This window comes from Thalassotalea sp. Sam97 (genome assembly GCF_041379765.1).
In the GTDB taxonomy this organism is placed as follows: domain Bacteria; phylum Pseudomonadota; class Gammaproteobacteria; order Enterobacterales; family Alteromonadaceae; genus Thalassotalea_A; species Thalassotalea_A maritima.
Map to the genome: position 1 here is coordinate 3,055,835 of NZ_CP166919.1, position 57,671 is coordinate 3,113,505.

Genomic DNA, 57,671 nt, shown 5'->3' on the forward strand with positions numbered 1-57,671 from the left:
CTGCACGACGTGCTAAGGTGTTACGAACGACTTTCATCCATACACCGTTTTCACGTGCTTGCTTACGCAATGCAGTAATCGCTTCAACTGTTACACCGCGCGAGTCGGCAACAACAGCTGAAAGAGCGCCAGAGGCAGCTTCTTGAACTTCAGCAACAATTGCTTTTTTATCATCAAGATTAATAGCCATTGGCTTTAACTCCTGGTTAACCGGTAAACCGGTATTTAACTCTCCCAAGGCATCATCCGCCTTAGGCCTTACGGCGAGAGCCAGAAATTTAGGAAAATATCTGGGTAATCACCATCTACATAGGACATTAAGCAAACCGCACCACACTCATAAAGTGCTTAAGGGTTGGTTTACACCTATGGTCTTTGACGGGAACTGAATTGATAATCAAACCAATCGGTAACATCAATTCAGCACCTACCAAAATTTGAGGGAGCGAATTATAGTTTAAAATTCGCTCACTGTAAACGCTTTATTAGATATCAGACAAAGAGTTTTGAGCGATAGTTACACCAGCACCCATAGTCGTTGAAAGAGATACCTTCTTGAAGTAAGCGCCTTTTGCTTGAGCTGGCTTAGCTTTCTTAAGAGCAGCCAATAAAGCAACTAGGTTTTCTTCAATTTGATTCGCGTCGAAGTCTACCTTACCGATAGTCGAATGGATGATACCATTCTTGTCGTTGCGGTAACGGATCTGACCAGCTTTTGCGTTCTTAACAGCAGTAGCTACGTCTGGAGTTACAGTACCAACTTTCGGGTTTGGCATTAGACCACGTGGACCTAATACTTGACCTAGTTGACCTACAACACGCATCGCGTCTGGAGTTGCGATAACAACGTCGAAGTTCATTTCGCCAGCTTTTACTTGCTCAGCTAGATCTTCCATACCAACGATGTCTGCACCAGCTTCTTTAGCTAGTTCTACGTTAGCGCCCTGTGTGAACACAGCAACACGAACGTCACGGCCAGTACCGTGAGGTAGTACAGTAGCACCACGAACGTTTTGGTCAGATTTACGAGCGTCGATGCCTAGTTTAACTGCAACATCTACAGACTCTTTGAAGTTAGCAGTAGCTAACTCTTTCAATAAAGCGATTGCTTCATTGATTTCGTATTCTTTTAATACGTCTACTTTTTCACGGATTAGACGAGCGCGTTTTGATAATTTAGCCATTGATTAGTCCTCTACTACCAAACCCATTGCACGGGCAGAGCCAGCAATTGTACGCACTGCAGCTTCCATTGAACCAGCAGTTAGATCAGGTTCTTTCATCTTAACGATCTCTTCAAGTTGAGCTGTAGTAACAGTACCAACTTTCTCAGTGTTAGGACGACCTGAACCACTCTTGATACCAGCAGCTTTCTTAAGTAAGTAAGAAGCAGGTGGAGTTTTAGTTTCAAAAGTGAAAGAGCGATCGCTGTAAACAGTAATTACTACTGGAACTGGAGCGCCTTTATCTAAAGAATCTGTACGTGCGTTAAACGCTTTACAGAATTCCATGATGTTTACACCGTGTTGACCTAGAGCAGGACCAACTGGTGGTGACGGGTTAGCTGCACCAGCAGCAACCTGTAGCTTGATTAAAGCTTGGACTTTCTTAGCCATTGTTTAATACCTTATGTTTGGGTGATATCGCTGAAACAAAACAGCTCCCCGGTTAAATAAAATACAGATTCATCTGGAATCCAAACAAATCGGCAGCGGATTATATATTAATCGACAGTTGATTTGCAAGCCTGTCTGTACATTTTTTAGCTTGCTAATATAGAACGCAGCTAAGTTGTTTGTAGAAAGGGTTTTGTGTTCAACCGAACAGGCAGGCTAAAAACGATAAAACGGGCTAAGGTAACCAGCAAAGATATGCCAAATACACATAAAATTTACCGGCTATGTGAAACAGTGGTGTTTGATATCGTCACTCATCAAAGTAACCTGTTCTATTGAAATATCGTGCATCAAGTTGGCGCTGACACATCGATATTTCACAAAGGTTAATGTCCTTTCCGTGGTAAAGCGCAGATAACATTAATGAATGTGACCTAACGTTTCAATAATTGCTCGATATCTTTATTGAGCTGATAACTTGGCTCGGTGACGATCTTTTCTAAGGTTTCAATTCGCTCTCGTATGTTGTTGCAATCCTCATCATTGTGCTTTGCCTTGTTATTGATATTGTCTGGTTGGCCATTAAGTCCTAATTGATATTTTTTATCGAGATAAGCAAGAACGACAATAGCCAAGGTGATAAGAGTCATAAGTATAAATTTCTCTAACATAACGGTCTCCTAATATGATGTGTTACCGTATAGTCTGAAAAAAATATATTTTATTACACTGTAATAAAAATAAAGTTTTAAGGACTTAATAAGTAAACCAGCGACAATTTACATGATCGAGTAATTACGACTTTGCAAATTAGGTTATGGTCGTGATATTTCGTCATCAAGATATTAAGCAAAATGAGCGCTTTAAACAGTTAGGGAAAAAGCTTGAAACCAGACTTCAATCAACTTTGGCATCAGCATCGTACGGGGATTGCGCGACTTGTGATGAGTTATGAGGCTAATCACGACGTTCAAGATGAACTCATTCAAGAAATAGGATTAGCGATATGGCGCTCACTTGAAAAATGCCGCGATGAAGAAAAGATCAAAGCGTTCATTTATCGTATTGCCCACAACCAAGCAATCAATCACGTAAGTCGGCAAGTAAAACAAGTCGACACAACACCACTACCTTGTGAACAACTAGATGCCAATGAAGGTGATCATAAATCTGGTATATATACAGAAAAGCAACACGCATTATTAACAGCGATGCGATCACTACCGATGAATCAAAGGCAGGTTATTAGCTTATTGTTCGAAGGGTTCAGTTATAAACAAATAGCCGATATCACCGGTTTTACTATGTCACATGTTGGGGTGTTAATGAACCGAGGTAAATACAATCTAAAGGAACGATTAGATGAATCATAATGAGCAAAAGGAAGTCGAATTAAATGAAGTTTGGCAATCGATTAGTCACGAAGCTCCCCCTTCTTCGACTCAGCTTGCAAATATTGCAGGTAAAGAAAAAATTAAAAACGCTATTTATTTGGCTGGCGACGTTTTAGGCAACCTAGTATTAGCTGCTTTACTATACGCCGCTTGGCAGCATGACAGGTCGCTTGTCACACTTAGTTGGCTAGGACTCGCCTTAGTTTATGGCGCATTTTTAAGTTGGCAATTCTACAAAATACGAGGTCTAAGCCATCAGGCGTTGCTCGAGAGCACCTCTAGCTACCATGATTACTTAATTAAGCGTGCTCATGGCGACATCAAAGCCGGAAAGCTTTTTAATGTTTCAACGCTGGTGATTACAACAACAATGGTAGTTGTATTTGTGATTGAGCAGTGGTGGTTGGGCCCGCCATTAATTAGTAGTGCAAAGCAATGGCTCTTCTTACTATGCTGGACATTATTCTGGGTGTCGTTAATGGCTTACTACGGCGTCTGGAAAATTCGCCGAGGGCGCCAAGCCCTAGCAAATTTACAAAAAGGCAGTGACGATGGTTAACTATGTTTTGATTATAAAACGCCTAGTATACCTACCAGTAAAATCCAGCAACCTAAAAATAACTTCAAGCGCTGTGCACCTAGCCATATTGCAATGTAGCGAGCTAAGAATGCACCGACTAGGGCACCAGGTGCAGCAAACATTAATACATCGGTATTAATTAACTGTTGGCTAATAAAGTAATAAATACCACTAAGTACAGATAATGCCGATACAATAACCCCGGCAGCGACGGAAAACATCACCGAAAAGCCACGCAGGAGTAAAATAACAGCCAATATCTCACCGACACCAACAGATATCCATGCCGTGATGATACCGCCGATCAAGCTGACAATAGCAATAAGTAGTACTTCACTTATAGTGAGCGCTGTTGCATAGCGATGCGTTGAACGCTTACCAAGATAGGCACAGTGATACAAAACGATCAGACCAAAGATCAATGAAAACCAGCTAAATAAAGTATTGGTTTCAGCAATTGCTGGAATGGGGAAGTATTGTACTAGCCAGATGCCAATTATCGAAAACGGTAAGCTTGCAAAAATTGCTTGGTAAAGTAGCTTGGTGCGCTCAACTTTCTGCTCGTTGTTATCATGAAAAAACAACAACCACGACAGACTGCCCATGCTCATACCAAAACATTGGATAGCGAAGCTCGTGGCAATTACTTCATCGATTTGCATGCCAAGAGCATCAAACGATGGTACGAAAACGACCCCACCACCAGCTCCTGTTGCATTAGCGGCGATGGCCCCACCAATACCAAGAAAGAAAAACCCAAAATAATCACTGATGATATCGATAGGGTTCGCCGATTGCATGAGTAACACAGCCCATAGCGACGCTAGCAATAAACCAGCAAAAAATAATTTGTAACGGAGGTTCTCTGTTAATAGCGCGTACATCAATATCAGCTATGTTAATAAGTGTAGAATATAGAGCGATAGTACCCAATGGTAAGATTGGGCGCAATAACTGGACAGGTAAAAGCAGATACAAAAAAGCCGCGATATACGCGGCTTTTTCCATAACAGATAGTGAGAGTTAGGTTTTCTCTACTTGTGAGAATTCTAATTCTACCGGTGTTGAACGGCCAAAGATAGAAACAGAAACCTTAAGACGGTTCTTTTCATAATCCATTTCTTCAACAACACCATTGAAGTCAGCGAACGGACCATCGATAACACGAACCACTTCACCTGCTTCAAACATTGTCTTAGGACGCGGAGCATCAGTAGACTCATCTAAACGCTGAAGAATACGATCTGCTTCTTGCTTGGTAATTGGCATTGGACGATCAGAGGTACCACCAATAAAACCAAGTACGCGTGGAACACTTTTCACTAAGTGCCATGCTTCTTCGTCCATTGCCATCTCAACTAAAACATAGCCAGGGAAGAATTTGCGAGCGCTCTTGCGCTTTTGACCAGCACGCATTTCAACAACTTCTTCAGTAGGTACTAAAACCTGACCGAACTTGTCTTCCATGCTGTGGATTTTAATGTGTTCTAATAACGTTTTTTGAACGCGAGCTTCGTAGCCAGAAAACGCTTGAACTACATACCATCTTAATTTGATTTCTTCAGACATTCTTTACACCTGTAGAGAAGTTATAAAGCTAACAATTGCGTATAACAGGCTATCTAGGCCCCATAACAACAATGACATAATCAAGGTTGCTACGATTACAATACCCGTAGTCTGTATTGATTCTTGTTTGGTCGGCCATACAACCTTACGTACTTCAGTGCGAGATTCTTTGGCGAAAGTCAAAAATGTGCGACCTTTTTCTGTTTGCATAGCAATTAAACCTGCTACAACTACAGCGGCAACAACACCTAGCGCTCTAAATAACACTGACTCTTCACCGAAATAATAGTTACCAAATACGGCACCAATTAAAAGAGCGAAAACCAAAATCCACTTTACTGTGTCTAGAGAACCACCTTGTGGGGTTTCTGTACTTGCATTCATAACTTCTGACCTGTTCCTGTCAATATCAAGACAAAACCACCCCGCATTTGCGAGGTTTAAAAAATTTGGCAGGGGTGGAGAGACTCGAACTCCCAACCGTCGGTTTTGGAGACCGCCGTTCTACCAATTGGAACTACACCCCTAAACTAAAAGTATCACCAAGATACCGATACACTTGTCATGTGGTTTCTTTGCTTCGAAGGGAAAATTAAGAAATACATGAGAAGTGAAGGGCTATTATACTTAGCTTCTACAATTACTCAAGCGCTATTTAGCATTCTGTTAATAGAAAGTGTTAATAAGTGTTTTCCCGATATGACGTACATGGATGTACTAATGCCGACAGGTCTAGGGAAGAACGTTTTATGTCGGTAACGTACATGGATGTACGAATGCCGACAGGTTCAGGGAAGAACGTTTTATGTCGGTAACGTACATGGATGCACAAATGCCGACAGGTTAGGGACGAACGTTTTATGGCGGTAACGTACATGGAGGTACTAATGCCGACAGGTTCAGGGACGAACGTTTTATGGCGGTAACGTACATGGAGGTACTAATGCCGACAGGTTCAGGGACGAACGTTTTATGTCGGTAACGTACATGGAGGTGCTAATGCCGACAGGTTCAGGGACGTACGCTTTATGGCGGTAACGTACATAGAAGTACTAATGCTGACAGGTTTACGGATGAACGCTTTATGCCTTGGAACTACTCGTGCAATAGTCCTTTTACTTAGACCGTAAAAATAAAAAGAGCAGCCAATGGCTGCTGTTTTTGGCCTGTACGACTCTAACGTCGCGCCAGAGGCTCTCGTCCTTGCTTACTAAAAACAGTCCATTAGGACTGTTTTCTTAACGTGCTCGGTCATCACGGAGCACCGTGAAGCCGGCCGTAAAAACAAAAAGAGCAGCCTATGGCTGCTCTTTCTATAGATGGGTGTTAAAACCTATCGATTACTCGATGATTTTAGATACAACACCAGCACCTACTGTACGACCACCTTCACGGATAGCGAAGCGTAAACCTTCGTCCATCGCGATTGGGTTGATTAGCTCTACAACAAACTTTAAGTTGTCGCCTGGCATTACCATTTCTACACCTTCTGGAAGCTCTACTGCACCAGTGATGTCAGTTGTACGGAAGTAGAACTGTGGACGGTAGCCTTTGAAGAATGGTGTGTGACGACCACCTTCATCTTTAGTTAGTACGTATACTTCTGACTCAAACTTAGTGTGAGGAGTGATTGAACCTGGCTTAGCAAGTACTTGACCACGTTGTACTTCATCACGCTTAGTACCACGAAGAAGAACACCACAGTTCTCACCAGCACGACCTTCGTCAAGAAGCTTACGGAACATTTCAACACCTGTACAAGTTGTTGAAGTAGTGTCTTTGATACCAACGATTTCTACGTCGTCACCTACACGGATGATACCACGCTCAACACGACCTGTTACAACAGTACCACGACCTTGGATTGAGAATACGTCTTCGATTGGTAGGATGAAATCACCATCGATTGCACGCTCTGGCTCTGGAATGTAAGTATCTAAGTGGTTAGCAAGTTCTAGAACTTTCTCTTCCCACTGAGCTTCGCCGTTCAATGCACCTAGTGCTGAACCTTGAACTACTGGTAAGTCATCACCTGGGAAGTCGTATTCAGAAAGAAGTTCACGTACTTCCATTTCTACTAGCTCTAGAAGCTCTTCGTCATCAACCATGTCACATTTGTTCATGAATACGATGATGTAAGGTACACCAACCTGACGAGAAAGTAGGATGTGCTCACGTGTTTGTGGCATTGGACCATCAGTTGCTGCAACTACTAAGATCGCGCCGTCCATTTGAGCAGCACCAGTGATCATGTTTTTAACGTAGTCGGCGTGACCTGGACAGTCTACGTGCGCGTAGTGACGGTCAGCTGTGTCATACTCGATGTGAGAAGTGTTGATTGTGATACCACGCTCACGCTCTTCTGGAGCGTTATCGATTTGTGCGAAATCACGAACTTCACCACCGTGAGTTTTAGTTAGAACTGCAGAAATCGCAGCAGTTAGAGTTGTTTTACCGTGGTCAACGTGGCCGATTGTACCAACGTTAACGTGCGGTTTCGAACGTTCAAATTTTTCTTTAGCCATTTTTCAATTACCTTTAAAAAAGTACAAAAATACTATTTTTGCAGGGCGTGTTACATGCGCATCACCATTTATGATCAGACATTCACGCCAATTTCAAGTTCCAGTTTGCCCTGATCGCAACATTCCTGCCATAACAGCAAGAGATGAATCAACACACCCTAAAAATTTTTACGTTAACAATAAATGATAGACGGTGAAGGAAGGTTCTTCAAAGAGGTTATCAGGAGTGGTGCTAATGGGGAGATTCGAACTCCCGACCTCACCCTTACCAAGGGTGCGCTCTACCAACTGAGCTACATCAGCATCCTGACTTTCTATATGGAGCGGGTGACGGGAATCGAACCCGTTTCTCTAGCTTGGAAGGCTAGGGTAATAGCCAGTATACGACACCCGCGCGTCTATCAGCTATCTTAGCGAATAATGGTGGAGGGAGGTGGATTCGAACCACCGAAGGCAGAGCCGTCAGATTTACAGTCTGATCCCTTTGGCCACTCGGGAACCCCTCCTAATGCTATGCTTCTCACTCAACACGATGAGTGGAATTAATGGTGCCGACTGCCGGAATCGAACTGGCGACCTACTGATTACAAGTCAGTTGCTCTACCAACTGAGCTAAGTCGGCACTGCATTAAGTGATGCGAATTCTAGAGTAATGTTTTACAGCTTGCAATAGCTAATTTTAAAAAAAATTAAGTTTTTTCTCGTTTGCTGATTATTTACTCGACTATGTAATAAAAAGGCTACAATGCGCTGATAATATAAACAATAGTTAACAACTGATATAACGTTTAATACCGCAAAAAACCAAGTCGCTAATAACTTTACCATGAAATTTTCCGGCGTTATTTAAACGCTCGCCGTAACCACCGGTAAATATAAGCATACTATCCGATAACTTTTTCGTCGCACATAAGTCAATGGCTTGGTTAACAACACCAATAGTGGCAGCCCATACCCCGAAGTTGACGTTATCAGAGGTATTGTCACCAAATAATAAGGTTTCAATATCTGCTACTTGACCAAAGACTTTGCTGGTATGTTGAAACAAACTGTTGGCCATCAGCTCAATCCCTGGCACGATCCAACCACCGATGTGCTGTTTATCTGCCGACAAAATATCAATCGTTGTCGCGGTACCCGAGTCGATAATAATCAAGTTACGATTTGGGTACTGCTCCTCTGCACCAACTATAGCAAGCCAGCGATCCACACCCATGGTTTGGTAGTTGCCATAACTATTGTTAATAGCAAATGCTGTTTGTTCAGTTGTCAGCTGACGATAAGCTGTATTGTTTTGCTGACACCAGTTATTCACACTTGTTGCGAACGCATCATTTGCAACGCTAGCCAATAACACTTGCTTGAGTGTTGGTAAACTTGGTAACAGAGCTAAAAAGGCATCTGTGCTATGGCGTTCAATAGTCGATAACACGTCACCATTACTTAGCATGTATTTGACTTGGGTATTTCCTGCATCAATAAATAAATACATAATTAGCCCGCTCTTAAACTAATTTCGCCACCATACACTGGCTGTAGTTTGCCATTCACCTCTAACAATAAAGCACCACTGCTATTTATGCCACGACATATACCAGCCGTTACCTTGTCACCACTGTAAATCGTTATCGCTTGGTTATAGAAATAGTCTTGTCGTTGCCACTCTTCGAGCATTGGCGCTAAACCAGATTGTTGATGTTGCTGCAAGCGAAGACTAATTTGCTTAACAAGACGTGCCGACAATACGTTTCGATCCACACGTGCAGATAGTTGGCGTTGTAAATCAGTCCAGGCTTGGTCAATATCAGCACCAACACTTTCGGGCATTTGCACGTTAAGCCCCAAACCGATAACACAGTGGCCAGGACCAATGCTCTGCCCTTCAAGCTCTACCAGAATACCGGCAATTTTAGCGCCATTAATATAAATATCATTAGGCCACTTTAGCTGGACATCGAGGTTATAATCCATTCTCAGTACATCAGCTACGGCAATACCAACCACGATCGAAATACCCATTGCTGCTGCCATACCTTGCTCTAAATGCCAATACATTGACATGTAAAGGTGTGAGCCAAACGGTGATAGCCATTGTTTGCCACGGCGGCCTCGTCCTGATGACTGATACTCCGAGATACATACCTGCTCGTGCTGAACATTATTAGGCAGGCGGCGCATTAAATATGAATTGGTAGAATCAATTATGGTATGCACTTCAATGCTATTATTAGCCTGTAAGTGTTGCAGATGTTGAGTAATAAGCTTTTGCTCAAGTAACTGGATAGGCTGCGCTAACTTGTATCCTTTACCTTGCACTGAAAATATATCAAGTCCCATCTCACCTAGGGCTTTAATATGCTTAGATATCGCTGTGCGTGATACATGTAATTGCTCTGCAAGATGTTGCCCAGAAACAAACTCTCCTGCGGCAAGTTGCCTAATTAATTCTTCTCGCACGACCTTCGCCATGACAAAACACCTTAATCTTTATCCCGTTATGGAAATTCATGCAATTGCATTTCACCCATTGTGCCAATAAAGCGCACCTCAGGTTGCAATTGAACGGTAAACTTGGCAAACACCTGCTCCTGAACAAACCGTGCCAATTTAATCACATCCTGCCCTGATGCATTGCTTTTATTAATAAGAACCAGCGCTTGCTTAACGTGAACAGCAGCGCCGCCAATTTGTTTGCCTTTTAAATTACATTGGTCGATCAGCCAACCTGCGGCCAGCTTGATGCGCCCATCGGCCTGCTGGTAAGCAGGTATATCAGGGTACTGTTGCTTTATGCAGACATAAGTTGCGTGTTCGACGACAGGGTTTTTAAAAAAGCTCCCAGTATTGGGTAATTGCTTGGGATCAGGCAGTTTACTTTGTCGAATACGAACTACCTCATCAAACACGTGTTGTGGAGTAACGGGCATAGGTAATTGCTTTAAGCCCTGATAAGACAACACCGGTTGCCATTGCTTGGGCAATTTAATGCCAACAGCAACAATGATGCCTTTGTCTTTTAAATCACCTTTAAACACACTATCACGGTAACCAAACTGACAGTGTTGCTTGTTAAGGCGAATTACCTTTCCGGTGGCGATCTCTAGCCAATCAACATACTCACAGACATCGGCAAATTCTACGCCGTATGCACCTATATTTTGAATCGGTGCTGCACCGCAATTACCCGGTATCAAAGCTAAGTTTTCCAAACCAGGCATATCATTGACTAAACAATACTGTACTAGCTCATGCCAATTTTCGCCACTTTGCACGTGTAACAGATAATGTGTCTGCGATTCTTCAATATTAATGCCCTTTAACTGTGGGCAAATTAGCGTACCATGAAAGTCTTCAATGAAGATGGTATTACTGCCGCCACCTAGGATATAAAACGTATCAGGCAACTGTTTTAGCGCTGTCGATAACTCGGCAAGGTTATCGAAAATCTGTAGAGACTGTACCGTATTTTCTATGGCAAAGGTGCTGTAAGGTTTTAACGATTGATTAGCGTATTGCATCGGGATTTTCTTTCGGTAAATGTACTGGCTATTTAACAAGAATTCGTAAAAACAATAAAGGGGCATATGCCCCTTTACTCTGTATAACTACTTGTGAAATGGTTTACTTAAACGATGTACCGCATCGATAAAGTAACCAGCATGTTCAGGATTCACATCAGGGTGAATACCGTGACCAAGGTTAAATACGTGACCAGTACCTTTATCGCCAAAGCCCGATAAAATAGTTTGCACTTCTTGTTCAATGCGCTCTTTTGGCGCATATAACATTGACGGATCCATATTACCTTGCAGCGCCACTTTATCACCTACGCGCTTAACGGCGTCTTCGATATTGATAGTCCAGTCTAAGCCAACTGCATCACACCCCGTTGCTGCAATCGACTCCAACCACATACCACCATTTTTAGTGAATAGAGTAACAGGTACTTTACGACCTTCGTTTTCACGCGTTAAGCCATCGACGATTTTTGCCATGTACTGTAGCGAGAACTCTTTGTACATTGCTGGGCTTAATACACCACCCCAAGTATCAAATACCATTACCGATTGCGCACCGGCAGCGATTTGTGCATTTAAATAAGAAATCACAGAATCCGCTAGCTTGTCTAATAGCAAGTGCAACGTTTGCGGCTCTGCAAACATCATCTTTTTGATTTTGGTAAATGCCTTCGAGCTGCCGCCCTCAACCATATAAGTTGCTAACGTCCATGGGCTACCAGAGAAGCCAATTAATGGTACTTTTCCATCAAGTTCTTTGCGAATTGAGCGAACAGCATTCATTACATATTGCAATTCACCTTCAGGATCAGGGTGACCTATTTTCTTAACATCTGCCGCACAAGTAATTGGGCGTTCAAATTTAGGACCTTCGCCAGTTTCAAAATACAAACCTAAGCCCATGGCATCAGGAATGGTTAAAATATCACTAAACAGAATAGCGGCATCGAGGTCAAAACGACGTAACGGCTGAATCGTTACTTCCGTTGCTAACTCGGTATTACGACACAACGACATAAAGTCGCCTGCATCTTTACGAGTTTCTTTGTACTCTGGCAAATAACGGCCAGCTTGGCGCATCATCCATACAGGGGTATAGTCAACTGGCTGACCTAACAACGCACGTAAATAGGTATCGTTCTTCAATTCTGTCATTTTTTTAAAGCCTTGCAAAAAATTGCCGTCATTCTAACCAAAAGCGGCTAGAGATACTATGACTTGTGACAAACAAACATAAATTTGTCTCATGCTAAGTACGCAACGGAATATAATATTTTAAAAAATCACGATTTTTTCACAACATTTTGTTGCACTTTGTTAAATGCTTTGTTATAAAAATTAACAAGCTTACGAATTAACAATAAGAAGCTAGTTGAACTAGACCATACAGCGAGCATTTCAGGCCTTACTTGTAAGGCCTTTTTATTTTTACTCTCTAGTTAATGTTCTCGAACCTGAAAACTGCTCACTCCTTTACTTAACCTTATTGGTAGTTGCAACTGTTGGTTAATCACTGACAACATACAGATAGCCATGATGACAAGATATTGCGCCCATGTTCCGGCTTTTTCTTTTTCTATTGAGTTTCGTGTTTGCTAGCCAAGCGTTAGCTTTGGGAAAGGAAGCACACCAGCTTGTTTGCCAACTTGCCTTCGAAACACTGCCACCGACTGCACAGCAACAGATAAACAAAATCGTCAGTAATGTACCAAGCAAGGAACGTTACCGGATCAATCGCTATTTACAGCGGGAAGATAACGCGCCTATCCGTTTTACCCATCTATGTAATTGGGCCGACGCCATCAAAGGCGACAATAGCTTTCAGCGTTACAACTCATGGCACTACGCCAATATGCCAAGGCGCGCCATAACTATTAATGATATGTACTGTCAGCAAAAAAAATTCTGCCTTATTTCAGCAATAGAGTTTCATTTAGGGCAATTGGCTAGCACCTCAATGCCACACAAGCGCTGGCAGCCTTTGGCGTTCTTGGGACATTGGCTTGGCGATCTTCATCAGCCATTGCATCTTGGATTTTACGATGACAGAGGCGGTAATCGTATCCCGATCAACAGCAAACTGGATAACTGTCGTAACCTTCATGCCTTATGGGATTACTGTTTGTTGGCACTGTTAACCAAGGTCGACTTTGCCGTGATATACCTTAGCTTAGCCCTAGATGTGACATCAGCCGAGAAGATAGATATTAGCGCCTGGGCCTTTGAAACAGCTCAACTCACCAGAGCAACGAATATCGGCTACTGTACGATGAAGCAAAACGTATGCCATCCGCCACTAACAGCGGTCTTGTTTAACTCACAATACCTTAACGACAATAAAACGCTTTATATTCAGCAGCTCATTAGGGCAGCCAAGCGTTTGAATGGTGTATTGCAAAGACATTTGTAGTCATGCCATAGACGCTTTAATTAACCCTGCGATCATTACCCAATACCCCTTATTAACTTTGCCCAATACAGTACATTCTGAGTAGGGATTTATTAAGGCTGTGACAACACTGCAAACTCTAATTAAAACAAGATCAAGATAATCAACAGCTTAAAAAAACAACAAAATAAATGTTGCATTTTGGTTAATTTTTGAGTTTTATAAAGGTAATGACAACCTCAAAAACCGTGTTGGAGGGAACATGCTTACACAGCTTGAACGGGCACAACAACAATGGGGCGGCTCGCATAGCGCAATCGATAATTGGCTGGCAGAGCGACAAGCCGTGTTGGTTGCCTACTGCCAACTAGCAGGTTTACCTCCATATGAGCAAACAGACAAAGTACTACCCAACCAAACGGACGTGCAGGCGTTTTGTCAATTATTGATGGATTACCTTTCCGCTGGTCATTTTGAAGTCTACGACCAACTGGTCGCAAGGTGTAAGGAGAATGGCCCGCAGTCATTAGCGTTGGCACAACGTATTTATCCGCAAATCGCAAAATCTACCGATATAGCCCTCGCCTTCAATGATAAGTACGCTGAAGTCGCCAGCGCCGACGATTTAGAAGATATCGATGGACAACTGTCAGAACTTGGACAAATGCTAGAAGAGCGGTTTGAGCTGGAAGATACTCTCATCGAAGAGCTGTATAACCGCAAGCCATAATGAGTCATCGTTCATGACAAAAAAATACCGGACATTGTCCGGTATTTTTGTTTAAACAGCTCATGCTAAATAGAAAGCATTAAGATGCTGGCGTTTCTTCTTGTGCTGCGCTAACGATATCCAGAAGCTCTACTTCAAAAATTAACGTTGCATTACCAGGAATCGTTTGGCCTGCACCTTGCTCACCGTAACCTAACTCTGCAGGAATAAAGAACTTGTAGTGTGAACCTACGCTCATCAGCTGCACACCTTCAGTCCAACCCTTAATAACGCGGTTTAACGGAAATTCAATTGGTTGGTTACGAGCATATGAACTGTCAAATTCAGTACCATCGATTAGGGTACCTTTGTAGTGTACTTTAACCGTATCGGTTGCTGCTGGCTTAGCGCCTTCGCCCTGTTTGATAACTTGATACTGCAAGCCAGAATCTGTTACAACAACGCCATCTACTTTAGCGTTTTCAGCTAAAAACGCTGCGCCTTCTGCTGCTGCCGCTTCACGTTCTTTTGACGCAAGTGCATCACGCTTTTCACGAGCCTGGGTATCAAGCGCCATTAATAGATCTTGCATTTGTTGTTCGTCAAACTGACCTTTACCAGACAAGGTTTCTTGAAAACCAGCAAAAATCAGCTCTTTGTCTAAGTTAATGTCTAGCTTTGCTTGCTCTTCTAGGTTTTTGTTCATGTAATTGCCAATTGACGCACCTAGTGCATATGACTGCTTTTGTAGATCCGTTTCTAATGTTACTGGCTTTTCTTCAGCTTTTTCAGTACATGCAGCCAAAGCCATTACAGCAACAGCAACAAGCGTTGGTTTTGTTATAAGTTTCATATGTTTCTCCATAACATCGTAAATAAGGAGAATACTCCAAATTACACGGTTTATATTTTTTAAAATCACTTAATACTAGCGACTATTACGTCATATTAACAGACCTTAGACACCGCTTTATTGGAAAATAGTAACCATTTTCGTATCAATAACACGCTGGATGGTAATTTAGGTTTATCTTAATCGCTGCTTTAGCGATAATGGCGCAAACTTGGTATTTGGCAGGTAACCCATGAGTACAGAGCAAGCCTTAATAGAGCAACTGCAAAATCGTATCGATAATTTGGAAGCGAAAGTCGCTTTCCAAGATGATGTGATTGAAAAATTAAATGTGGAAATAACGTTCCATCAAGACAACCTTCGACAGCTTAATGATCAAATGCGTTTGGTTATCGACAAAGTAAAAAGCATGAACGTATCGACGATAGCGCGTCAAGAAGATGAAACACCACCACCGCATTATTAATGTGGTGGCAATGATTAGGGTTTAAATACTCCAATGACGGTTTCGTCACTGCGTACTTGCGGAGCAACTTGTTCTTCTGGCTGGGTCATTTCCATACCACAGGCAACGCAGCTGACTTTTTCTACACCGTTTTCTTTGGTTAACGCCAGAGTATCCATCTTTTGACATTTTGGGCACGTTGCCCCTGCGATAAATCGTTTTTTCATAAGATAAGAGCTATAAGATGTTAAGCTTTGCTGCGTCACGCAGCGCGATAGTCGCAATTGTACTCGCTTTAGGCATCGATAACAAAGGACATTAATGTGATTAAGGCCATCAATATTACCTTAGATAGAGGATTAAAAAATCTCATCAGCGACTCTAGCTTTACCATTTACCCTGGTCATAAGGTAGGTTTAGTCGGCAAAAATGGTTGCGGTAAGTCATCGTTATTTGCTGCTCTGCTCGGTCAATTACAACTCGACAAAGGCGATCTGGAAATCCCTAGGCATTGGGATATTGCAACAGTGAAGCAAGAAACGCCTGCACTTAGCAAAAGCGCCTTAGATTACGTTATCGATGGTGACCATGAATATCGTCAATTAGAGCACCACTTAGAGCAAGCGCGCGCTAGCCAAGATGGCCATAAAGAAGCCGATATATTAGATAAAATTGATGCCATCGGTGGGTATTCTCTTGCTGCTCGAGCTGGTGAATTACTGCATGGCTTAGGATTTAGCCAACAACAACTTAATGACAGCGTCAGTAGCTTTTCTGGTGGTTGGCGGATGCGCTTAAACTTGGCGCAAGCACTGATCAGCCGTGCCGATTTAATGTTACTGGATGAACCTACCAACCACTTAGACTTAGATGCGGTTTTATGGCTTCAACGCTGGCTTAAACAATACAATGGCACCTTAGTACTGATTTCCCATGACCGTGATTTTCTCGACGCAGTCACCAACGAAATATTGCACATCGAGCACGGTAAAGCCAAGCTTTATGCTGGAAATTATACATCGTTTGAGCGTCAACGAGCAGAGCATTTAGCGCAACAAGATGCGATGTATCAAAAACAACAAAAAGAAATTAAGCACTTAACATCATTTGTTGATCGATTTCGTGCGAAAGCCTCGAAAGCCAAGCAAGCGCAAAGCAGATTAAAGCGATTAGAAAAACTCCCAGATCTCATGCCAGCCCATGTCGATAGCCAGTTCAGCTTTCAATTTGAAAATCCCGACTACATGCCCTATCCATTATTAGCCATCGACCAAGGTGATTGCGGCTATGGTGACAACAGCAAAATTCTGAGCCAGGTGAAATTGGATCTAGTACCAGGTAGCCGTATCGGCTTGCTTGGTCGTAACGGTGCCGGTAAGTCGACGCTGATAAAATCATTAGCTGGTGAATTAGCGCTATTAGCAGGTACCCGTTTTAGTGCCCAAGAGCTTAACATTGGCTATTTTTCACAGCACCAACTCGAACAATTGCGCATGGACGACACTGCGCTAAATCAAGTGTTGCTCGCGCATCCCGACTTTACCGAACTACAAGGACGCAACCATTTAGGTCGCTTTGGCTTTAGCGGCGAGCAAGCCTTGAACATTATTAAAACCATGTCCGGAGGCGAAAAAGCCCGTTTAGTGTTAGCACTTATCGTATTGCAAAAGCCACAAATATTACTTCTCGATGAGCCCACCAACCACTTAGATTTAGAAATGCGTCAAGCACTGGTAATGGCGTTACAAGAGTTTGATGGTGCGATTATTTTGATTGCCCATGATCGCTACTTGCTCGAATCATGTGTCGATGAGTTTTATTTAGTTGGTAACGGTCGCGTTGAAACCTTTAAAGGGGACATCGATGATTATCAAAAATGGCTCGACGATGATAAAAAGTCAGCCCAACAACAGAGCAAAGGGACGAATACAAGCAACGATAAGGTCGATAAAAAAGAGCAACGTCGCGCCCAAGCTGAACTGCGCAAAAAAGCGGCTCCATTAAAAAAACAAGCCGATAAGCTCGAAATGCAAATCGAAAGCTGGCAGCAACAGCTTGATGCAGTCGAACAACAAATGGCAGACCCAGCAACGTATGACGACCAAAATAAGGTTCTGCTCGCTGACTTGCTTGAGCAACAAGCTAACCTAAAGCCTAAACTTGAACAAGCCGAGGAGCAATGGATGGAGTTGCTTGAGCAAATAGAAGACATTATGGGGCAAGCATAGCGCTGGCAAACCGCGCATGCCGGTAACAGGTTTTTAGCGACCAAGTTCCCCGTTTTATAGTACACAGGCTATAGTTGTCAGTAGTAAACGCTTTTGCACTCACCGCTGTTAGGTGCATTTTATAAGTAAAAAACGTTTTATATTCGCGAGATAGGTAACATGAAAAAGCATGTCTCGCCCAAAGGAGTCAAACCATGAAAAAAGCCATCTCTTTTGCCATTCTAGCCGCCGCTGTAAATTTTGGCTGCCAAGAACCAACGACAAGTGAGCAAGCCCCAATGGATAACCTAAAACTCACCGGACAACAATGGACATTAAGCCTATTAAACGGCGAAGCCGCTAGCTTAGGCGATATGGATCAAGCATTATTTATCGAGTTCATCGAAGCGGATGCGACCTTTCGAGGTTTTGCCGGCTGTAACAATTACTCGGGCAACTATAGTCAAGATGGTAACAATTTAGAGTTCGGTCAATCTCGAGCCACCAAGAAGTTCTGCCAGCAAGGAAGTGATATTGAAGATCAATATCTTAGTGCGCTGACAGATATCAGCAGCTACCAAATTAACGGTGATGTATTAACGCTGATCAACAGCAATAATGACGAGGTCGCTGTTTACACTGCACAAGCAACGGATAAATAACGATAACCAATTCGCTGTCGGTTATGGCTAGGTATTCATCGCTAGTTTCAGTATAATCGGCAGCAAATAACAACCTTGTTCGCCACGTATTAGATGACTTATCCCAGTAACTTCCAACCAGCCTGGTGGCTTAAAAATCGTCACCTCCAAACCATGGCAGGTAAGTTATTCCGTAAAAACCTGCAACTTAACATAATCAATGAAACCATCGAACTACCTGATGGTGACTTTGTTGATTTAGCGTGGACAGAAGACGCTAATCTGAACAAGGACAAACCCATTGTTTATGTATTGCATGGGCTTGAAGGCTCAATTGATAGTCATTATGCCAAAGGTATGATGCATGCAATACAGCAACGCGGCTGGATTGGCTTGTTAATGCACTTTCGCGGCTGTTCAGGGAAACCGAATCGCTATGGGCCAAGCTATCACAGCGGTGACACCTTTGATATTCACTATTGCGTTGATTTCTTAAAGCCGCGTTTTGCCAATCGCCCATTAGGTATCATGGGTTTTTCATTAGGCGGTAACGTTCTCGCCAATTATTTGGCTGAAGATGAACATCACCCTTTTGCTAGCGCGGCAATCATTTGTGCACCATTACATTTAAGTAGCTGTAGCTCTCGTATTGGCCAAGGTTTTTCCAAGGTTTACCAAAAGTATTTAGTAGACATGCTGAAAAACAGTACCCAACAAAAGATAAACCTGGGCTTAATCAAGCACATTGATAAAAACGAACTGGCAGGCATCCGAAAACTGGCCGACTTTGATGAAAAAGTCACGGCGCCAATTCATGGCTTTCAAAATGCCGAGGATTATTATCAACAAGTCAGTGGTTTATATAAACTGGATAAAGTCACCACACCGACGTTAATTATCCACGCTCTTGATGATCCTTTCTTGTGCCATGAATTTGTTACACAGATCCCCGACAATCCAAAGCTTACCGTGGAGTTGAGCCCCTATGGTGGTCACGTGGGTTTTATCGCCGGTAAAAATCCGTTAAAGCCTGAATTTTATCTAGACCAGCGCGTCCTAGATTACCTATCTGAGCAGTGGTAACACTATGATCATTCCGATATCTGCGATTAGTGTGGAAGCATTAGATAATATCATCGAATCATTTGTGCTAAGAGAAGGCACCGATTACGGCGATCAAGAGATTTCGCTAGTAGCCAAGAAACAGCAAATCTTACAACAGCTACAACAAGGTGAATTAGTGTTGGTCTATTCCGAGCTCTACGAGACGGTAAACATTATGCTACGCCAACAATTCGACGCCGAAAACAACGCTTAGAACAGTGATAAAACATGGCGATGCTACGCGAAACCGTAATTCGTGCAAATTAACCGTAACATCGCTATTGGTGACAGATTACTCTAGGCCAAACGTCAACACAAAGCTTACAGGAACAGCTTTACTGATATGTGGCAAACCGGCAATTTCTGTTAACTTTGCAATACCATCATCAAAACCAAAGTCACTGGCATTGACCAACAATGGCGTTACCGCGCTGACAATGAGCTGCTTATCGTTAACATAAACAATCAGAACTTCGCTATCATACGCTTGACTGGTACCGTGCATCGTTACCGTGATAGGCAACGTAAGATGATGCACATCGCCTACTTTCAGCTTGTCTAAAAAGTCCTGTTCAAGCTGGCTGCTGATTGTTGTCTTTGGATAGGTTGCCACATTAAACAGCATATCTTTCATGCGTGTATCGCGGATCTCAATGCTGGTATTCACGCTGGATAGGTCGATCTCAACGGTGGCTAATCCCGTTTCACTGATCGCTCCCGACAACTGATTAAAGCTATGAGCTTCAGCTATCTCATGTTTTTTTATGCTGATAAAGCTTATCGTTGACTGCTCATTGTCTAATTGCCAATCTGCTAAGACAGAGCCACTGCACAACAGTAAAAGCGTTGATAATACAATCTTGCACCATTTCATGGGTAGCACCTCACGTTAAAGTCTAAGTAGGAAAACATCCAAAGCACCTAACCTATACTAGTCTAAAAAATCCGAGTGCACGGGTGTTTGATGATGACTTTTTGCCAATCTATCGACTGATTGCCTAAGCCAATAAAGTCGGGGTTCATCAAACTTTCACGTTGATTATAAGATAACGGTCGTAATTGACTATCTAAAATAGTGCCGCCGGCTTCTTCCAGAATAATCTGACTAGCGCCGGTATCCCACTCCCCTGTTGGACCTATACGAATATAACAGTCGGTACTGCCCTCAGCGATTTGACAACTCTTTAAGGAACAACTGCCAAGCGGTAGATGTTGATATTGATAATTCGCATTTAAGAACTTTTCGATAACAGCGACGTTTTGTCGCCTCGAAACACCAATATTGAGTGCTCGTACTCCATCGTATTCGGCGACATGTATTGGCTGAGCACCATGACCAATATCTTTAAACGTGCCTTGCCCTTGCCTCGCATAATAAAGCCAGTCATGCGCGGGTGCATAAATCACACCTATGGTTGGCCAATTATTTTCAACCAAAGCGATATTCACCGCAAAGTCACCGCTACCAGCAATAAATTCACCCGTGCCATCAATTGGGTCAAGCAACCAATAACAAGGCCAAGCTTGCCGCTGTGCTAATGGTACTTGAACACTTTCTTCAGAAATAATGGGGATATTCGGGGTGTGTTGCTGCAAATGCGCCATCAACACCCTATTAGCGGCTAAATCCGCACTGGTGACTGGCGAGTCATCAGCTTTGTGGTACTTTTCAAAGTTACCTTGTTGATAAAAGCGCATAACTTCTTCACCAGCTAACTTGGCCGCGGTTATGGCAATCATCAACAACTGTTGTTTATCCATTAGTTACCTTGCAATTTATCGAGCAATAGCATCAGCGCACTAATGCTGCGTGCTTCTGTGAAATCAGGCTGTGCAAGCAATGACTGATAATCACTCAACTGCCAGTGCACAATTTGCAAAGGTTCGGGTTCATCACCTTGCAAAGGGCTTTCGTATAAGCCTCGCGCGACAAATAAATCCATTGTCGCGTTAAAAAATGCTGGCGCTAAGCTGACTTGATGCAGATATTCAATCGACGTTGCTGCCATACCAATTTCTTCTCGCATCTCACGATTAGCCGCTTCAGCAGGCTGTTCGCCCGGATCAATTAATCCTTTGGGGAAGCCAAGTTGATAAGAGTGCGTCCCAGCACAATATTCGCGAATAAGGACAATCGTGTCATCATCAAGTAACGGTACAATCAATACTGCACCACGGCCGCTGCCTTTAATTTTTTCATAGGTTCGTTGTTCACCATTACTAAAGGTCAAATCAACCGCTTCGACAGTCACCAAACGACTCTTGGCGATATCTTTACTGGCGGTAATTTCTGGCAACGTTAACTTCTGCTCGTTATTCATCAACTTCTAATCTGTATTTATTATTGCTAGGAAAGCACCGAGCTTTACTATGCGCCTATAATAAACGTAGCAAAAGTCGAGTGCATAATGAATAATATACGCAAATGATTAGCGAATGGACAGACTATTTCATGTTGCAATGGGCAAAAATCGATACCGTTCTATTAGATATGGACGGCACAATCTTAGATTTACATTTTGATAATTATTTTTGGTTGCAGCATTTGCCACTACGTTACGCAGAATCAAAACACATTTCCCTTGAGCAAGCCAAAAACTTTCTGAAACAACGCTATCTCGATGTCGAAGGGACGATTTCCTGGTACTGCCTTGATTATTGGGCAGAGCAAATAGATATGCCCATCACCGAACTTAAACGGGAAATAGATCATCTGATTCAGCTACGAGATGATGCTCATGATTTTTTAACGGCGCTCAAACAAAGTGGTCGCCAGGTGGTTTTAGTCACTAACGCCCACCCAGATAGCTTGTCATTGAAGATTGAAAAGACGGCCCTAGATCAATATTTCGACGAACTGATTTCATGCCATCAATTTCAAGTAAGTAAAGAATCCCAAAGCTTATGGCAACAACTACAAGCGCATCTAAAATTCGACAAACAACGCACCTTGTTTGTTGATGATAGCCTACCCATTCTTGATGCCGCTAAAACCTTTGGTATTGAGTACTTGCTTGCGGTTGCTAACCCAGATAGTAAACAGCCGATAAGAGAAGTGATGAACTACCCGTTTATTACCGACTACCGCCAGTTGATAACTGACATAATTAACAACCCGGTAAGCCATTAAGGTTCACAGCGTAGACGATAGAGCCCGGCTAACTAGATGATTGAACATTTAGAAACTCAGCGATTTTAACGTAAGTTTCATGACATTCATTGGCAACCAACTCATGCAGTAGCATGTAGGCATGGATCATATCTGGCAATTGATGATGCTGAGCCTCTACCCCTGCGCGGCGCAACATTTGATAATACGCTTCGCCTTCATCACGTAGCGGGTCACAGCCAGCAGTAATCACCAAGGTTGCCGGTAGTTGCTTAGAAAACGACTGCAATAATGGCGAAGCCGCACGGAGCAACTGAGTATCAGCTTCGCCGTTAAAATACTGCTGAAAATACCACGCTATTTTTTCTTTTTGCAATAAAAAACCATCACCATTTTCTTCTATTGATGGCTGACTCATGGTGTAGTCTACACTCGGGTATATCAGCACTTGCTTATCAATAGTAACCTCAGCAGCACTTTGGCATCGGTGCGCAAGCGTCGTACAAATCGCCCCTCCTGCACTATCGCCAATAATCGATACCTTAGGCTGATACAATAACCCTTCAAGCACTTGTTGATAATGCTTTAAGGCAAACATACTGTCTTCAATACCCGCCGGATAAGGATGCTCCGGTGCTAAGCGATAATCAATCGCGATAACGATCATATTGCAATACTTAGCAAGTTGCCGGCTGACCGGGTCGTAAAGTTCAATGCTACCGCACATATGTCCACCACCATGAAAATGTAACAACACCGGCAGTGGCTTACTGGGTTGCGGATGATAAACTCGTGCAGGGATTATTTGCTCGCCATTAGTAAATTGACGCTCCACTACCAATTCAATCTCGGGACTATCATTCATAAAAGCTGCTAGGTTATCCAAGTTAGTGCGTGTTGTTGCTACATCAAACGGGATGTTCTGTGCTTTCATCTCGGCGACAGCTTGATTTACTTGCTCAAGCAGAGGCTTTAGTTTGTCCGATACTTGTCCTCTCATGCCATACGCTCCTCAGTTTTACGCTGAAGTTTCGGGTTGGTTTCTGGCAAAAAGTAACTGCCAATAAAGAAAGTCAAACTTAATACACTAATCATCATCAGCGATGGCGTATAATCGCCCTGATATATATCAACCAAGCGACCAAACAACCACAACACAATGGTTGCAGCTAGATAGCTGATAGAGTAAAACAGACTAAAGATCACCGTCACCCGGGCGCCGGTCATGCCAGGCATTTCGTGAGGAATCGACACCAATGCAGTCACAGGGAAGAAGATAAAAAAGCCCAATACCATAGCACAAAACATTTGCAGCCAAGCCGATGTACTAAACGACAAGCCAACTAAGCTAATGGTCATCAGTAGACCTGACCAACGGATAACCGGAATACGCTGTTTTATCTTATTGCTGTAAATAATGCCTGCTAAGGTGCCAATAATGCCAAAACCAATCACCCATTTACTTTGACTGATGCCAGCCTCTGGGTAAAAGGTGAATAAACAAATATAAAAGGTAAGCAAGCCTGAATAGGTAAAAGAGTATGCCCAATTAAATTTATCACGAAAGCCTTGCGCATAACTGTAGCCCTGCGGCTCTGTGACCAAGTGCTTTTTATCAGGCTCGGTTGTATCAAACTTTACCAACAACCAAACCGCTGCCAACACCACACTGGCCAGTGAAAACAATATCAAGCTTAGTTGCCAACTACCCGTTAGCTGATTTAGATCAGTCATAAGCCACAAGATAACACCGGTACCAACGTTAAAGGCGACAGCATTTAAGCCATTAACCACTGGACGCTGCTCTGCATCAAACCAATGCAAGACAATGGGGTTAAAATAGACCACCATAAACGCACCACCCAATCCCATTAAAAAACGACTTATTAGCAACACTTCATAGTTAGGCGCGTAGGGGGTTAGTAAACCAATAACAATCAACATGCTGGCAATAAAAAATGCCATTTTTATGCCAAATTTAATGGCTAACCAAGCGGCACCGAATGTACCAACAATTTTGGCTAAGGTGACGGCACCACTGATAAAGCTTGCAGAAGCTAGACTGTCAATTTGCATGGCACTCATAATTTGGCTCATGCTCGCTGTACCACCTACCCATGCCATGGCGAACAGTACATAGCTAAAAAAAACCAGGGCTTCGACCACGTATTTATTGGTTATTTTCATCAGATCACTTCACTAATAGAACGATAGTGCAGATAGCCTAACGTACGACAGGTCAAAAATAACTACTACCTTAGTGTCATATATTGAGGTAAGTTAACGGGTATTATCTTTATAACAATTCCTATAACGACAGATAAGATAAGGTTTTTTGTGTTAGCTTGGCAGTCTATTAATACCTGGTTCGTGACGCTTCTTTCGGTTTGCTATTTATTGGTGTTGTTTATTGTCGCCTATTGGGGGCAAAAACAAAGTAAACTGAGTCATAAGCCATGGGTATACAGCTTGGCGCTCGGTGTGAGTTGCAGTTCGTGGGCGTTTTATGGCACGGTGGGTCAAGCCGCATCAACAGGTGAGTGGCTAGCCCCCATCTACATTGGTAGCATTTTTTGCTTTGTCATTGGCTGGCCGATGCTGCTAAAAACATTACACATTATCAAGAAGCAAAATCTCACATCGATTGCCGACTTCATCGCCTGCCGTTACGATAAATCTCCCTACATAGCCGGTATAGTAACTATTGTCGCGTTAATCGGCATTATTCCTTATATATCATTACAATTGCGCGCCATAGGCAGTAGTTTTGATTTATTAACTGGTACCTATCAGCAGGGAGTTAGCACGTCACTTGTGGTGACATTAGTGCTCATCGTCTTCAGTATTTTGTTTGGTGCCCGGCAATTATCGGCGAGTAAACAAAGCCCTGGCCTTGTCTTAGCAATTGCATTCAGCTCTGTGGTGAAATTATTCGCGTTAACAGCGGTTGGTATCTTTGCCACGTTCTTTGTGTTTGACGGATTTTCAGATCTTATAAACCAGCACCATCAACTTAACAACAATTGGCAGCAAAGTTCTAGCTATTTCGCCCTGTCGCAAGCCATATTGGGCGCCATTACAATTTTCATCTTACCGCAACAGTTTCATATGATGATGATTGAAAATCAAAGTGAGCGTCAGCTGAAAACGGCCCGTTGGTTATTTCCTTTGTATTTGATCGCAATCAACGTGTTCATCTTACCTATTGCGATTGCTGGACAACTTAATTTTCCAGGGGGAAGTGTTAACCCCGATAGCTTTGTTTTAAGTTTGCCATTATTTTATCAGCACGCATGGCTTGGTGCTTTAGTATACATAGGTGGTTTAGCTGCAGCCACCAGCATGGTCGTCGTTGCAGCCATCGTATTAAGTACCATGATCACCACAGAAGTGCTCACACCGATATTATTAAAACTTCGCTTTGCCGAGGAAAAAGCCAGCGGTCAATTATCAACAACCTTACTTAACTTGCGTCGTGGAGCAATCGCCGGGACTCTTATTTTAGCCTTTGCTTTTGAGCGCGTTGTTGGCGGCAATAGCCATTTAGCAAGCATTGGCCTTATCTCGTTTGTATTGTTATCGCAATTTGCACCTGCGCTAATCGGTGCCCTTTATTGGCGAAAAGCGACCTACAAAGCCGCTTTGGTTAGTATCCTTGCTGGCGCATGTGTCTGGCTGTATACCTTATTGTTGCCACTACTTCAGCCTGACATGAGCTGGGTAAATCATGGTCCTTGGCAAGTAGCTTGGCTTAAACCCAATGCGTTATTCGGTATCAGCAAATTAGATGACATTAGCCATGGCTTACTATTTAGCTTACTGGTTAATCTTGTCTGCTTTGTTGTTATTTCATTACTGAGTAAGCGTAGCGTTAGCGAAAAACTGCAAGCTGAGTTATTTATTAATAAAAAACACCGCCAATTAGAGCGCCATCTAACACCTAAAGATCTTTATCTATTGCTGCAACGATTTATCGATAAACAAGCGGCCGACGATCTCCTCATCTACGCTAAGCAACAGCAGCTAACAACAAAGCAACAGCACCAACAATTGATTGATTACACGCGTTTACAACTCTCCGGCGTATTGGGTTCAGCCTCAACACGAATGGTCATGCGTGCCGCAAGCTCAGCTGAAGACGTACCATTAGATGAGGTCGCCAGCATTGTTGATGAAGCCAGTCAGGTACTGCAATTTAATCGTGAATTATTGCAATCAGGGGTTGAGAATATTGACCAAGGCATTAGCGTTATTGATGCCGATATGCGCTTAGTAGCCTGGAATCGTAAGTATATTGAATTACTCGATTATCCTGCGGACTTTATTGTTGCAGGCATCCCTGTAAGTGAGTTACTACGCTTTAATATCAATCGTGGCATTATTGTCGGTGATAACCCTGAGACACTGATTGATAAACGTATCGCTCATATGCGAGCTGGCAAAAATCATTATATCCAGCGTCTCATGCCCAATGGCCGGGTTTTAGAGATTCGTGGGCAAGCGATGCCTGGTGGTGGTTTTGTTAGCACCTTTAGCGACATTACCCAACATATTGAGGCCGAAAAGGCGTTACAGCAAGCTAACGAAACCTTAGAAAAACGTGTCGCAAGTCGCACCGAAGAACTGCAAAGAGCCAAAGCAGAAGCGGAAGCCGCCAATCGCAGTAAAACCCGATTTTTAGCCGCTGCAAGCCATGATTTAATGCAGCCGTTTAATGCGCTTACCTTATTTACCGACATGTTAAAAGCGAAAGTAAAAGATCAAGAACTGCGCAAATTAGCCAATAACATAGATGACTCATTGAATGTGGTCGAAGCGTTACTGTCTGACTTGGTTGAAATTTCACGATTGGATAATGCCAAATATCAAGCGACACCATCGACATTTGCAATCAATGAGTTGTTAACACCACTAAAAAATGAGTTTTCGCTATTGGCAAAGCAAGCCAATATTGAATTTCATTTTGTCTTATCTCAGTGCCATGTGCATAGTGACCAGCGCTTATTGCGCCGGATCATCCAAAACTTCTTATCCAATGCCGTTCATTATTGCCAAGACTCCAATAATCCCCTTGGTAAAACGGCGAAAATACTATTCGGAGTGCGTCGCCAGGGTCATCAGTTACGAATTGAAGTATGGGATAACGGGCCAGGCATCGCAGAAGACAAACTACAACTGATTTTTGCTGAATTTGAGCGCCTCCCGCAAACTCGAGAAATACCCGGTTTAGGGCTAGGGTTAGCCATTTCTGAACGTATTGCGAAAATACTTGGATTGCGTATTAGTGTTCGCTCAAGCCTAGGCAAAGGTACGGTTTTTGCGATCAATGTACCACTCGCTCACGACAAACCAAAATCATTAGCGCTTGCGCCGGCCACCCATAGCGACACTGAAGTAAATAAGCCAAACGACCCATTAAATATCACTGCGTTAATATTGGACAATGATCCATTAATGCTCACGGCATTATCATCACAGCTCGAACAATGGGGTTGTCAGGTACTGAGTGCCTCCAACCCACAAGTTATCGAACGACATGTTGAACAAATTAACCAGCCACCAAGTATTATCGTTGCTGACTACCACCTTGATGATGCCCAAAACGGTGTCGATGTATTTCGTCAATTATTAGCAGAGCAAGGGTGGCATGTGCCATGTGTTATATGTTCAGCGGATCCATCAGAGCAAGTTCGAGAGCATACCAGTAGCGCTCATTTTCATTTTTTACGCAAACCAATTAAACCACTCGCGCTCAAAAGGTTAATAAAGCAAGTCGTTGCAGCAAACGTTAAATAGAGCCTAGCTAGGCAATTTGTGACACCTGACTAGCTTGGCTTAGCTGCTGATACTTTAAGCCAGCCATGGTCCGATTATTGACCTCAAGCTTTTGTAAAATCGCTGAAACATGCTTTTTAACCGTCGTTTCTTTAATGTCGAGTTCATAGGCGATTTGTTTATTGAGCTGACCATCTGCAATCATTTGTAAAACAACGTATTGCTGTGGGGTTAACTGAGACAATTGCTGCGCAAGTTGTTTGTGCGGATTTGATGCGACACGCTGCGTGCTAATATCAATGTGCGCAGGTAACCAGACACCTCCGTCAAGTACCGTCATGATCGCTTGATTAATCATGGTTAAATCAGCTGATTTTGGAATAAAGGCCGCTGCGCCAAAATCGATTGCCGTTAACATGGTGTTTGGTTCATCATCAGAAGAGACCATAATTACCACAACATCTGGATAATGATTCTGTAGTTGAGCCAAACCGGTGAAACCATTATTACCCGGCATATGTAAGTCCAAAAATACAATTTCTATGCTGTCGGTTGAACCCAATAATGCCAGTAATTCCTCGAATGTCTCCGCTTCAAGGGTCACTGTATCGTTGAAAACGTCACTGATTGCCTGTTTTAAGGCAGCGCGAAACAAGGGGTGATCATCAGCAATGACAATGTTGTTATTATTCATTTTCAATCCTTGGCGATTACAAAAATTCAAGCAAAAAGAGCTGACTTGTGCCAGCTCTTTGTTAGTTATAATTTTAATTGCCTATAAACTCAACAACTAAAATTGATACCCCACGGTTAGGCTAACGGTGCGAGGGTCACCGTAGTATGCGATAAGAGTATTATCGCCGCCTAATCCTGGAATATAACCACCACCTTCTATCGGTGCCACGAATTGGTAACCACCAATCATATATTCTTCATCGGTTAAGTTTTTGCCGTGCAAACCAACACGCCAATGTCCATCATCACTTAACCAGTTAACACCCATATTGAAAATACCGTAGCCGTCTTGTGTTAATAGACTATCTTCTTCAAACAACACGTAGTCATCACGGTAGTAATAGCTGGCGTTAAAGACAAAATCACCAACACTAGAAGACAATATATATTCTGCACCTAAGTTATAGGTGTAATCTGGCGTATTAGAAATAGTAAAGCGATCTGATTTATCAAACGGGTTACCGTTAGCATCAAAATCAATCACCTCTTTAAAGTCTGAATCAATGGTACCTAAGCTTGCCATTAACATCAGGTTTTCTGTCGCAAGGTACATTAATTCCATTTCAACACCGGTGGCATCCGAGCTACCAACATTACCCAAGCGCTGATTTAAGTCTGATGCGGAGTCGCCCGGCAAGACCGAGATATATTGGCGATCTTTATGATCTAGGCTAAACAAGGTCACGTTGGCACGTAAACTGTTGTCTAACCATTCACTCTTCATACCGATTTCATATGAATCGACGTTTTCAGGATCTGCTGCCGATTCAGCCGTTGATGCGCGTGGATTAAAAGTACCTGATTTAAAGCCTTGAGCAAAACTTGCAAAGAACATTAAATCACGATGCGCTTGATACTCAACACCAATACGCGGAGTAAATTTAGACCAATCCTGTTTATCGTTTAAAACCTCAGGTACTAAGTCGCCTTCAGGGCGAGCATAACCGGGTACCCAACCTGACCAAGGATACACTGTATCAAAAATCAAGCCATTGTTTACGTAGGCTTCTTTTTCATCTTTGGTGTAGCGCGCACCTGCCGTCATCGACCATTGGTCAGTAAAGTCGTAACTTAATTGTGCATATACCGCCTTACTGGTGGAATTGTTACAACCGCTTACTTCACGGGTTAAGCCTGGGGTACCGATGGCATTACCTAGCACTTCTAAAATGGCATCAAACACACCGCATGACTCGCCATCGTAGTAATATAAACCAGAAACAAATTTATAATCATCACCTACGGTATTAAATTGTAATTCGTGCGTTGTTTGCTCGTCATCATAAACTGCTGGTACATCGAAGATTCGTAATGGTGTATTGTCAAAGTCGATATTGGTTGGTGAATAACTTTCGCGAGACGAGGCGATATATTTTAACGTACTCACATCTGATACATCCCATTCAGCTGTTAAGCTAACCCCTTCCAACTCAACTTTATTCCAGGTCGGCATACTGGTATATGAATCATAAACGCTATCAGGTACTGGTGCATCGGTTAGAATACTTGGCAACAAGCGGTAACCACCTTTGGCGTTAGAGTCATCTTCGGTTTTGTCATAGTTAAGTTTGAAAAATAACTCATCGATAGGACGATATTCTAAGGTAATACGGCCAGCAACCAGATCCTTGTTGTAGTTTTCTTTATCCTGACCATCTAAATCAGATATTAAATATTCACCAAAACCGTCACGCTGCAATGTCGCCGCGCCAAAGCCAAAGTAAAGTTTGTCTTCTATCAGAGGGATTTGACCAGTCACTTTTAAGTCGCGCTGATTATAGCTACCTATGCTACCTTGCACATTGAATTCAGTATCACCTGACATGTTTTTAGTGACATATTTTATTGCCCCGCCAATGGTGTTTTTACCATAGAGTGTTCCTTGCGGACCACGCAAAACTTCCACCCGTTCAACATCAAGAATATCTAGTACCGCGCCCTGTGGGCGAGCGATGTAAACATCATCAATGTAAATACCTACACCTGGCTCATAACCCCATAACGGGTCTTGCTGACCAACCCCACGAATAAACGCGGTAATGGTGGAGTTGGTGCCACGACTACGCTGTAACGTTGTATTTGGAGAAAATTGTTGAATTTCGGTGATGACCTCAATGCCTCGATCAGCAATGTCTTCAGCGCCTAATGATGTCACCGCAACGGGTACTTCTTGCAATCGTTCAACAGACTTTCGCGCTGTCACTTCAATCACTTCTAATTGAGTACCGGAGGCCTTCGCTTCAGATGCCTCCTCTGCTAACGCACTGCTGTTACTCAATGCCGCAGCGACAGCTAATGCTAGACAGCTTAAGTTTTTACGCTTTTGTTCCATAACATTCCCCAAGTTACTTTTTATAATATTGCCGATCATTGAATGGCTTTTTAGTTGTTTTACACTGTAAACCATGCTTAACAAAAAAGAATGTGTACTATAGTAGTACGCCACCAACACCCGCTATCTCATTGTTATTATTGTTTTTTGTTTAATATCTATTTATTCAAGTGCCAGAAAGCAATGATATGCTGTGAGGCACTGACGTTTGCCGTTAAAATGTACGGGTTAGTCTTTTCACGCGCTTGCTGTTGATCAATGAAAAAGCCATGACCTCCCCCTTCTAATTCGATTAACTCCAGCATCACATCCGACTGATTATGCCATCTTGTATGCTTATAGCCCGCCTTATTTTCAGCTTGGTATGTTAACATTTGATCGGTTTCGCCAAGCCATTGTTGAGTGATAGCTCGGGCATTTTTAGGATTAACAACGCGATCATCTGCACCAGCCCAAACGGATAAACGAGGCAGAGTTTGCTTGGCTGAATTGATACTTGCGTTAGCAGGTTTCGTCAAAGCACTTTGCTGAGGATTGGGACCATGGCGCATACACGCTATCGCTTTGGTTAAATTGTCTGCACATGGATACGGTATGCCTGCAACAATGGCTCCGCCGGTGACCAAATCGGCATAGTGATGAATAAAAGCACTTGCCATCGCACCGCCTGCCGATAAACCAACAATATAAAATTGTTGATCACCGGCAGGGGCACTAGCGAGCATCATATTTTTTAATGACAATAATTCCCCAGAATCTTTGCTGGTATCTTGCGGTGAAAACCAGTTAAAACATCCTTGAATATTATTTTTGCTACTTTGTTGCGGCACCAGCAGGTTAAAGTTGTGTTGTTTCGCAAGCGCTAAGAAGCCGCTATCTATCGCAAATTGCTGTCCCTCTTGGGTACAACCATGCAGCAATACCACCGTTGCCTCAGCATCGGCTTTAGCTTTATAGTAGCTTGCGGTGAGCTCACCAGGATTAGCGCCAAAGTCGACTAATGGCGTAAACGTTGGTACGGCCATTGTGTGAAAAGCGCATAGTGCTGCCAATCCAGATAGGTAACGTTTTATTGCTTTCATGTTTATCCCTCAAACGACTGTTATACCAATCACATTAAGCTATTGCTCACTCAGTGAGAATTTAACTCTGAGTTGGGCACAAACATAGTCTAATTGGTTTAATTGGTATCATTGCTATTTTGATTATTGTGCCGTCCAAGCACCATCCATAGGTAACGCCGCACCAGTTATCGAACGCGCACTATCGCGGCATAAAAATAAAATAAATTCGCCAATCTGAATAGGATCCATCATTTCCGGTAACGGTTGCTTTGCGGTGACTAAGTCGTAACTTGCTTGCTCAAAGCTAATGCCTTTTTGCTCTGCTATGGTATTGATTTGCGATTTAATTAATGGCGTATTAACCCAACCTGGACACACTGCATTAACCGTAACGCCTTGCTCAGCACACTCAATCGCCGCCACCTTTGTTAAACCAACCAGCCCATGCTTGGCAGCACAATAAGCGGCTTTATTCGCCGAAGCGACAAGGCCATGTACCGAAGCAACATTAATGACTCGCCCCCAATGATTCTCTTGCATCTTCGGTAGCGTTGCTTGCATCAAATGAAATGCCGCAGTTAAGTTAACCGCTAGAATGTCGTCCCATTTTTGTTTGGCAAAATTAACGACGCTATCAGTATGTTGAATGCCGGCATTGTTGACTAATATGTCGATGCTACCAAGTTGCTCTGTAGCGCTAGCGACCATCGCGGTTATAGCCTCAGGATCGCTTAAATCAGCGTTATCAAACACCACGTTAACCTGATAGTCTTTTGCAAATTTTTGCGCTAGCGCCTGCCCTTCGCTGGTCGGCATTAAGCCGTGCAAAATAATGTTAACGCCTTCTGCTGCAAATACGTGGGCTGTTGCCAAACCTATGCCACTGGTTGAGCCGGTAATGAGTGCTACTTTTCCTGATAACATCGAATTTATTCCAAATTTTCAAACCATTAAGTAGCAGTGTAAAGAAAACCATAGGGAAATGAATTAGTACCTTAGTACCATACACATCGCTTTCAATAATGGACATGGTGATGACCTAAAAGTAAATGCGACAAAACAAAAAGAGAGCATAAATGCTCTCTCTTGATATTAGAAATATTGCCTTTAAAGTTGCGTGATCTGATAACCTTTGTCGCGCAAACTCTGGAGAACACCTTCATTACCGACAAGGTGCATTGCCCCAACTAAAATAAACTCAACTTCATCGCTGCTGAAATACGATTCAATGTCAGCTAGCCAGTTGTTATTACGTTCGACAATGATTGACTGATACGACTGAGGGAAGTTCTGTTGCCACTCTTTACCGGCTAGGTCATAAAGTGCATCATTATCGCCTTGACGCCATGCAACCTTCATCTCACTCATCATATCGGCTAAACGATGCATATCATCTAGAGTGTAATTAATGTATTCGTCTTCAAAGCCTTTGCCTAGGTCCGCTAAAAATTCAATTTGTTCGTTTGGCAACTCTAAGTATTGAAAACGTTTGGCATCATTACTGCCACGCATACTGTAAAACATATCAACGCCAGTACCCGCAATACCGAGACGCTGTAATTCCACCATGGTTAATGTGATCGATAACAATGATGGTTTAAACACTTTAAAGTTATCGACAGGTAAACCACGTTGTTGCATATAGGTATTAAGGCGCTCTACTGTTTTAGATTGCAACACATCCGCGTAGGTGCGGCCATCTTGGTAGGTCATTTGAGCCAACATTTGCTGTTGAAACTGTGGTGTCTGAGCTTTATTGAGATCGACTTCTAACACCAGCACTTGTGATTTTTCATATGCCTGATCAAATGCAGCCGGCAGTGGATAGTCTTGTTGTCCAAGTAAATGAATGGTACCGCCAATAAATACTGTTTTACCATTTTTTTCAACTTGCCATACGGGCGATTTAGCTGTACTCACATTGCTAACGAGCAACATCAACAGCGTTAAGCTCAGAGTCCATATTTTAGTCATATATATATCCTTTTGTGTTTTGCTTTTTATATGAGCCGTTAGCCTCGTGCAAGCCTGCAATACCGGAAAAATATTCGGTATGCATTTATCTTGCTAACCAACCAGTTAAGGCATAAGCTCGCTCATGGCCTTGGACTACCTAAAACAAAAAGGCCAACTTAATGTTGGCCTTTTGTGGTACGAATGTAAAGTAAAGCTGGCTATTTATTACCCACTAGCTTTCTAAATTCAACATCCGCCTGAGCAGCAAAATAAGCGAATACAGTATATACCGCGGTATTTTGCTTTAAGTCTGCAGGCGTTACTTTATCTAGCGTGTCATTTTCGGTGTGATGGATGTCGAAATAGCGAGTACCATCAGGGGTGAAATTCATTGCTGGTACACCTTTATCAGTGACAAGACCCATATCAGACTGACCTCGCGCCTTATTGGCTTTATTGTAGGCAACGCCCAATGGTGCTAAATAGCCCGCAAGTTCTTCCATGGCAGGTAACGCTTGCTCTGCCACATTCGATTGCATCGAATATATGCGGCCTAAACCAAAATCCCACTCGGCAGCAATAACATGATTCGCTAATTCATCTTTGTTGTTGATAACGTATTGTTTAGCACCTAGTAAGCCAACCTCTTCGCCGGCAAATAAGATCACTCGTATGGTACGCTTAGGGCGCTCAGGCAGCTTAGCAATATGAGCTGTGGCGGCCATAACCATAGCGACACCCAAACCGTCATCAACAGCGCCTGTACCAACGTCCCAACTATCTAAGTGCGCACCTAGGGTAACAATTTGCTCAGGAAACTCGGAGCCAGTAATTTCACCAATCACATTAGCCCCTTTAACGGCAACAACTTCATTGCGCATCGCCGTCACTTTTAAGAAAAATTCCACCGGTAAATCGCGTTTAAATTGGTTAACCAATAAATCCGCATCAGGGTTAGATAGGGCTACGGCAGGAATACGTTCTACGCCATTTTCATAACGGGTGATGCCTGTGTGTGGTGTGCGATTATTGGCCGTACCAACTGAGCGCATAATAAAACCAATAGCACCTTTTTTAGCGGCAATACTTGCGCCAACTACACGAGCGCCCACAGCCTTACCGTAACCTGCGCCTGTTTTTAACCGCTCCATGCGATACGAAACAAAGGCAATTTTCCCTTGCAAGCTACCCTCTGGTGCTTTTTTTAAATCGCCAAGGGTTTCAAAGTGTACCACCTCAGCTTGAATGCCTTGCTCCCCCGTACCGACGCTTTCACCTAAAGCGATGGCTTTAATCGGCTGCGGGAATGGCGCTAAAACACGCGCTTCTACATCACCGCGGATCCACTCATAATGAGCGACATCTTCTGTCCATACTTTATCAAAACCGAGGCTGTGCATTTTTTCTTGAGCCCAAGCGATGGCGCGTTTATCGCCTTCGGTGCCAATCATACGCGCGCCCACTTCGGTGGTTAACGATTCCAGCGTCTGATAAGCCAAATCTGAGGTCATCGCCGTTTGCTGCAATTGCGCAATCGTTTGTTGTTCGGAGTCAGTTAGGTAGTTTGGTGAGGTAACCGCACAACTTGCTAAAGTCAGCACAGTCACTGCCGATGTTATTTTTATTAATGTTTTAAGCATATTAATTTCCTGAAACTCTTATTACACCAAAGAGGTAAGGGCTGATTATACCAATTACACTAAGTTTGTGCCCAACTCAGAATTAGGGCAGAGGTTCAGTTACAACATAGATTTCATTGATATAGTCATTCTATATTAATGAAATATAGGACCGTAAATGGGCCTCTGGTAAACTCCCTACGGGTGAGTTTTAAGAGCTTTTATGCTGCGTAACTGATTTTGACAATGGAATAACCATTCTCTGCAATCAAAGCCTTGCTTAAAAGCCTTTAAATTCTCACTGAGTGGGCAATAACTTAATGTGATTGGTATTACAAATTTAAATCTCTTCATAGGTTGATACAGGGTAGCATGGTAACGCCTGCTCAGCTTGTTGTTTATAGTCCCTAATGGCGAGCAAACAAGGCGTCACAATTAGAGTCAGTAGCGTCGCAAACATTAAACCGCCGGCTATCGACGTTGCCAGCTGCACCCACCATTGGGTAGAAGGAGAACCAATGCTGATATCGCGGTGGATAAAGTCGAGGTTCACCTGCAACACCATAGGCAATAAGCCGAGTATGGTGGTGATTGTGGTTAACAATACTGGGCGTAAACGCTGTGCGCCGGTTCGCAATATTGCATCTTTTGCCGATAACCCTCGCTTACGAAGTACGTTGTAGGTATCAATCAAAACGATATTGTTGTTAACGACTATACCCGCAAGGGCGATCACCCCAAGGCCTGACATGACAATACTGAATGGTTTATTGGCCACTAACAGTGCCAACAATACCCCAGCCGTTGAAAACAGCACAGCGGATAAAATTAAAAAGGCTTGATAAAAGCTGTTAAATTGGCTGACCAAAATAATCGCCATGACAAATAAAGCGACAAAGAATGCGTACAACAAAAAGTCTTGCGCTTCTTGCTGATCTTCATTCTCACCAGTGAAGAGAACGTCAACCGCGTACCAATCAATATCCAGTTGTGAAATGTCTTGTTGCAGTTTAGGGAGCTGTTTGGAAAGCAAATACCCCGGTGCCATATCGGCGTATATACTGATCACTCGGCGCCCATCAATACGGCGTATCACATCAACTTTCGGTGCCGCTTGTTTGTCGACAAAATTACTTACTGGCACCAAACCGCCTTCAGTGTATAAACGTAACTCATCTAAACGGCTGATGGTGCGCTTTTCTGAAGGAAAACGAACACGTATATCTAATTCATCATCGACATCGTCAGGACGATATTCACCAAGTTTTAGGCCATTAGTGACCATCTGTACGGATGTCCCTACCAAAGTGGCATCTGCTGAAAATGTTGCCGCCAAGGCTCTATCAACATTTAGTTGCCATTCGATGCCTGGTTTGCTCGCCCCATCTTCAACATTGGTAAACGCCTTGTCATCATGCATCATTTGACTTATCAAACGTACCGCGTGTTGTAACTTGTCAGGATCACGAGAGGCTAACTCGAGCTGTAGCGCTTTACCTTGATGTGGTCCCATTTTGTCTTTACGTACTTCTACTTCGACACCTGCATAATTCGCGACTCGTCGATGAATATCAGCAACGACATCTTGTGCTGATACTCGCTGTTGCCAATCGACTAAATTAATGCGCATACGGCCAACAATATCGTTACCGCCGACATAGGTATAAAGTGACTTTATCGCCTTAATGTCGAGTATTCGCTCTTCCACAGCACGCATCACTGTGTCTTTCTCATCTATCGATAAATCACCATATGAGCGAACGATTAAGTTAATGCCATCAGGCTCTATATCGGGGAAGAACTCGGTGCCTAAATCTGACGACCAATAACTGACAAATACCGTTATCGCAAAGGCAACCGTGAACATTAACACTAACCAAGGGTAATTTATCGCTCGAGCAAGCAGGCGAACGTAACGGCCAAGTAAACCATCTAAACGGGTTAAGTCACCTTGCTCGGTAAGGAGTAACTGTTGTTCCATGCGCGCACTGATTGGCCTTGGTTTGCCCCACAGCGCGCCCATGGTTGGTACAAAAACTAACGCCATGATCAATGATGCTGTTAACACGGCAATCAAGGTAATCGGCAAGTACTTCATAAACTCGCCAACCAGCCCGGGCCAAAATAACAACGGAGCGAATGCCGATAAGGTGGTCGCTGTTGAAGCAATAATCGGCCATGCCATGCGTTTAGCAGCAAGTATATAAGCTTGTTGTTTGGTTTGGCCTTCATTCATTTGTCTGTCTGCAAATTCAGTAACAACAATCGCCCCATCAACCAGCATGCCCACCGCCATAATGAGGGCAAACAAGACAACAATATTAACCGTTAAGCCAAAGACACTTAACACTAAAATTCCGGTTAAAAACGATCCAGGAATTGACAAGCCCACAAACGACGCTGTACGAACCCCTAACGCGGCAATAATAACGATCACCACCAGTAGCACAGCAGATATCACATTGTTTTGTAGATCACCAAGCATATCGTTAACAACGCGAGCCTGATCGCCTGTGTAATCCACTTGGATATGCTTTGGCCAAGCCTGACGCTGCTGTTCAATGAGCTGTTTGACGTTAGCAACAGTATCAATAACATTTTGCCCAGATCGTTTTTTAACTTCGATAGAGATCGCTCTTTCACCATTTAATCGAGCATAACTTGTGGGATCTTTATAGGCTCGGCGAACAACAGCAATATCGGCAAAAGTGACAACTTTATCATCTCGAACCTTTACCGGAAGTTGTAATAAGTCATTAATATTTTCAAAAACCGAGGGGACCTTTACCGCAAAACGCCCTAATCCTGTATCCATAGTACCGGCAGGTACTAGGCGATTATTACGTGACACCAACTGGTAAATATCATTCTGATTTAAGCCATAGCTTTCCATTAACAAAGGCTCGACAATAATCTCAAGCATATCCTCGCGATCACCACCAATATCAACCTCCAGCACTTCTTGCATGCTAGCAATCTGGGTTTTTAAATCTCTCGCGATGGTGATCAGGCCACGCTCGGTTACAGGGCCAGATAGAAACACCGTGACAGCAGGTTGCTGATTAGCCACAGTCACTTCTCGCACCACCGGTTCTTCGCTGTCATCAGGTAATTTGGCTTTGGCTAAGGTGACTTTATCGCGAACATCAGCGAGTGCTTCTTTGGCATTAAAGCCCGGCACAAACTCTAAGGTAACACTGGCATGCCCCTCACTGGCAATAGAGCGCATTTGTTTTATACCCTCGATTGCTTTCAGTTCATTTTCCATCGGCCGCACGAGCATTCGTTCGGCATCTTCTGGTGAGATACCGTCATGGATCATCGAAACATAAATTTGCGGAATGGTTACGTCAGGGTTCGCTTCTTTGGCAATATCTAGATAAGTAATGAAACCACTGATCAGCAGCAGTAAAAAGATTAAAACAACGGCTCGAGCTCGATATACTGCCGCATCGATAACTGACACCATTTAGTTCGTAACCTCAACTGCCTCAACTTGGTCACCGGCTCGCACGAACCCCTGCCCTAAAGTGATAATGCGTGGCTGTCTGCCAAGACCACTGAGCCAAATACCATCGTCATCACTCTTGACGATTTGCACCTTGTCAAACACCACCGTGTTATCGATTACCGATTTTATGCCGAGGTTGCCTTGCTCATCTAGCGCTAAGAGCGCTGGGCTGACCTTGATTGCTGATACTGTAGCCATCGGTATATTAACCTCGGCACTGATGCCCGCTAAATGATGTTGGTCATCATTAACAACGGCAATTTCGGTTTTAAAAGTATTAGTACGGTCATCAGCAACACTGGCAATATAACGCACCTTGCCACTGAGTCGTTGCTTATTAAGTAAGCTAACCTCAGCGACTTGGCCTTCACTAATAAAAGCGATTTGATTTTCAGAAATGTGCGCCCGTATCACCAAGGGGTTTAAATCGGCAATCATAGCCAGGTTTTCACCGACAGCGACATAGTCACCAACTTCAACATAACGCTCATTTAAAACGCCATCAAATGGGGCAACAATTGTGGTGTTTTCAATATCTAATTCAACTTTAGCCAGCTCAGCCTTTATTTCGGTAACATCAGCTAAGCGTTGCGCTAACACGGCTTCATTTTGATAACCGTCTTTAAATAGCGCTTTGGCGCCATAATATTCAACTCTGCGTTGCTTGAGTAAGGTACGATAATGTTCTTGTTTTGCCAGTAAATCATTTAACGCAATTTTGGCGATCACATCACCTTTTTTAACAAACGAGCCCCGAGCGGCATAGGTTTGGATAACTTCACCGCTGACTTGCGCTTGAATGATAACCTGTCGATCGGGTTCAGTACGACCGTACAACGCTGCGGTATTTTCAACATTTTTAGCGTGAAAGGTTTGTACTTGCACAGTTGGTAGGATAATTGCCGGACGACTACTGACCTGCTGATCGGATTTTTTACCGACAGCACCAGAGAGCATCCACACGATCAGCGCGAGGACAATGAGCAGAGCAAGAATGTAGGGACGTTCGGCCAACCATTGGCCCTTATGGCGTCCTGTTGCCATAGATCTTTCCAATGTCGTTATAATCGTTATTAATATTTTGATTATAAAACGAAATTGCGTAATTAATCAGCAAATAATTTTACAATACGTTGATTGCGATGGAAGAAGCCCCTCGCCATGATATGACCAGAGGCAGAGATATCAACTACCGATATTAAATTGAGAATGACGCACCACAACCACAGGTTGTTTCAGCATTAGGGTTATCAACTAAAAAGCGCGCGCCTTCTAAGCCTTCAACATAGTCCACTGTACCACCGACCAAATATTGTAAACTCATTGGGTCAACGACCATGGTTACGCCATGTTTTTCGATAGTCATATCGCCTTCATTGACTTTTTCATCAAAGGTGAAGCCGTACTGGAAACCAGAACAACCACCACCGGTAACATACACACGAAGTTTTAGCTCTGGATTTTCTTCTTCACTAATCAAGAACTTAACTTTGTTTGCTGCTGCGTCACTAAACTGGATTGGAAATTGATTGTCTGACATCGGGGTAATTTGCCTAAGTTAAAAGAACTGTGTTAAAAGTTTTCAGGTGTGAATTATCTTAAACCTGAGCGTTTAGATCAAGTATTTGTTGGCCATGCATAGCTTTCGCTAAGGCGTTGTCGGTTACTGGTGGCTAATACCGCTGACACATCTATCTGCTCAGGAACAAAACCCGCAGGCAAAGTAAACTCACCTTCAATGACTTGAAAGTATTGAAAACTAAATGATAAAGCGTCTTTGCCTAAGTCTGCGACATTACTCAGATTAACCGTGGCAGGGCGATTTTGTAGGCTGCCATTAAACGCGACCTCAATATGGCCCTTCGCATAGCGTTTACTTTGTTGTTGCTGCACTAATACAACACGGAAACGATAGTGGTTTGCACTTGCTGTTGATATCACTTCAACTTCATCAATGATCACACCGTTAGCATTTTTTTCGGGGGCCATTATTTTTTCGTAGAAGGCTAATTGCTTGCGTAATGAAAATCTATCATCTTCAATACTCTTTAGGGTCTGTTGTGCTTTTTGATTGGCTAAGCGCTCTATTTCCAATTCAACCTGCAACATATTGATCTGCGTTTGGGCTTGATCGTGCAATTGATATAAATTATCTAGGCGTTGTTTTTGCTCAGCAATAATGCGTGTTTGATGCGCCTGATAGGTATTACCTAGTTTGAACGAACACGTAGCCAATAGCAGCGCACATGCCACCATAGCAATAAGTAATTTGAATGCGCCGAAGCGCTGACGAAGATCAGACAATGTTAATGATTTTAACCAATTCATTTTTAACGTACTATATAACTTCCTGGCGCCGGATGGGTGACCATAAAAATACTTCGGCTAAATTAACCAATAACAACAAGACTAAATAGATTATCTATGCCTCTAGCGTCATTACGAGAAAAGCTAGCAAAACCAGAACCGTCTTTACAATTATGTTTATTAGGGGTTGCTGGCGCAATTTTAGCGTCGATTTTTATTATTATTTTTCGCTTTAGTGTCGAATCTATTCAGCTGTTATATCTGCAAAATGTTGACGACTACACCACTTTATCAGAATTTTATCGATTTATAACCCCCTTAATCGCTGTTTGCTTTATTCTCTTGGTGGCGACTATCGCCCGCTTTAAGTACGCTCGTATGGGTATTCCATTTGTGCTATATCGATTAAAAAGCGCCTATGGTGTGATTCCATTTAAAAACACCTTAACACAATTTTTTGGTGGCATAGCAGCGCTAGCAGGAGGCTTTTCTGTTGGCCGAGAAGGACCTGCTGTACACATTGGCGCTGCAGCCAGCTCTTACATAGGGAGTAAGTTGGCGCTCCCTTACAACTCAATTAGAACCTTATGTGCATGCGGTATCGCAGCGGGTATATCTGCCAGTTTTAACACCCCACTCGCTGCCGTTATTTTTGTTATGGAAGTCATTCTGCGTGAATATAAGTTGCATATATTCGTTCCCGTTATTCTCGCGTCGATTGTTGGTTCATTGATGACACAAGCGGCTTTCGGTCCATTTCATGAATTTGAATTTTTTTCCTATATAGTCATCGATTATTGGCATTATCCCATGCTAATTATTTTTGGTATGTTACTTGGTACCTTAGCGAAAGCATTTAACACCAGCCTACTCAAAGTACTTAACCATACGCAGCACATACATATGGCGCAACGATTGTTAATGGCTGCATTATTTATGGGTATCATAGGTTTACTGGTACCGCAATCAATGGGCGCGAGTCTTGGCGCTATTGACTCGATGCTGAATGACAATATCCATATATGGATCATCGTCTCGGCGCTCGCTGCCAAATTTATTGCGACGGTTATTGTTCTGGGTTTTGGTATTCCTGGCGGTATCATTGGACCGACGTTAGGCATTGGCGCTATTGCGGGTGTATTGATGGCCTATTGCCTTGGATTTATATTTAGCGATGGCAATTTTGCCAGTGATTACGCCCTACTCGGTATGGCCGGTATGTTGGCAGCAACGTTGAACGCGCCGTTAGCGGCGCTGCTTGCCATTGTTGAGCTATCAAATCAATTACAGCTAATTTTGCCAGCTATGGTCGTAATCACTAGCGCCTACTTAACATCAACACAATTTTGGAAAAACCGCTCGGTTTTCCTACAGCAACTGGAATTTCAACAGCTACCCTATCAGCTCTCGCCAGTAGAACAAGTGTTACAAAAACACGGCGTACTATCTCATATGGATAAAGATTTTACGGTGATTAAATCCAGCGACAACAAACAAATTAAAGCCACACTCAAAGCCATCGATAAGGGGCAACTGCTGATTCGTGATGAAAGTGCAGACATGCCATATAAATTAGTTCATATCGATTTAAACTGGCATCCACTTGAAGACAGTGAACAAGCAATACAAACGCTAGCGATGCCGGCAATAAGCTCACAAGCAACACTTTCTGAAGCCTATTTTGCTCTATCAGAAAAACGCCAAGGTGCTGTTTATATTTACCACAAAGAAACCGACAATATTGTTGGTATCCTCGCGTTTGAGAAAATACGCGCGTTATTAACCAAGGGGAATGTTTAATATGTCATTTTTATGGATTAAGGCTCTGCATATCGCCTTTATGGTAGCCTGGTTTGCAGGGATTTTTTATTTACCACGTATCTTTGTTTACCACGCAGAAAGCGATAATAAGGATGTCCAAGCCCAATTTAAAGTGATGGAGCGCCGCCTACTATTTTTCGTCACCCCTTTTGCTATTTTGACTTGGGTATTTGGCTTAATGATGATGCACTATTACGGGCTGACCTGGATTATGGTCAGCAGCTGGCTGCACATCAAATTATTGTTTGTCGTTATGCTGACCATATATCACTTATATTGTTTCAAGTTACTCGCCGACTTTAAGCGAGGTACGAATAAGAAAACGGGTCGCTATTTCCGTATTTTTAACGAAGTTCCGGTAATCGCCCTGTTTACAATTATTATTCTGGCGATAGTAAAACCCGCTTTGTATTAATTGCACGAATCGTCTGTCGTTTATTAACAAATTAAGGCTTTTATGCTATTGTTGCGCGCAATTTAAACAGTCGTATAAGCGCCGTTAAAACCCATCAAGCTGCCGTTGTGGTGGCGCTAGGTTTTCAACCGCTTTAATAAACGTTTCGAGTAGTTAACTATGATGAAGTTTCAGGGTAACCATGTCTTATCGGTATCCCAATTTGATCGCGAATCGGTCACCAAAATTTTAGACGTTGCTAAGCGTATGATCCCATACGCTGCACGCCAAAAACGCTGCAATGTGTTGGAAGGAGCCATTTTAAATAACCTTTTCTTCGAACCAAGTACTCGTACACGGGTATCGTTTGGCACTGCCTTCCAACTTCTTGGTGGTTTTGTACACGAAACTGTTGGTCAAGAAAGCTCGTCACTAACCAAAGGTGAATCGCTATTTGATACCGCTCGAGTGATCAGTGGTTATGCGGACATTATCGCTATGCGCCACCCAACCATGCACTCGGTAGCCGAATTTGCGGAAGGTAGCACGGTCCCGGTTATCAACGGTGGTGATGGCGCAAATGAGCACCCAACCCAAGCACTATTAGACTTATTTACCATCAACGCTGAAATGGCTCGTTTCAACAAAGGTATTGATGACTTAAATATTGTCTTAATGGGTGACTTAAAACACGGTCGAACGGTTCACTCGTTATCAAAGTTATTGGCACTTTACGACAACATCAACCTTACTTTAGTGTCACCTCGTGAGCTACAAATGCCCGATCATGTGGTATCAACATTGGATAATGCGGGTCACAGAATCACCATCACAGATACCATGGCTGGTAATCTAAAGAGTGATGTGGTTTATCAAACACGAATTCAAGAAGAGCGCTTTAGTAGCAAAGAAGAGGCCAACAAGTACCGCGGCCACTTTAGCTTAAACCAAGCGCTGTATGAGCAGCACTGCCGTGACAATACTGTCATTATGCACCCGCTACCGCGTGATTCACGTCCCGATGCGAACGAACTCGATGTCGATTTAAACGATAACACTAATTTGGCCATTTTCCGCCAAGCACAAAATGGTGTGTTAGTGCGCATGGCGTTATTTGCTTTAGCACTTGGCGTCGAAGACAAGCTAACGCAATACGAGCGCGACGTCACTTGGTATAGCAACAAGCACGCTGAATAATAGCACCGACAACTTTTGGAATTTATTATGTCAAACTCACAACAGTTATTTGAAAAAGCTCAACAAACCATCCCTGGTGGCGTGAATTCACCGGTACGTGCATTTAAAGGTGTTGGTGGTGAACCTCGCTTTATTGAACGAGCCGATGGTGCCTATACATTTGATGCCGATGGCAACAAATACATCGACTACGTCGGTTCTTGGGGGCCAATGATCTTAGGTCACAATCACCCTAAAATTTTACAAGCCGTTATTGAAACGGCGAAAAATGGTTTAAGTTTTGGTGCGCCAACCGAACTTGAAATTACTATGGCAGAAAAAGTTCGTGAACTGGTACCAAGCATGGAAAAACTGCGCATGGTAAGTTCTGGTACTGAAGCAACCATGAGTGCTATTCGCTTAGCCCGCGGCTACACTGGACGCGATAAAATCCTTAAGTTTGAAGGCTGCTATCATGGTCATGCTGACTCTTTACTCGTTAAGGCTGGCTCAGGAGCATTGACCTTAGGTGTGCCAAACTCGCCAGGTATCCCTGCAGACCTTGCTCAGCATACATTGACTGTGACCTATAACGACATCGAGTCAGTAAAAGATATTTTTGCTAAGTTTGGTGATGATATCGCGTGTATCATTGTGGAACCTGTTGCTGGTAACATGAACTGTATTCCACCGGTTGCCGGCTTCCTTGAAGGATTGCGTAGCATCTGTGACGAGTACAAGTCGGTATTGATTTTCGACGAAGTTATGACAGGTTTCCGTGTGGCACTCGGTGGCGCACAACAATACTACAATATCAAGCCTGACTTAACGACGCTGGGCAAAGTCATTGGTGGTGGTATGCCTGTCGGTGCTTTTGGTGGTAAAGCTGAAATAATGGATTATATTGCCCCAGTAGGCCCAGTTTACCAGGCGGGTACATTATCAGGTAATCCTATCGCCATGGCGGCTGGCTTGGCAGCGTTGACCGAACTTTCAAGCAAAGATTACCATGCCGAGCTTGCCAGCAAGACTAAACAATTGGCAGAAGGCTTTAAAGCCGCAGCAGATAAACATGGCGTGGCGTTAAGCATCAATTACGTAGGTGCAATGTTCGGTATCTTCTTCACTGAGCAACCGCAAGTTGACACCTTTGCCCAAGTTATGCAGGGTGATAACGACAAGTTCAACAAGTTCTTCCATATGATGCTAGATGAAGGCGTATATTTAGCCCCTTCAGCATTTGAAGCAGGCTTTTTATCGGCGGCACACAGCGATGCAGATATCGCTGACACCCTTGCTGCTGCTGAGCGTTGTTTTAGCAAGCTATAATAGCGTTCTCGATACAACACATATTGAATAAACAAAAGGCTGCATCTGCAGCCTTTTTTACACCGGTTGTCAAAGATCGCTATGACTAGAGCGTGTTGATCTGTTGAGGTTGTTTTTGCAGCAATTTATGATGTTTTTATACAAGGCAGAACTTATGTTGTGTGGTTACTCCACATAAGTAAGTGATAACACAGTAGAAAGGCGTCATAAAAGCTGTCCTTTGGATTCGTTTAAATGCATTTTTTTCATTGTTACTTACTCTGTGCGTAGAATAACTATGCGTATCACAAGTGCCGCGATAAAAATGCATTTAATTCGAACAAAATTTAACCCTGAAAGATCAACACGCTCTAGGATGTATTACCTTTGTTTATATCTTCCACAACGAGCTATTTTTGTAATAGCAAAGCAGAACGAACGACGCTTGCTTGTTCCAAATGACAGAATTCTAATGCCGCTAGTGCGAAAAATAGCCATTGCCACTTAATCCGAGTCTAGTCCAAATAGCTGCTTAAGCCATGTTAAGCTTTGTTCTTTTTCTTGCAAACAACTACTACTGTAGGTAATCGCCTCAACAATCGCTGGATAGCTAGCTACGTCTTTACAGTTGCCCTGGACGGCATTGCCAGTTGCGAGCTCAAAACGCGTCATCGATACCCCGCTTGGCATGATATCCGAACGACTTACGCCACCATATTGATTAATAATGTTAGCGAAAATAGGTAACGCCGCCGAGCTACCAGTAAGTGTCGTCGATTTATTATCATCGAATCCAACCCAAGTCGTCACCATCGTTTGTTGGTCATAACCTACAAACCATGCATCTCGACCATCATTACTGGTACCTGTTTTGCCTGCAACGACAGTATCAGGTAATCGCCACGTTAACGCCTGCGCGGTGCCCCGTTGCGCAACTTGTGTTAACGCATAGTCAAGAAGGTAAGAAACGTTTTCATCAATGCGCAAATCAACACTTTGAAAACGGGACCACAACTCATCACCATTGCCTGACAACACATAGTTTATTGCCGACGACTGATTATACATGCCACCATTAGCTATGGTGTTATACCAATTATTAACTTGCAGCGGCGACATATTAATAGCCCCGAGAAATAGACTTGGCACTTGCTCAATTGTTTGCTGATAACCCAGCGACCAGAGCGTATCAGCAACACTGCTCACTCCCAATTGTTGACCGAGGTTAACAGTCGGCACATTCAGCGAAGCAATTAATGCTTCCAACAAGGAAACGCTACCTCGGTACTTGCCATCATAATTTTTCGGCTGCCAGACATGCTCTTTAGAGCTGATAAGGGATAACGGTTTATCCTCTAACAACGTAGCAAAACTAAACTGCGCTGGTTTTTGTAATGCTGTTAAATAAACAACAGGTTTAATCAACGAACCAATTGGCCGTTGCGCATCTAACGCACGATTAAAGCCAGAGAATTTAACCTCTTTACCACCAACTACCGCTTCTACCGCACCACTGCGAATGTCACTTACAACAACTGCACCTTGTAAGCCTTGTGACGGCATATTCGCCTGTAGCGCCTGCAATTGATTTATGAGTGCCTTTTCAGCAAACAACTGCTTATTAATATCAAAGCCCGTAAAGATACGAATGCCAGATTGTAATGCACTGGTCGCGCCCATTTGCTTTAACTCACGACGCACGAGTTGCATGTATGCAGGAAACGTCTGCTTCGCCATACGTCGTTCTGGACGAACACCTAATGGCAAAGACACCAGCTGTTGATATTCATCACTATTAAAAAAGTGATTTTCAAACATCAACTTCAGTACCAAATCCCGTCGGTGGCGAGCACTTTCCGGTGAACGCCAAGGATCGTACAAAGAAGGACCTTTAACAAGAGCGACTAATAAAGCCACTTCATGCGAATGGAGCTGCTGAATATCTTTGCCAAAATAAAATTTAGCGGCCAAGCCGAATCCATGTATGCCATTAGCAAAATGCTGACCTAAATAGACTTCGTTGATATAAGCTTCAAGCAACTGATCTTTAGAGTAGCGGATCTCAAGAATCACCGACATCATTGCTTCATTGACTTTACGCCAAAGCGTTTTATCACGGTTAAGATACATGTTTTTGGTCAACTGCTGGGTCAGCGTACTACCGCCTTGCACGGTTCTTCCAGCCAGTAAGTTTTGCCAAAACGCACGTAAAATACCCGTTGGCGAGATGCCATGATGATGATAAAAATCACGATCTTCCACCAGCAGTAAAGTATCAATTAACTGTTGCGGTACTTGTTGCAATCCAAGCACTTGGCGATCTTCACCATCGGCTGAAGTAATACGATCAAGTAATACAGGCTCTATCAACAGCTGAGCAGCGGGACGATTATCACGTAACAGCTTAGCTATCGCATCATTGCGAATTTTGATATCTAGCTTAGTGGGTTGCTCAAGACCATAGCCAAAATCAAATGCTCTGCGATATATTTGAATACCATTATCTGCTACCGCATATTGGCCAGGCAAACGAATGAACTCCACCCGCTGATAACCCATATAATCAAGTTGTTGGACAAGTAGCTCAAGTTTGATATCGCTGTTTTTGCTAAACCGCAATACTTTGCCGTACACTTGCGCTGGTAGCTGCCAACGTTGTCCTTCAAATTTTTGCCTAACTTTACCGTCTAGATAAATGCCATAGACGAGAAAAGCGGCAACAAAAATTAGCGATAATTTTAAGCCTGTTGCAACAAACCAATGTGCAAAATCCTGTTTTTTTTCAGGCGCAACCTTGCCCTTAGTAAAGCCCGGTTGTTTCTTCTTACTCATTATGTTTCGCCATTTACTATATGTTTTTTGGTTTTATTTGTTGGTTTCGCATTTGCGGGATCATCTGGCCAATAATGCTTTGGATAATTGGCCTTCATATCTTTTTGTACCTGTTTATAGCTGCCTTGCCAGAACCGCGCCAAATCTTGTGTTATTTGGATAGGGCGACCCGCCGGAGATAACAACTCGAGCACAACATTGGTTTGCCCATTGGCGACAACAGGTGATGTAGTTAAACCATACACTTGCTGCATAGGTAAGGCAACTCTTGGTTGCGGTTGATCATTATAGCTATAGCTGAACTTGCGCCCTAGCGGCGACTCATAGTGCTCGGGTGCCCAAGTAGCAAGTTTGCGCATGGCCTCATAGCCAATATAATCACTGAAAATTTGCCAATAATTTAACGCCTGTAACTCACTGATGCTTGTGATGTTAATCAAATAGGGTGCTAACCAAATATCAATCTCGTTTAGCAATGTGTTGTCACTGACATCTGGAAAGTCGGCTTCTGGCCAGTACTGATTAAGCCATCGCACCCTAGTTAATAAATTCGTTATTTTGGCACTCAATGATAACGCCGATAGACCTTTTTCTTTTACATAATGACACCACATGTTAGCTAACTTATCAGCAGCTAATTGCATCGGAATACGTGCGCTGTTAATGATTAAATGGTGAAGTACGGTCTGTTTTTCACTGCGAATGTTACCTTGTGATTGATCAAATATCAGTACTTCTTTGCTAATGATATCATTAGCAAAATACTCAAGGAGCTGAGTTTCCTCAATTGCTTCGGCAAGTGCAATCGTTAGTTTACTGTCTTGACGTCTAAGGTTGGCAATCACCAGATAGGGCTCTGTAAATAAAGGGTCTTGATAATCAAGTTCTGCACCTTTGCCATTGGCACATAAATAACTACCTTGCCGTTGTCGCTGCTGAGCGATGCGTTCAGGGTATGCAAATGCCAATAACAAACCAAGGTAATGTAATGGTAACTGATCGAGTGTTCGACAAAACTGAGCACGGCTGTTGTTAGTATCTTGCCGATTATGTTTAAGCAATGGTAAAGCTTTCGCAAATAAGCGCTTGGCATTATCGACAATGCGCATCTTTAGCCCCTTATTTACCGAACTGCCAGCCGAATTTTGCAATAGACTATAGATTCGTTGTTTAACGCTGACCTGCTGATTAGCAAGCTCACGAAGAAAAATATCACGCTCTTCTAGCAGTGCAGCCAGTAAACATGCCAGCGATAATAACTCTGGTAATTGCTCAGTACGAACCGTAAGCGACATGACTATCATATTCGCCAGCCTAGGATGACATGCTAAGGTGGTTATTTTTTTACCATGAGTCGTTAAGCGATGATTATCATCAACCGCGGAAAATTGCTGTAATAAATACCAACAATGTTGCTCAGTGACTTTATTTGGTAACTCGATAAATGCCAAATTAGCGAAACTAGCTACGCCCCAATTCGCCACGTCTAAGGTCAATGGCAACAAATCTGCCGTGGCTATCTCACTGGCGCTGAAGGCAGGACGACGTTGATAATTTTCTTGAGAATAAAGGCGAATACAGCGACCTGGGGCTGTCCGCCCTGCACGCCCTCGACGCTGCTCAGCAGACGCTTGACTAATAGGTTGCAGTTTCAATTGATTAGCCAGTATTTGCTCATTGTAATTAGCGGCTTTCTCTAAGCCACTGTCAATCACCAAGGTAATACCGTCAATGGTTATCGATGTTTCTGCAATATTCGTGGCAAGCACCACTTTTTGCTCGTCAGGTTGGCAAGCTCTTATTGCCTGCTGTTGGCGCTTGATATCCATATCACCATATAAACCATGCAAGGTGACGTTACTTGGTAACATAGCCTGCAAGCGTCGTTCAACGGTTTTAATTTCGCCACTGCCTGGTAAAAAAACCAATATCGACTGGTTATGTTGCTGCACTTGCTCACTAACCACGCGCAGTAAATGATCTAACCAATGATGCTGGCCAATAACAGGCTGGTAATCGATTGCTACCGGATAATTTCTGCCTTCACTATTGAGCTGAAAAGCATCAGGTAAGGTTGACTGCAAATAGCTATTATCTAATGTGGCAGACATAATTAGCAGCGACAAGTTGTCACGTAAACCTTGCTGAATATCTAGCGCTAAAGCTAATCCTAAATCGGCATGCAATGAGCGTTCGTGAAATTCGTCGAAGATAATTAAGCCAACGCCACTTAACTCATTATCAGCAAGAATCATGCGCGTCAAAATACCTTCGGTGACCACTTCTAAACGCGTGCGAGTACTTATTTTACTTTCACCCCGCATACGGTAGCCAACCGTTTCACCAACATTTTCCGACAGCAAGCTGGCAAGCCTCAGTGCCACACTTTTGGCTGCCAGACGACGAGGTTGCAACATAATGATTTTTTGTCCGGCAAACCGTTCACTTGCTAATAACCATAGCGGTAGTACTGTCGATTTACCCGCGCCAGGTGGTGCTGATAAGATGATATTGCTATGGTTTATTATAGCCTGCTCAAGTTGCGACTTGATGGCATATACAGGAAGTTCTGTTGTGGTAGTTGGGCTGGACATCAACGAATTCAGCTATGGTTTATCAATAACACGGTTATATCATATTTTGGCCGCTTGGTATTAGCCATTAACAGGAGAAACTAGCGTGACCTTGCCACTTAAACGGGTATTTTTTGCATTAAACCCATCAATAAAATCAAAGAAACAAATACACAACTGGTTGCGATATTATGTAGATGAACCATATAAACCGGTGCCTATGGCTAATTTTCATATCACCTTACAGTTTCTTGGCCAAATAACAGAGCAACAACAACGACAAATAGAAATTGCTGTAGCTCACATCGAGAGCCCTAAGCTAGAAGTTAGGCTAGATACTTTTAACTACTGGCCAAAGCCGAAAATTTTATGGCTAGGCTGTCGACAGCCTGAAGCGCTATTGCTTAGCTTACAGCAACAAATATCTCAAGCCTGTCATGCGCTCAGTTTTGTTGAACAACATTCGGATTACACCCCTCATCTAACCCTATCGAGAAAAGCATATGGCTTACCCGAGCTAACAAAGGAAGGCAAAAAGTCGTTAGATTTTGTCTTAACGTTTAATGAATTTTGTCTAATGCAATCTGTTTCCACTGAGCATGGGGTAAGGTATGATGTATTGCGCTGTTGGCCTTTAAGATAAAGCGAGCCATAGCAAGTCGAAATCACCTATCAGTTGATATCGCCTGATACTTTCTGTTCCACCCAACGAAATCGAAACATAGATAATGAGTCTTTACCTAAAATTTATTACCGCGGCGTTTCAGCCAAGAAGCTTTTTTGTACCCATGGCAAGTGTGATTCTCGGTACCGGCCTTGCTGATTTAGTGAGCCTCATTAATGGGCAATTGTTTATTTCCTGTTTTGTCCTTGTCGCTTTAGCACAAATTAGCCTCAACCTCGCCAATAATTATCAATCTGCATTCATCGATACACAACGCGACCATAAGTTTTCCGCTCATGTGCAACGCCTGCAATATAAATTACTGACCCTTACCTACATAGTTACCGGGGTATTTGTAACGGCATTGATTGTTTGCTTCGTCGCCAGTCGAGGCTTAGCATTGCTAGATGGCATACTAGTGTTACTAATAGCCCTACCTCTGGCGATTACGGTGCGCTTAAAGACTTTGTATACAAAGCAACAATTAACTCCCTATGCTATGGTTGCGACGATTTTTTACAGCTTATGCTATGGCTTACTACCAGCTATTAGCTCTTTCTATTTGCATACCGCTACGGTGACGGTTTATAGCTTAGTACTTGCCATATGTTGTGCTTTGCTCACAACACTGCCTTTTTTAAGTGAGCAAGCGCTGACAATAATCAAACAAACCGATAACCAAACAAACGATAAACCACAGCTTAGTGAGAATTTAAAGTGGCAAAAGCTTATCTTAATCACAGCGACAATATGCACGGCTGCAGCCATTTATTTTCTCAACATTCCTCTGCTCGCAGGTATTTTTATTCTGGCGTTACCATCGCTGGTCGCAACCATAGCCACGGTGGAACATTTACCCGATGTTGATATAGCTCGCTCGCAAGCAACCAAAGTTGCGGTTACCACATTTGCGTTTTGGGTTTTATTTACGGTGGGGATGCTACTTTAAACTAAGAGTCGCATAATTCTCGCTAACTAAAGACAAAAACAGCGGCTTAATGCCGCTGTTTGTTTCGTATATTGTACGTTATCAGTGACGATAAACTAGTCAATTAACATAGTGGCAATAGTGGCGATACCTGAGCCGGTTGCACCAGCAGCCCACAGTGATGAACTGTGTTCGTTGTAACAGGCAGATAAATCGATATGTACCCAGCCCTTACCATCGTTGTCAACAAAACGTGATAAGAAACCCGCGGCGTTACTTGCCCCGCCAGCACCCCCACCTTTTTGCGTGGTTGAGTTAGCGGTTATCGCGAATGCTGATGGACATTTCGTTTGGTGGAATTGCTCTAATGGTAATTGCCATGCAGGATCATTTACCTGCTTAGCCGCAGCCAAGGTTTTCGCAGCCATATTTTGGTCCAATGCAAACACGGCGTTATACTCTCCACCCGTCGCCATAACCGATGCACCGGTAAGTGTCGCTGCGTTGATGATCATCGCTGGCTTATCTTCGCTCGCACGCAATAGACCATCAGCCAGCACCAAGCGGCCTTCAGCATCTGTGTTAGCAATTTCAACTGACACGCCGTTTTTATAATGCAGCACATCACCGAGTTTAAATGCATAACCGCTGACCATGTTCTCGGCACAGCAAAGGATCAATTTAACGCGCTTTTGTAAGCCCGATTTAATCGCTAACGCCAGCGCAGCTGTGACTGTCGCAGCACCACCCATATCGCACTTCATCGAAAACATCCCCGCACTTGGCTTAATAGAATAACCTCCTGAATCGAAAGTAATTCCTTTACCAACCAAGGTTGCAAATACTGGCTCATCTTGACGTTGACTCGGGTTATAATCTAAAACCAGCATGCCAGGATCATTGACGCTACCTTTACCTACGTTGTAAATACCGGTCCAACCTTCACGCTCTAAACTATCGCCGCTGATAATTTCTGCGGAAACTGCATCAGGTGCCAGCTCTTTGATATAGAGTAAAGCGTTCTGACATAGGGTTTCAGGAACTAAGTTAGATGGCGTCTGATTAATCAAGTCACGCGCCCAAGCATAAACTTGTTGCTTGTCAGTTAGTGCTTTGACTTGTTGAGCATCACCGGTGAACTCTATGGCCGCTAATTTGCCGACCTTGCTAAAACCTTGTGCAAAAGCCCATTGACTCTCTGTGCACCAGTTATCGCCTGATAACTTAGCACTTGCTACCCCCAAAGATTCAATGGTTCGCCCAGCTTGCTGGATAGTGCGAAGCTCAACAGCTGCGGTGTGTTTTATATGAATGTGAATTTCATCATTATGAAAGCTGACTAAACTGTTCGACTGCCAATTACTTGCTGGCTGATTGCTAAGTTTAATGGTTGCTGCTTGAGTCATAACATATCCTATGTAAGTTAATTAAACATCTCACCACTGATAGAACGACATATATAATATCGGTTATAAAAGCTCAGTGGCAGAGCCTGTTAAAATCGTAATCGAATCTCGGTGCTTTTATAGCATAGTTCATGAAAAGAAAAACAATTTAGTAGCAAAATCGTGACAAGTGAGCACCGAAAACAGAGGGTATTATGTAAATCCTGATTCACAGAATTTATCACTATCAGGGCGTCTCCTGTTCCTTATCAGACAAGTATTTGGAAAACCTAAAATGTTATTTTGTGCATATTTTTCAAGCACATCTATACTCAATTTATCATTGTATAAAAATAAAAAGGTACACTGTGAAATACTTGATGCTTACAGTTTTTTGGCTTGCTCTTGTTGGTTGCCAGCAAGCAAAATCTCCAGAACAACACTATCAATCTGCAATCTCAGCTTATCAAGAAAAAGACTATCAAACGGCAATTGTTGAGCTTAAAAGTAGCTTGCAAAGCAATGTTGACGATTATAAAGCTAGGCTATTACTCGGTAAATCTTACCTAATATCGGGGAACCCGATGGCTGCTGAAAAAGAATTGCGCAAGTCGATACAAACGGGCGCTGACATTAACGACGTTAGTCCATATCTGGCCCGAGCTTTGTTAATGACTCGAGACTATGCTGCGATTGACGATGTCATTAATGATCAAGCGATTGCCACCGATATTATGATGACGATAAAAACCTTGGTTGCGATTGATTACATCTTTAACAGGCGTATAGAGCAAGGCCAGCAACTCATCGCGGATGTTTTAAACGAAGGCGACTCAGAATTATTATACTTCCAACTGGGCAAAGTACTCATCGCCGCTCTAGACGAGCAATTGCCGCAAGCGATTAGCCAAACAACCAATCTATTAAAATACGACAATCAATTTAATGATGTCACATTATTGTTAGGTCGATTGCAACTGCTCAATAATGATGTGGAGGCTGGTATTGATTCGCTAACCTCTTATCTTGCTGCTCACCCGTATTCTTCCCAAACTCAACTCAACCTCGCAAAAGCACACATATCTCAAGGACAACTGAAGCAAGCGAGCGCCTTACTTGAACCTCTGCTAGCCAAGTTTCCTGAGAACATAGAAGTTAATCAATTATTGTCCGAAATTATGTTTCGACAAGAGGCTTATCAAGACGCCGCCAACTATGCCGGTACAGCCTTGGCAGGTAACCCAGACCTTGTGAGATCGAATTTAATCGCTGGCGTCAGTTATTATCAATTGCAACGCCCAGAAAGTGCGTATCATCATTTAAAGTCTGCTGAAGCGTACCTGCCTGCCGATCACCCTGCACGAAAAATTTTGATGCAGCTACAATTCACTTTAGGTTACATCGAAGATGGCGTTGCGGCTCTAGACAAAGATATCGATCTGAGTAATCTTGACCCAACTATATTATCAACTGCTAGTTATGCCTTGTTGCGCGACGGAAATAAAGAGCAAGCAACTCGTTATATCGAGCAAATGTCAAGTATTGACACAGATAGTGCAGAATTACTGAGCAAGCGTGGAGCATTAAAACTTGCGATTAATGATCCTTCTGGTATCGATGATTTAGAACGAGCATTAGAAAAAGATCCTCAGTTCAATGAAGCTAGATTAATCTTATTACAACGCTATTTGCAAAGTAATGACATCGATGGTGCCATGAGTATCGCAACGCGTTGGGTTGAAGATCAACCCAATCAAGCTGCAGCATATGTTGCAAAAGGGTTAGTTTATCGCAGGATGAGTGATGACACTAATGCCAAAAATTCATTTAAAAAAGCATTAACATTTGATCCTGAAAGCTTGAGTGCTCATTACCACTTAGCGATTTACGATGTTGTCGAACAAGCGTATGACAGTGCATTTCAACGCACTGAATTACTACTTTCGATTAATCCTAAACATCAAGGAGGACTTAATATACTTTTGGCTTTGTCGCAGCAATCCGAATACCAACAAAAGTCACTAGTTCAATTACAGTCATTACAACAAGCCAATCCCGATAGTTTGGGAATTTTATTAACGCTTGCTAAGGCCTACCAAATTAGTGGCAAAACTGCTGAAGCAAAGGCATTATTTACCTTTAATGAAAGTGAATGGGCAAGTAATACAACGTTTCTTGATTCATATGCCCATTTAAGTATCAATACCGGCGACTATGTTAAAGCCGAAGAGTTATTTAAACGTGTTTTAACCCTGTCAGATAGTAATTATAGCGCTTATGTTGGACTCATCGCCTCTTACGAAGCTCGACGAGATTTCACTCAAGCAATCCGGACTGTCGATAAAGCTTTAACTATATTTCCTGACGATACCCGTCTTAAAGCCTATGCCGCTTATTTGCACCTTGATGCCGGTAACACTGAGCAAGCTGAATTGATTATTAATGAGATCGATAAAGAGATCTCAGAACAACTTTCATGGACTCTAAAAGCTCGTTTGCATGCAACGAAAAGGGACTTCAATAACGCAAAAGCATATGCCCAAAATCTCTATCAGGAAACAGCTAGTGAAGAACATACAGAGTTATACACTCTTGTGTTAAGGGGTTTGAGTGAGCATAACGAGGCTATAGA

At 43.0% G+C, this 57,671-nt stretch carries 50 protein-coding genes and 5 tRNA genes (2 of these 55 running past the window's edge); 18 read left to right on the forward strand and 37 right to left on the reverse strand.

Annotated elements, in window-relative coordinates; translation table 11 throughout:
- The 4 genes from rplJ to ACAX20_RS13655 all read right to left on the reverse strand — a co-directional run.
- On the reverse strand, positions 1–190 hold the 5' portion of the coding sequence (gene rplJ, locus ACAX20_RS13640) for a 50S ribosomal protein L10 (protein WP_371187057.1). 305 nt of this gene lie to the left of the window's left edge; 190 of the gene's 495 nt are visible here — the first part of the coding sequence; the start codon lies at positions 188–190; its stop codon lies off the left edge, out of view.
- 295 nt (positions 191–485) lie between these two features.
- The gene (rplA, locus tag ACAX20_RS13645) at positions 486–1,184 is read right to left on the reverse strand and encodes a 50S ribosomal protein L1 (protein ID WP_371187059.1); all 699 of its coding nucleotides are present in this window, start codon (positions 1,182–1,184) and stop codon (positions 486–488) included.
- Between the two features lie 3 nt (positions 1,185–1,187).
- Positions 1,188–1,616: a 50S ribosomal protein L11 gene (rplK, locus tag ACAX20_RS13650; protein WP_371187061.1), complete on the reverse strand. Its 429-nt coding sequence runs from the start codon at positions 1,614–1,616 to the stop codon at positions 1,188–1,190.
- 434 nt (positions 1,617–2,050) lie between these two features.
- Positions 2,051–2,287, reverse strand: a complete 237-nt coding sequence (locus tag ACAX20_RS13655; RefSeq protein WP_371187063.1) for a hypothetical protein — start codon at positions 2,285–2,287, stop codon at positions 2,051–2,053.
- Positions 2,288–2,500: 213 nt separating this feature from the next.
- Here ACAX20_RS13655 and ACAX20_RS13660 point away from each other — a divergent pair, with 213 nt between their 5' ends.
- Both ACAX20_RS13660 and ACAX20_RS13665 read left to right on the forward strand, forming a co-directional pair.
- A complete protein-coding gene (locus ACAX20_RS13660) occupies positions 2,501–2,989 on the forward strand; it encodes an RNA polymerase sigma factor (RefSeq protein ID WP_371187065.1) in 489 nt (162 codons plus the stop codon).
- Positions 2,979–3,569: a hypothetical protein gene (locus ACAX20_RS13665; protein WP_371187067.1), complete on the forward strand. Its 591-nt coding sequence runs from the start codon at positions 2,979–2,981 to the stop codon at positions 3,567–3,569. Before ACAX20_RS13660 ends, ACAX20_RS13665 begins: the two co-directional genes overlap by 11 nt.
- An 11-nt stretch (positions 3,570–3,580) precedes the next feature.
- Here the strand turns inward: ACAX20_RS13665 and ACAX20_RS13670 are convergent, their stop codons facing one another.
- From ACAX20_RS13670 to hemE, 13 genes are all read right to left on the reverse strand, one after another.
- Entirely contained in the window at positions 3,581–4,474 is an 894-nt protein-coding gene (locus ACAX20_RS13670) for a sulfite exporter TauE/SafE family protein (RefSeq protein ID WP_371187068.1), read from the reverse strand.
- 139 nt (positions 4,475–4,613) lie between these two features.
- On the reverse strand, positions 4,614–5,159 hold the full coding sequence (gene nusG / locus ACAX20_RS13675) for a transcription termination/antitermination protein NusG (RefSeq protein ID WP_371187070.1): 546 nt from the start codon (positions 5,157–5,159) through the stop codon (positions 4,614–4,616).
- Between the two features lie 3 nt (positions 5,160–5,162).
- Positions 5,163–5,543 carry a preprotein translocase subunit SecE gene (gene secE, locus ACAX20_RS13680; RefSeq protein ID WP_371187072.1) on the reverse strand — a complete coding sequence of 127 codons (381 nt, stop codon included), beginning with the start codon at positions 5,541–5,543 and terminating at the stop codon, positions 5,163–5,165.
- Between the two features lie 66 nt (positions 5,544–5,609).
- Positions 5,610–5,686 (reverse strand) — tRNA-Trp (locus tag ACAX20_RS13685).
- 813 nt (positions 5,687–6,499) lie between these two features.
- Positions 6,500–7,684 (reverse strand): elongation factor Tu, encoded by a 1,185-nt coding sequence (gene tuf / locus ACAX20_RS13690; RefSeq protein ID WP_371187036.1) that lies wholly within the window; start codon positions 7,682–7,684, stop codon positions 6,500–6,502.
- Positions 7,685–7,911: 227 nt separating this feature from the next.
- A tRNA-Thr gene (locus ACAX20_RS13695) sits at positions 7,912–7,987 on the reverse strand.
- A gap of 16 nt (positions 7,988–8,003) precedes the next feature.
- Positions 8,004–8,078, reverse strand: a tRNA-Gly gene (locus tag ACAX20_RS13700).
- Between the two features lie 27 nt (positions 8,079–8,105).
- Positions 8,106–8,190, reverse strand: a tRNA-Tyr gene (locus tag ACAX20_RS13705).
- A 40-nt stretch (positions 8,191–8,230) separates the two neighbouring features.
- Positions 8,231–8,306: transfer RNA gene (locus tag ACAX20_RS13710), tRNA-Thr, on the reverse strand.
- A 147-nt stretch (positions 8,307–8,453) separates the two neighbouring features.
- Entirely contained in the window at positions 8,454–9,176 is a 723-nt protein-coding gene (locus ACAX20_RS13715) for a type III pantothenate kinase (protein WP_371187074.1), read from the reverse strand.
- A gap of 2 nt (positions 9,177–9,178) precedes the next feature.
- A complete protein-coding gene (birA, locus tag ACAX20_RS13720) occupies positions 9,179–10,153 on the reverse strand; it encodes a bifunctional biotin--[acetyl-CoA-carboxylase] ligase/biotin operon repressor BirA (RefSeq protein WP_371187076.1) in 975 nt (324 codons plus the stop codon).
- 26 nt (positions 10,154–10,179) lie between these two features.
- Positions 10,180–11,202 carry a UDP-N-acetylmuramate dehydrogenase gene (gene murB, locus ACAX20_RS13725; protein ID WP_371187078.1) on the reverse strand — a complete coding sequence of 341 codons (1,023 nt, stop codon included), beginning with the start codon at positions 11,200–11,202 and terminating at the stop codon, positions 10,180–10,182.
- 87 nt (positions 11,203–11,289) lie between these two features.
- Complete coding sequence (gene hemE / locus ACAX20_RS13730) at positions 11,290–12,357, reverse strand: uroporphyrinogen decarboxylase (protein WP_371187080.1); 1,068 nt, start codon at positions 12,355–12,357, stop codon at positions 11,290–11,292.
- 457 nt (positions 12,358–12,814) lie between these two features.
- On the opposite strand from hemE, the gene ACAX20_RS13735 reads away from it, so the two are divergent.
- On the forward strand, positions 12,815–13,612 hold the full coding sequence (locus ACAX20_RS13735) for a S1/P1 nuclease (RefSeq protein WP_371187082.1): 798 nt from the start codon (positions 12,815–12,817) through the stop codon (positions 13,610–13,612).
- 241 nt (positions 13,613–13,853) lie between these two features.
- Positions 13,854–14,321, forward strand: a complete 468-nt coding sequence (gene rsd / locus ACAX20_RS13740) for a sigma D regulator (protein WP_371187084.1) — start codon at positions 13,854–13,856, stop codon at positions 14,319–14,321.
- A 79-nt stretch (positions 14,322–14,400) separates the two neighbouring features.
- On the opposite strand, the gene fkpA is transcribed toward rsd, so the two are convergent.
- Positions 14,401–15,153, reverse strand: coding sequence for an FKBP-type peptidyl-prolyl cis-trans isomerase (gene fkpA, locus ACAX20_RS13745; protein ID WP_371187086.1), 753 nt, complete (start codon positions 15,151–15,153; stop codon positions 14,401–14,403).
- Between the two features lie 232 nt (positions 15,154–15,385).
- On the opposite strand from fkpA, the gene ACAX20_RS13750 reads away from it, so the two are divergent.
- The gene (locus ACAX20_RS13750; RefSeq protein WP_371187088.1) at positions 15,386–15,619 is read left to right on the forward strand and encodes a SlyX family protein; all 234 of its coding nucleotides are present in this window, start codon (positions 15,386–15,388) and stop codon (positions 15,617–15,619) included.
- 14 nt (positions 15,620–15,633) lie between these two features.
- On the opposite strand, the gene ACAX20_RS13755 is transcribed toward ACAX20_RS13750, so the two are convergent.
- Positions 15,634–15,825, reverse strand: a complete 192-nt coding sequence (locus tag ACAX20_RS13755; protein ID WP_371187089.1) for a YheV family putative zinc ribbon protein — start codon at positions 15,823–15,825, stop codon at positions 15,634–15,636.
- Between the two features lie 96 nt (positions 15,826–15,921).
- On the opposite strand from ACAX20_RS13755, the gene ACAX20_RS13760 reads away from it, so the two are divergent.
- From ACAX20_RS13760 to ACAX20_RS13775, 4 genes are all read left to right on the forward strand, one after another.
- Complete coding sequence (locus tag ACAX20_RS13760; RefSeq protein ID WP_371187091.1) at positions 15,922–17,826, forward strand: ATP-binding cassette domain-containing protein; 1,905 nt, start codon at positions 15,922–15,924, stop codon at positions 17,824–17,826.
- A 194-nt stretch (positions 17,827–18,020) separates the two neighbouring features.
- Complete coding sequence (locus ACAX20_RS13765; protein WP_371187093.1) at positions 18,021–18,467, forward strand: META domain-containing protein; 447 nt, start codon at positions 18,021–18,023, stop codon at positions 18,465–18,467.
- A 93-nt stretch (positions 18,468–18,560) separates the two neighbouring features.
- Complete coding sequence (locus tag ACAX20_RS13770; protein ID WP_371187095.1) at positions 18,561–19,529, forward strand: hydrolase; 969 nt, start codon at positions 18,561–18,563, stop codon at positions 19,527–19,529.
- Positions 19,530–19,533: 4 nt separating this feature from the next.
- On the forward strand, positions 19,534–19,764 hold the full coding sequence (locus ACAX20_RS13775) for a YheU family protein (protein ID WP_371187097.1): 231 nt from the start codon (positions 19,534–19,536) through the stop codon (positions 19,762–19,764).
- A 78-nt stretch (positions 19,765–19,842) separates the two neighbouring features.
- Here ACAX20_RS13775 and ACAX20_RS13780 read toward each other — a convergent pair whose 3' ends face one another.
- From ACAX20_RS13780 to nudE, 3 genes are all read right to left on the reverse strand, one after another.
- Entirely contained in the window at positions 19,843–20,424 is a 582-nt protein-coding gene (locus tag ACAX20_RS13780) for a YceI family protein (protein ID WP_371187099.1), read from the reverse strand.
- A gap of 62 nt (positions 20,425–20,486) precedes the next feature.
- The gene (gene cysQ, locus ACAX20_RS13785; protein ID WP_371187100.1) at positions 20,487–21,311 is read right to left on the reverse strand and encodes a 3'(2'),5'-bisphosphate nucleotidase CysQ; all 825 of its coding nucleotides are present in this window, start codon (positions 21,309–21,311) and stop codon (positions 20,487–20,489) included.
- Complete coding sequence (gene nudE, locus ACAX20_RS13790; protein WP_371187102.1) at positions 21,311–21,871, reverse strand: ADP compounds hydrolase NudE; 561 nt, start codon at positions 21,869–21,871, stop codon at positions 21,311–21,313. The genes cysQ and nudE overlap by 1 nt, the downstream gene beginning before the upstream one ends.
- A gap of 104 nt (positions 21,872–21,975) precedes the next feature.
- Here nudE and yrfG point away from each other — a divergent pair, with 104 nt between their 5' ends.
- Positions 21,976–22,680 (forward strand): GMP/IMP nucleotidase, encoded by a 705-nt coding sequence (gene yrfG, locus ACAX20_RS13795; protein ID WP_371187104.1) that lies wholly within the window; start codon positions 21,976–21,978, stop codon positions 22,678–22,680.
- Between the two features lie 28 nt (positions 22,681–22,708).
- Here yrfG and ACAX20_RS13800 read toward each other — a convergent pair whose 3' ends face one another.
- Both ACAX20_RS13800 and ACAX20_RS13805 read right to left on the reverse strand, forming a co-directional pair.
- On the reverse strand, positions 22,709–23,659 hold the full coding sequence (locus tag ACAX20_RS13800) for an alpha/beta hydrolase (RefSeq protein ID WP_371187106.1): 951 nt from the start codon (positions 23,657–23,659) through the stop codon (positions 22,709–22,711).
- Positions 23,656–24,846 carry a CynX/NimT family MFS transporter gene (locus ACAX20_RS13805; protein WP_371187108.1) on the reverse strand — a complete coding sequence of 397 codons (1,191 nt, stop codon included), beginning with the start codon at positions 24,844–24,846 and terminating at the stop codon, positions 23,656–23,658. Before ACAX20_RS13805 ends, ACAX20_RS13800 begins: the two co-directional genes overlap by 4 nt.
- A gap of 150 nt (positions 24,847–24,996) precedes the next feature.
- On the opposite strand from ACAX20_RS13805, the gene ACAX20_RS13810 reads away from it, so the two are divergent.
- The gene (locus ACAX20_RS13810; protein WP_371187110.1) at positions 24,997–28,455 is read left to right on the forward strand and encodes a PAS-domain containing protein; all 3,459 of its coding nucleotides are present in this window, start codon (positions 24,997–24,999) and stop codon (positions 28,453–28,455) included.
- 7 nt (positions 28,456–28,462) lie between these two features.
- Here the strand turns inward: ACAX20_RS13810 and ACAX20_RS13815 are convergent, their stop codons facing one another.
- From ACAX20_RS13815 to ACAX20_RS13860, 10 genes are all read right to left on the reverse strand, one after another.
- Positions 28,463–29,128, reverse strand: a complete 666-nt coding sequence (locus ACAX20_RS13815; protein WP_371187112.1) for a response regulator — start codon at positions 29,126–29,128, stop codon at positions 28,463–28,465.
- Between the two features lie 96 nt (positions 29,129–29,224).
- Positions 29,225–31,501: a TonB-dependent receptor gene (locus ACAX20_RS13820; RefSeq protein ID WP_371187114.1), complete on the reverse strand. Its 2,277-nt coding sequence runs from the start codon at positions 31,499–31,501 to the stop codon at positions 29,225–29,227.
- Between the two features lie 158 nt (positions 31,502–31,659).
- Entirely contained in the window at positions 31,660–32,583 is a 924-nt protein-coding gene (locus tag ACAX20_RS13825) for a PHB depolymerase family esterase (RefSeq protein ID WP_371187116.1), read from the reverse strand.
- Between the two features lie 123 nt (positions 32,584–32,706).
- Entirely contained in the window at positions 32,707–33,489 is a 783-nt protein-coding gene (locus ACAX20_RS13830) for a 3-hydroxybutyrate dehydrogenase (RefSeq protein WP_371187118.1), read from the reverse strand.
- Positions 33,490–33,672: 183 nt separating this feature from the next.
- The gene (locus ACAX20_RS13835; RefSeq protein ID WP_371187119.1) at positions 33,673–34,539 is read right to left on the reverse strand and encodes a TraB/GumN family protein; all 867 of its coding nucleotides are present in this window, start codon (positions 34,537–34,539) and stop codon (positions 33,673–33,675) included.
- Between the two features lie 200 nt (positions 34,540–34,739).
- A complete protein-coding gene (locus ACAX20_RS13840) occupies positions 34,740–36,161 on the reverse strand; it encodes a M20/M25/M40 family metallo-hydrolase (RefSeq protein WP_371187120.1) in 1,422 nt (473 codons plus the stop codon).
- Positions 36,162–36,480: 319 nt separating this feature from the next.
- Positions 36,481–39,609 carry an efflux RND transporter permease subunit gene (locus ACAX20_RS13845; RefSeq protein ID WP_371187121.1) on the reverse strand — a complete coding sequence of 1,043 codons (3,129 nt, stop codon included), beginning with the start codon at positions 39,607–39,609 and terminating at the stop codon, positions 36,481–36,483.
- Positions 39,610–40,695, reverse strand: a complete 1,086-nt coding sequence (locus tag ACAX20_RS13850) for an efflux RND transporter periplasmic adaptor subunit (RefSeq protein WP_371187122.1) — start codon at positions 40,693–40,695, stop codon at positions 39,610–39,612. It abuts the gene before it with no gap.
- Between the two features lie 154 nt (positions 40,696–40,849).
- Positions 40,850–41,191, reverse strand: a complete 342-nt coding sequence (gene erpA / locus ACAX20_RS13855; protein WP_371187124.1) for an iron-sulfur cluster insertion protein ErpA — start codon at positions 41,189–41,191, stop codon at positions 40,850–40,852.
- Between the two features lie 77 nt (positions 41,192–41,268).
- Positions 41,269–41,979: a DUF6776 family protein gene (locus ACAX20_RS13860; RefSeq protein ID WP_371187126.1), complete on the reverse strand. Its 711-nt coding sequence runs from the start codon at positions 41,977–41,979 to the stop codon at positions 41,269–41,271.
- A gap of 96 nt (positions 41,980–42,075) precedes the next feature.
- Here ACAX20_RS13860 and ACAX20_RS13865 point away from each other — a divergent pair, with 96 nt between their 5' ends.
- From ACAX20_RS13865 to hemL, 4 genes are all read left to right on the forward strand, one after another.
- A complete protein-coding gene (locus ACAX20_RS13865; protein WP_371187128.1) occupies positions 42,076–43,758 on the forward strand; it encodes a chloride channel protein in 1,683 nt (560 codons plus the stop codon).
- Position 43,759: 1 nt separating this feature from the next.
- Positions 43,760–44,194: a protoporphyrinogen oxidase HemJ gene (hemJ, locus tag ACAX20_RS13870; RefSeq protein ID WP_371187130.1), complete on the forward strand. Its 435-nt coding sequence runs from the start codon at positions 43,760–43,762 to the stop codon at positions 44,192–44,194.
- Positions 44,195–44,353: 159 nt separating this feature from the next.
- Positions 44,354–45,370, forward strand: coding sequence for an aspartate carbamoyltransferase (locus ACAX20_RS13875; RefSeq protein ID WP_371187132.1), 1,017 nt, complete (start codon positions 44,354–44,356; stop codon positions 45,368–45,370).
- Between the two features lie 27 nt (positions 45,371–45,397).
- A complete protein-coding gene (gene hemL / locus ACAX20_RS13880; protein ID WP_371187134.1) occupies positions 45,398–46,678 on the forward strand; it encodes a glutamate-1-semialdehyde 2,1-aminomutase in 1,281 nt (426 codons plus the stop codon).
- Positions 46,679–47,161: 483 nt separating this feature from the next.
- Here the strand turns inward: hemL and mrcB are convergent, their stop codons facing one another.
- Together mrcB and hrpB are read right to left on the reverse strand one after the other, a co-directional pair.
- Entirely contained in the window at positions 47,162–49,489 is a 2,328-nt protein-coding gene (mrcB, locus tag ACAX20_RS13885) for a penicillin-binding protein 1B (protein WP_371187136.1), read from the reverse strand.
- On the reverse strand, positions 49,489–52,083 hold the full coding sequence (gene hrpB, locus ACAX20_RS13890) for an ATP-dependent helicase HrpB (RefSeq protein WP_371187138.1): 2,595 nt from the start codon (positions 52,081–52,083) through the stop codon (positions 49,489–49,491). Before hrpB ends, mrcB begins: the two co-directional genes overlap by 1 nt.
- A gap of 85 nt (positions 52,084–52,168) precedes the next feature.
- Here hrpB and thpR point away from each other — a divergent pair, with 85 nt between their 5' ends.
- The gene (gene thpR / locus ACAX20_RS13895; RefSeq protein ID WP_371187140.1) at positions 52,169–52,705 is read left to right on the forward strand and encodes an RNA 2',3'-cyclic phosphodiesterase; all 537 of its coding nucleotides are present in this window, start codon (positions 52,169–52,171) and stop codon (positions 52,703–52,705) included.
- An 85-nt stretch (positions 52,706–52,790) separates the two neighbouring features.
- Positions 52,791–53,675 carry a hypothetical protein gene (locus tag ACAX20_RS13900; protein WP_371187142.1) on the forward strand — a complete coding sequence of 295 codons (885 nt, stop codon included), beginning with the start codon at positions 52,791–52,793 and terminating at the stop codon, positions 53,673–53,675.
- Between the two features lie 95 nt (positions 53,676–53,770).
- Here ACAX20_RS13900 and pepB read toward each other — a convergent pair whose 3' ends face one another.
- Positions 53,771–55,060: an aminopeptidase PepB gene (gene pepB, locus ACAX20_RS13905; RefSeq protein WP_371187144.1), complete on the reverse strand. Its 1,290-nt coding sequence runs from the start codon at positions 55,058–55,060 to the stop codon at positions 53,771–53,773.
- A 359-nt stretch (positions 55,061–55,419) separates the two neighbouring features.
- On the opposite strand from pepB, the gene prsT reads away from it, so the two are divergent.
- Positions 55,420–57,671: the 5' portion of an XrtA/PEP-CTERM system TPR-repeat protein PrsT gene (prsT, locus tag ACAX20_RS13910; protein WP_371187146.1), read on the forward strand. 478 nt of this gene lie beyond the right edge of the window; 2,252 of the gene's 2,730 nt are visible here — the first part of the coding sequence; its start codon is at positions 55,420–55,422; the stop codon falls past the right edge of the window.

Bases quoted from the DNA above. Each gene is read 5' to 3' on its own strand.
- ACAX20_RS13665 (WP_371187067.1), top strand. From the start codon at position 2,979: ATGAATCATAATGAGCAAAAGGAAGTCGAATTAAATGAAGTTTGGCAA.
- hemL (WP_371187134.1), top strand. From the start codon at position 45,398: ATGTCAAACTCACAACAGTTATTTGAAAAAGCTCAACAAACCATCCCT.
- ACAX20_RS13770 (WP_371187095.1), top strand. From the start codon at position 18,561: ATGACTTATCCCAGTAACTTCCAACCAGCCTGGTGGCTTAAAAATCGT.
- cysQ (WP_371187100.1), bottom strand. From the start codon at position 21,311: ATGGATAAACAACAGTTGTTGATGATTGCCATAACCGCGGCCAAGTTA.
- hemE (WP_371187080.1), bottom strand. From the start codon at position 12,357: ATGACAGAATTGAAGAACGATACCTATTTACGTGCGTTGTTAGGTCAG.
- mrcB (WP_371187136.1), bottom strand. From the start codon at position 49,489: ATGAGTAAGAAGAAACAACCGGGCTTTACTAAGGGCAAGGTTGCGCCT.
- tuf (WP_371187036.1), bottom strand. From the start codon at position 7,684: ATGGCTAAAGAAAAATTTGAACGTTCGAAACCGCACGTTAACGTTGGT.
- ACAX20_RS13800 (WP_371187106.1), bottom strand. From the start codon at position 23,659: ATGAGAGGACAAGTATCGGACAAACTAAAGCCTCTGCTTGAGCAAGTA.
- ACAX20_RS13850 (WP_371187122.1), bottom strand. From the start codon at position 40,695: ATGGCAACAGGACGCCATAAGGGCCAATGGTTGGCCGAACGTCCCTAC.
- ACAX20_RS13655 (WP_371187063.1), bottom strand. From the start codon at position 2,287: ATGTTAGAGAAATTTATACTTATGACTCTTATCACCTTGGCTATTGTC.
- hemJ (WP_371187130.1), top strand. From the start codon at position 43,760: ATGTCATTTTTATGGATTAAGGCTCTGCATATCGCCTTTATGGTAGCC.
- rplK (WP_371187061.1), bottom strand. From the start codon at position 1,616: ATGGCTAAGAAAGTCCAAGCTTTAATCAAGCTACAGGTTGCTGCTGGT.
- ACAX20_RS13835 (WP_371187119.1), bottom strand. From the start codon at position 34,539: ATGACTAAAATATGGACTCTGAGCTTAACGCTGTTGATGTTGCTCGTT.
- ACAX20_RS13775 (WP_371187097.1), top strand. From the start codon at position 19,534: ATGATCATTCCGATATCTGCGATTAGTGTGGAAGCATTAGATAATATC.
- ACAX20_RS13750 (WP_371187088.1), top strand. From the start codon at position 15,386: ATGAGTACAGAGCAAGCCTTAATAGAGCAACTGCAAAATCGTATCGAT.
- ACAX20_RS13900 (WP_371187142.1), top strand. From the start codon at position 52,791: ATGAGTCTTTACCTAAAATTTATTACCGCGGCGTTTCAGCCAAGAAGC.
- yrfG (WP_371187104.1), top strand. From the start codon at position 21,976: ATGATTAGCGAATGGACAGACTATTTCATGTTGCAATGGGCAAAAATC.
- rsd (WP_371187084.1), top strand. From the start codon at position 13,854: ATGCTTACACAGCTTGAACGGGCACAACAACAATGGGGCGGCTCGCAT.
- murB (WP_371187078.1), bottom strand. From the start codon at position 11,202: ATGCAATACGCTAATCAATCGTTAAAACCTTACAGCACCTTTGCCATA.
- secE (WP_371187072.1), bottom strand. From the start codon at position 5,543: ATGAATGCAAGTACAGAAACCCCACAAGGTGGTTCTCTAGACACAGTA.
- ACAX20_RS13755 (WP_371187089.1), bottom strand. From the start codon at position 15,825: ATGAAAAAACGATTTATCGCAGGGGCAACGTGCCCAAAATGTCAAAAG.
- ACAX20_RS13815 (WP_371187112.1), bottom strand. From the start codon at position 29,128: ATGAATAATAACAACATTGTCATTGCTGATGATCACCCCTTGTTTCGC.
- ACAX20_RS13875 (WP_371187132.1), top strand. From the start codon at position 44,354: ATGATGAAGTTTCAGGGTAACCATGTCTTATCGGTATCCCAATTTGAT.
- ACAX20_RS13825 (WP_371187116.1), bottom strand. From the start codon at position 32,583: ATGAAAGCAATAAAACGTTACCTATCTGGATTGGCAGCACTATGCGCT.
- erpA (WP_371187124.1), bottom strand. From the start codon at position 41,191: ATGTCAGACAATCAATTTCCAATCCAGTTTAGTGACGCAGCAGCAAAC.
- ACAX20_RS13805 (WP_371187108.1), bottom strand. From the start codon at position 24,846: ATGAAAATAACCAATAAATACGTGGTCGAAGCCCTGGTTTTTTTTAGC.
- pepB (WP_371187144.1), bottom strand. From the start codon at position 55,060: ATGACTCAAGCAGCAACCATTAAACTTAGCAATCAGCCAGCAAGTAAT.
- ACAX20_RS13765 (WP_371187093.1), top strand. From the start codon at position 18,021: ATGAAAAAAGCCATCTCTTTTGCCATTCTAGCCGCCGCTGTAAATTTT.
- birA (WP_371187076.1), bottom strand. From the start codon at position 10,153: ATGGCGAAGGTCGTGCGAGAAGAATTAATTAGGCAACTTGCCGCAGGA.
- rplA (WP_371187059.1), bottom strand. From the start codon at position 1,184: ATGGCTAAATTATCAAAACGCGCTCGTCTAATCCGTGAAAAAGTAGAC.
- ACAX20_RS13670 (WP_371187068.1), bottom strand. From the start codon at position 4,474: ATGTACGCGCTATTAACAGAGAACCTCCGTTACAAATTATTTTTTGCT.
- ACAX20_RS13820 (WP_371187114.1), bottom strand. From the start codon at position 31,501: ATGGAACAAAAGCGTAAAAACTTAAGCTGTCTAGCATTAGCTGTCGCT.
- nudE (WP_371187102.1), bottom strand. From the start codon at position 21,871: ATGAATAACGAGCAGAAGTTAACGTTGCCAGAAATTACCGCCAGTAAA.
- ACAX20_RS13865 (WP_371187128.1), top strand. From the start codon at position 42,076: ATGCCTCTAGCGTCATTACGAGAAAAGCTAGCAAAACCAGAACCGTCT.
- ACAX20_RS13845 (WP_371187121.1), bottom strand. From the start codon at position 39,609: ATGGTGTCAGTTATCGATGCGGCAGTATATCGAGCTCGAGCCGTTGTT.
- ACAX20_RS13860 (WP_371187126.1), bottom strand. From the start codon at position 41,979: ATGAATTGGTTAAAATCATTAACATTGTCTGATCTTCGTCAGCGCTTC.
- ACAX20_RS13830 (WP_371187118.1), bottom strand. From the start codon at position 33,489: ATGTTATCAGGAAAAGTAGCACTCATTACCGGCTCAACCAGTGGCATA.
- ACAX20_RS13840 (WP_371187120.1), bottom strand. From the start codon at position 36,161: ATGCTTAAAACATTAATAAAAATAACATCGGCAGTGACTGTGCTGACT.
- fkpA (WP_371187086.1), bottom strand. From the start codon at position 15,153: ATGAAACTTATAACAAAACCAACGCTTGTTGCTGTTGCTGTAATGGCT.
- hrpB (WP_371187138.1), bottom strand. From the start codon at position 52,083: ATGTCCAGCCCAACTACCACAACAGAACTTCCTGTATATGCCATCAAG.
- ACAX20_RS13715 (WP_371187074.1), bottom strand. From the start codon at position 9,176: ATGTATTTATTTATTGATGCAGGAAATACCCAAGTCAAATACATGCTA.
- nusG (WP_371187070.1), bottom strand. From the start codon at position 5,159: ATGTCTGAAGAAATCAAATTAAGATGGTATGTAGTTCAAGCGTTTTCT.
- ACAX20_RS13780 (WP_371187099.1), bottom strand. From the start codon at position 20,424: ATGAAATGGTGCAAGATTGTATTATCAACGCTTTTACTGTTGTGCAGT.